The 57,671-nt window shown below is 44.1% G+C and carries 48 protein-coding genes, 1 pseudogene and 1 riboswitch (1 of these 50 running past the window's edge); of the genes and pseudogenes, 17 read left to right on the top strand and 32 right to left on the bottom strand.

Annotated features, from left to right (window positions below; all coding sequences use genetic code 11):
• From AB4263_RS11840 to AB4263_RS11830, 3 genes are all read left to right on the top strand, one after another.
• Positions 1-1,043: the 3' portion of an L-serine ammonia-lyase gene (locus tag AB4263_RS11840; protein WP_372098271.1), read on the top strand. It extends 328 nt beyond the left edge of the window; the window shows 1,043 of its 1,371 coding nt (coding positions 329-1,371); its start codon lies beyond the left edge, outside the window; its stop codon occupies positions 1,041-1,043.
• Between the two features lie 415 nt (positions 1,044-1,458).
• Positions 1,459-2,937, top strand: a complete 1,479-nt coding sequence (locus AB4263_RS11835) for a peptide MFS transporter (protein ID WP_080582209.1) — start codon at positions 1,459-1,461, stop codon at positions 2,935-2,937.
• Between the two features lie 200 nt (positions 2,938-3,137).
• A complete protein-coding gene (locus AB4263_RS11830; RefSeq protein WP_372098270.1) occupies positions 3,138-3,920 on the top strand; it encodes a siderophore-interacting protein in 783 nt (260 codons plus the stop codon).
• Positions 3,921-4,054: 134 nt separating this feature from the next.
• On the opposite strand, the gene AB4263_RS11825 is transcribed toward AB4263_RS11830, so the two are convergent.
• From AB4263_RS11825 to AB4263_RS11800, 6 genes are all read right to left on the bottom strand, one after another.
• A complete protein-coding gene (locus AB4263_RS11825; RefSeq protein ID WP_372098269.1) occupies positions 4,055-4,957 on the bottom strand; it encodes a multidrug transporter in 903 nt (300 codons plus the stop codon).
• 137 nt (positions 4,958-5,094) lie between these two features.
• The gene (phnR, locus tag AB4263_RS11820; RefSeq protein ID WP_029235340.1) at positions 5,095-5,799 is read right to left on the bottom strand and encodes a phosphonate utilization transcriptional regulator PhnR; all 705 of its coding nucleotides are present in this window, start codon (positions 5,797-5,799) and stop codon (positions 5,095-5,097) included.
• Positions 5,800-5,866: 67 nt separating this feature from the next.
• On the bottom strand, positions 5,867-7,576 hold the full coding sequence (locus tag AB4263_RS11815) for a putative 2-aminoethylphosphonate ABC transporter permease subunit (RefSeq protein ID WP_372098274.1): 1,710 nt from the start codon (positions 7,574-7,576) through the stop codon (positions 5,867-5,869).
• A gap of 21 nt (positions 7,577-7,597) precedes the next feature.
• A complete protein-coding gene (locus AB4263_RS11810) occupies positions 7,598-8,707 on the bottom strand; it encodes a putative 2-aminoethylphosphonate ABC transporter ATP-binding protein (protein WP_102491931.1) in 1,110 nt (369 codons plus the stop codon).
• Positions 8,708-8,934: 227 nt separating this feature from the next.
• Complete coding sequence (locus AB4263_RS11805) at positions 8,935-10,356, bottom strand: FAD-dependent oxidoreductase (protein ID WP_372098268.1); 1,422 nt, start codon at positions 10,354-10,356, stop codon at positions 8,935-8,937.
• Positions 10,357-10,492: 136 nt separating this feature from the next.
• On the bottom strand, positions 10,493-11,503 hold the full coding sequence (locus AB4263_RS11800) for a putative 2-aminoethylphosphonate ABC transporter substrate-binding protein (RefSeq protein WP_128644407.1): 1,011 nt from the start codon (positions 11,501-11,503) through the stop codon (positions 10,493-10,495).
• A 350-nt stretch (positions 11,504-11,853) separates the two neighbouring features.
• On the opposite strand from AB4263_RS11800, the gene phnW reads away from it, so the two are divergent.
• The 4 genes from phnW (at position 11,854) to AB4263_RS11780 (ending at position 16,819) form a co-directional block, all read left to right on the top strand.
• Positions 11,854-12,957, top strand: coding sequence for a 2-aminoethylphosphonate--pyruvate transaminase (gene phnW / locus AB4263_RS11795; RefSeq protein ID WP_372098267.1), 1,104 nt, complete (start codon positions 11,854-11,856; stop codon positions 12,955-12,957).
• On the top strand, positions 12,957-14,396 hold the full coding sequence (locus AB4263_RS11790; protein WP_372098266.1) for an aspartate aminotransferase family protein: 1,440 nt from the start codon (positions 12,957-12,959) through the stop codon (positions 14,394-14,396). Before phnW ends, AB4263_RS11790 begins: the two co-directional genes overlap by 1 nt.
• A 92-nt stretch (positions 14,397-14,488) precedes the next feature.
• Positions 14,489-15,307 (top strand): phosphonoacetaldehyde hydrolase, encoded by an 819-nt coding sequence (gene phnX / locus AB4263_RS11785; RefSeq protein ID WP_372098265.1) that lies wholly within the window; start codon positions 14,489-14,491, stop codon positions 15,305-15,307.
• 441 nt (positions 15,308-15,748) lie between these two features.
• A complete protein-coding gene (locus AB4263_RS11780) occupies positions 15,749-16,819 on the top strand; it encodes an OmpA family protein (protein WP_372098264.1) in 1,071 nt (356 codons plus the stop codon).
• Between the two features lie 151 nt (positions 16,820-16,970).
• Here AB4263_RS11780 and AB4263_RS11775 read toward each other — a convergent pair whose 3' ends face one another.
• Complete coding sequence (locus AB4263_RS11775; RefSeq protein ID WP_372098263.1) at positions 16,971-17,369, bottom strand: OsmC family protein; 399 nt, start codon at positions 17,367-17,369, stop codon at positions 16,971-16,973.
• Between the two features lie 200 nt (positions 17,370-17,569).
• Between AB4263_RS11775 and msrB the strand changes: the two genes are divergently transcribed.
• Positions 17,570-18,712 (top strand): peptide-methionine (R)-S-oxide reductase MsrB, encoded by a 1,143-nt coding sequence (msrB, locus tag AB4263_RS11770; RefSeq protein ID WP_372098262.1) that lies wholly within the window; start codon positions 17,570-17,572, stop codon positions 18,710-18,712.
• Between the two features lie 98 nt (positions 18,713-18,810).
• Here the strand turns inward: msrB and AB4263_RS11765 are convergent, their stop codons facing one another.
• On the bottom strand, positions 18,811-20,178 hold the full coding sequence (locus AB4263_RS11765) for a TrkH family potassium uptake protein (RefSeq protein WP_017065604.1): 1,368 nt from the start codon (positions 20,176-20,178) through the stop codon (positions 18,811-18,813).
• Positions 20,179-20,197: 19 nt separating this feature from the next.
• Entirely contained in the window at positions 20,198-20,854 is a 657-nt protein-coding gene (locus AB4263_RS11760; protein WP_017064826.1) for a TrkA family potassium uptake protein, read from the bottom strand.
• A gap of 186 nt (positions 20,855-21,040) precedes the next feature.
• Here AB4263_RS11760 and AB4263_RS11755 point away from each other — a divergent pair, with 186 nt between their 5' ends.
• The 3 genes from AB4263_RS11755 to AB4263_RS11745 all read left to right on the top strand — a co-directional run bounded on the left by AB4263_RS11755 (position 21,041) and on the right by AB4263_RS11745 (position 25,272).
• Positions 21,041-22,210 (top strand): mechanosensitive ion channel family protein, encoded by a 1,170-nt coding sequence (locus AB4263_RS11755; RefSeq protein ID WP_017061743.1) that lies wholly within the window; start codon positions 21,041-21,043, stop codon positions 22,208-22,210.
• Positions 22,211-22,296: 86 nt separating this feature from the next.
• Positions 22,297-23,832 (top strand): mannose-1-phosphate guanylyltransferase/mannose-6-phosphate isomerase, encoded by a 1,536-nt coding sequence (locus AB4263_RS11750; protein WP_065675871.1) that lies wholly within the window; start codon positions 22,297-22,299, stop codon positions 23,830-23,832.
• Positions 23,833-23,847: 15 nt separating this feature from the next.
• A complete protein-coding gene (locus tag AB4263_RS11745; RefSeq protein ID WP_372098261.1) occupies positions 23,848-25,272 on the top strand; it encodes a phosphomannomutase CpsG in 1,425 nt (474 codons plus the stop codon).
• A gap of 110 nt (positions 25,273-25,382) precedes the next feature.
• Here AB4263_RS11745 and aroG read toward each other — a convergent pair whose 3' ends face one another.
• On the bottom strand, positions 25,383-26,435 hold the full coding sequence (gene aroG / locus AB4263_RS11740) for a 3-deoxy-7-phosphoheptulonate synthase AroG (RefSeq protein ID WP_017061746.1): 1,053 nt from the start codon (positions 26,433-26,435) through the stop codon (positions 25,383-25,385).
• A gap of 313 nt (positions 26,436-26,748) precedes the next feature.
• Positions 26,749-26,868: pseudogene (locus AB4263_RS11735) on the bottom strand (putative quorum-sensing-regulated virulence factor); the annotation flags it as partial.
• A gap of 432 nt (positions 26,869-27,300) precedes the next feature.
• Between AB4263_RS11735 and AB4263_RS11730 the strand changes: the two are divergent.
• Together AB4263_RS11730 and AB4263_RS11725 are read left to right on the top strand one after the other, a co-directional pair.
• The gene (locus AB4263_RS11730) at positions 27,301-27,522 is read left to right on the top strand and encodes a hypothetical protein (protein WP_372098260.1); all 222 of its coding nucleotides are present in this window, start codon (positions 27,301-27,303) and stop codon (positions 27,520-27,522) included.
• 59 nt (positions 27,523-27,581) lie between these two features.
• A complete protein-coding gene (locus tag AB4263_RS11725; RefSeq protein WP_372098259.1) occupies positions 27,582-28,640 on the top strand; it encodes a helicase RepA family protein in 1,059 nt (352 codons plus the stop codon).
• Positions 28,641-29,078: 438 nt separating this feature from the next.
• Here the strand turns inward: AB4263_RS11725 and AB4263_RS11720 are convergent, their stop codons facing one another.
• The 6 genes from AB4263_RS11720 to AB4263_RS11695 form a co-directional block, all read right to left on the bottom strand.
• Entirely contained in the window at positions 29,079-29,411 is a 333-nt protein-coding gene (locus tag AB4263_RS11720; protein ID WP_372098258.1) for a hypothetical protein, read from the bottom strand.
• The gene (locus AB4263_RS11715) at positions 29,404-29,733 is read right to left on the bottom strand and encodes a hypothetical protein (RefSeq protein WP_372098257.1); all 330 of its coding nucleotides are present in this window, start codon (positions 29,731-29,733) and stop codon (positions 29,404-29,406) included. Before AB4263_RS11715 ends, AB4263_RS11720 begins: the two co-directional genes overlap by 8 nt.
• Entirely contained in the window at positions 29,720-33,007 is a 3,288-nt protein-coding gene (locus AB4263_RS11710; protein WP_372098256.1) for a type I restriction endonuclease subunit R, read from the bottom strand. The genes AB4263_RS11715 and AB4263_RS11710 overlap by 14 nt, the downstream gene beginning before the upstream one ends.
• A complete protein-coding gene (locus tag AB4263_RS11705; RefSeq protein WP_372098255.1) occupies positions 33,007-34,350 on the bottom strand; it encodes a restriction endonuclease subunit S in 1,344 nt (447 codons plus the stop codon). The genes AB4263_RS11710 and AB4263_RS11705 overlap by 1 nt, the downstream gene beginning before the upstream one ends.
• Complete coding sequence (locus tag AB4263_RS11700; RefSeq protein ID WP_372098254.1) at positions 34,350-36,719, bottom strand: N-6 DNA methylase; 2,370 nt, start codon at positions 36,717-36,719, stop codon at positions 34,350-34,352. Before AB4263_RS11700 ends, AB4263_RS11705 begins: the two co-directional genes overlap by 1 nt.
• A gap of 126 nt (positions 36,720-36,845) precedes the next feature.
• Positions 36,846-37,190, bottom strand: a complete 345-nt coding sequence (locus tag AB4263_RS11695) for a hypothetical protein (RefSeq protein ID WP_372098253.1) — start codon at positions 37,188-37,190, stop codon at positions 36,846-36,848.
• A gap of 224 nt (positions 37,191-37,414) precedes the next feature.
• Between AB4263_RS11695 and AB4263_RS11690 the strand changes: the two genes are divergently transcribed.
• On the top strand, positions 37,415-38,248 hold the full coding sequence (locus tag AB4263_RS11690; RefSeq protein WP_372098252.1) for a hypothetical protein: 834 nt from the start codon (positions 37,415-37,417) through the stop codon (positions 38,246-38,248).
• A 99-nt stretch (positions 38,249-38,347) separates the two neighbouring features.
• On the opposite strand, the gene AB4263_RS11685 is transcribed toward AB4263_RS11690, so the two are convergent.
• From AB4263_RS11685 to AB4263_RS11670, 4 genes are all read right to left on the bottom strand, one after another.
• Positions 38,348-40,384: a recombinase family protein gene (locus tag AB4263_RS11685; RefSeq protein WP_372098251.1), complete on the bottom strand. Its 2,037-nt coding sequence runs from the start codon at positions 40,382-40,384 to the stop codon at positions 38,348-38,350.
• On the bottom strand, positions 40,359-40,595 hold the full coding sequence (locus tag AB4263_RS11680; protein ID WP_372098250.1) for a DUF3820 family protein: 237 nt from the start codon (positions 40,593-40,595) through the stop codon (positions 40,359-40,361). Before AB4263_RS11680 ends, AB4263_RS11685 begins: the two co-directional genes overlap by 26 nt.
• Positions 40,596-40,608: 13 nt before the next feature.
• Entirely contained in the window at positions 40,609-41,280 is a 672-nt protein-coding gene (locus AB4263_RS11675; protein WP_372098249.1) for a DUF3313 domain-containing protein, read from the bottom strand.
• Positions 41,281-41,380: 100 nt separating this feature from the next.
• Entirely contained in the window at positions 41,381-41,734 is a 354-nt protein-coding gene (locus AB4263_RS11670) for a hypothetical protein (protein ID WP_017068634.1), read from the bottom strand.
• Positions 41,735-42,057: 323 nt separating this feature from the next.
• A riboswitch (cyclic di-GMP riboswitch) is annotated at positions 42,058-42,147 on the top strand.
• 72 nt (positions 42,148-42,219) lie between these two features.
• Here AB4263_RS11670 and gbpA point away from each other — a divergent pair.
• The gene (gbpA, locus tag AB4263_RS11665; protein WP_371713548.1) at positions 42,220-43,686 is read left to right on the top strand and encodes an N-acetylglucosamine-binding protein GbpA; all 1,467 of its coding nucleotides are present in this window, start codon (positions 42,220-42,222) and stop codon (positions 43,684-43,686) included.
• A gap of 110 nt (positions 43,687-43,796) precedes the next feature.
• Here gbpA and cyoE read toward each other — a convergent pair whose 3' ends face one another.
• The 4 genes from cyoE to AB4263_RS11645 all read right to left on the bottom strand — a co-directional run bounded on the left by cyoE (position 43,797) and on the right by AB4263_RS11645 (position 47,446).
• Positions 43,797-44,771 carry a heme o synthase gene (gene cyoE, locus AB4263_RS11660; protein ID WP_372098248.1) on the bottom strand — a complete coding sequence of 325 codons (975 nt, stop codon included), beginning with the start codon at positions 44,769-44,771 and terminating at the stop codon, positions 43,797-43,799.
• Entirely contained in the window at positions 44,761-45,816 is a 1,056-nt protein-coding gene (locus AB4263_RS11655) for a heme A synthase (RefSeq protein ID WP_372098247.1), read from the bottom strand. Before AB4263_RS11655 ends, cyoE begins: the two co-directional genes overlap by 11 nt.
• Positions 45,817-45,918: 102 nt before the next feature.
• Positions 45,919-46,527, bottom strand: a complete 609-nt coding sequence (locus AB4263_RS11650) for a hypothetical protein (RefSeq protein ID WP_017061753.1) — start codon at positions 46,525-46,527, stop codon at positions 45,919-45,921.
• Positions 46,520-47,446: an SURF1 family protein gene (locus AB4263_RS11645; RefSeq protein ID WP_372098246.1), complete on the bottom strand. Its 927-nt coding sequence runs from the start codon at positions 47,444-47,446 to the stop codon at positions 46,520-46,522. Before AB4263_RS11645 ends, AB4263_RS11650 begins: the two co-directional genes overlap by 8 nt.
• On the opposite strand from AB4263_RS11645, the gene AB4263_RS11640 reads away from it, so the two are divergent.
• On the top strand, positions 47,334-47,564 hold the full coding sequence (locus AB4263_RS11640; protein WP_017066085.1) for a DUF2909 family protein: 231 nt from the start codon (positions 47,334-47,336) through the stop codon (positions 47,562-47,564). The two genes, AB4263_RS11645 and AB4263_RS11640, sit on opposite strands and share 113 nt — an antisense overlap.
• Before the next feature lie 19 nt (positions 47,565-47,583).
• Here the strand turns inward: AB4263_RS11640 and AB4263_RS11635 are convergent, their stop codons facing one another.
• Genes AB4263_RS11635 through coxB form a run of 4 tightly spaced genes read right to left on the bottom strand, consistent with a single transcriptional unit; the run spans position 47,584 to position 52,110 of the window.
• Positions 47,584-48,468, bottom strand: coding sequence for a cytochrome c oxidase subunit 3 (locus AB4263_RS11635; RefSeq protein ID WP_372098245.1), 885 nt, complete (start codon positions 48,466-48,468; stop codon positions 47,584-47,586).
• A 38-nt stretch (positions 48,469-48,506) separates the two neighbouring features.
• Positions 48,507-49,181, bottom strand: coding sequence for a cytochrome c oxidase assembly protein (locus AB4263_RS11630; RefSeq protein ID WP_102549116.1), 675 nt, complete (start codon positions 49,179-49,181; stop codon positions 48,507-48,509).
• Between the two features lie 11 nt (positions 49,182-49,192).
• Positions 49,193-50,854, bottom strand: coding sequence for a cytochrome c oxidase subunit I (gene ctaD / locus AB4263_RS11625; protein WP_017088645.1), 1,662 nt, complete (start codon positions 50,852-50,854; stop codon positions 49,193-49,195).
• A complete protein-coding gene (coxB, locus tag AB4263_RS11620; RefSeq protein ID WP_372098244.1) occupies positions 50,851-52,110 on the bottom strand; it encodes a cytochrome c oxidase subunit II in 1,260 nt (419 codons plus the stop codon). The genes ctaD and coxB overlap by 4 nt, the downstream gene beginning before the upstream one ends.
• A gap of 454 nt (positions 52,111-52,564) precedes the next feature.
• Between coxB and AB4263_RS11615 the strand changes: the two genes are divergently transcribed.
• Positions 52,565-54,271 carry a phospho-sugar mutase gene (locus AB4263_RS11615; protein ID WP_372098243.1) on the top strand — a complete coding sequence of 569 codons (1,707 nt, stop codon included), beginning with the start codon at positions 52,565-52,567 and terminating at the stop codon, positions 54,269-54,271.
• 107 nt (positions 54,272-54,378) lie between these two features.
• Here AB4263_RS11615 and AB4263_RS11610 read toward each other — a convergent pair whose 3' ends face one another.
• The 3 genes from AB4263_RS11610 to AB4263_RS11600 form a co-directional block, all read right to left on the bottom strand.
• A complete protein-coding gene (locus AB4263_RS11610) occupies positions 54,379-55,011 on the bottom strand; it encodes a LysE family translocator (RefSeq protein ID WP_017064843.1) in 633 nt (210 codons plus the stop codon).
• 150 nt (positions 55,012-55,161) lie between these two features.
• Complete coding sequence (locus AB4263_RS11605; protein ID WP_017068641.1) at positions 55,162-55,794, bottom strand: fumarylacetoacetate hydrolase family protein; 633 nt, start codon at positions 55,792-55,794, stop codon at positions 55,162-55,164.
• Between the two features lie 348 nt (positions 55,795-56,142).
• Positions 56,143-57,219 (bottom strand): porin, encoded by a 1,077-nt coding sequence (locus tag AB4263_RS11600; RefSeq protein WP_102393160.1) that lies wholly within the window; start codon positions 57,217-57,219, stop codon positions 56,143-56,145.
• Positions 57,220-57,671 lie beyond the last annotated feature (452 nt).

Genomic DNA, 57,671 nt, shown 5'->3' with positions numbered 1-57,671 from the left:
TGCTCTTCCACAAGACCAACCTTCCGCTGCATGAAAATGGTATGACTATCTCTGCCTTTAACGAAAGCGGCAGCCTTCTGGATATGGAAACCTACTACTCGATTGGTGGTGGCTTTATCGCAACCGCTGATGAGCTACAAAACGGCAAACAGGAAGCAGAAACTCAAGTTGAGTTCCCTTTCTCTTCTGCTGATCAGTTGCTTGAACTATCCGAACAACAAGGACTGAGCCTTGGTTGCTTAATTCTACGTAACGAAGTTTCATTCCAAGGTATGGATGTGATTGACCAGAAAGCCGACCAAATTTGGAAGGTGATGTCTCTGTGTATGCAGCGTGGCTTTGACACGGAAGGCATCCTTGATGGCGGCCTAGAAGTCACTCGTCGAGCACCTGCTCTGCTTAAAAAGCTTGAAGCGAATGCCTCGATTGAAAACGATCCAATGGAGATCATGGATTGGATTAACCTATTTGCCTTTGCCGTGAGTGAAGAGAATGCAGCGGGCGGTCAGGTCGTGACATCACCTACCAACGGTGCAGCTGGGGTTATTCCTTCGGTATTGATGTACTACCATCGTTTCATCAAGGAGCTAGACACCAAGCAGCTTAAAGACTTCTTGGCAGTCTCTGGCGCAATCGGCATCTTATACAAAACCAACGCTTCGATTTCTGGCGCAGAGGTAGGTTGTCAGGGTGAAGTCGGCGTTTCTTCATCAATGGCCGCAGCAGGCCTAACTGCCCTACGTGGTGGTAGCAACGAACAGATTTGTATTGCCGCTGAGATCGCGATGGAACACTCACTGGGCATGACATGCGATCCGATCGGTGGCCTTGTTCAGGTGCCATGTATCGAACGTAACGCAATGGGTGCAATGAAAGCGATCAATGCATCGCGCATGGCATTGAAACGTACCAGCAAGTGTCTTATCTCGTTAGACAAGGTTATCGAGACCATGTACCAAACAGGTAAAGACATGAACAAGAAGTACCGTGAAACTTCTCTAGGCGGCCTAGCCGTGATCCACATGGCACCACCTTGTGAATAAAAGACAGGAACACGAGTGGAGAAAGCCTCTATAGAGACAGCATTCTTGTAAACTTAGTTTTCAATATCTCAACAAAGCCAGCCACCAAGCTGGCTTTTTTATTGGCTAAAGCCCAACAGCTAATTGAAAGTGATACTCACTCAAAATAACTTACAGAATGACTACCTCTAACTTTCCCTTTATTAGTTCATTACTTAGCCACAAATGATGATGGCTAAATTTCATACCGCCATGCATCCACTTGCAAAATCTAACGTTGCAAATCTCATTCATGAGAAATATGAATGCACTCATAAGAAAAGATATATCGAGTAAAGTTCTGCTTGGGACAGATGTTTAAGTTTATGTATTACTACTAATGATATTATAATCGGGCAATTACACTACATATTAATACAAACGTGAGAATAAAATAATGTGGAATAGATTAAACAAATCAATGATGTTCTGCCAAATGATGTTCGGACTTTCGTTCTATGGCGTCATGGTGATCTTGACTCGTTTCTTCCTTGAAGATCTGAACTACAATGAAGCCGACACCATGATGGTTGTTGGTGCTTTCTCTGCAATCGGACCGCTATTTGCTATCGCAGGTGGCTTTATCGCCGACAAGTTTTTAGGCGCCTACCGATCTTTAACCATTGCCTTCCTAGGGTTCGCAAGTGGTTACGTTCTACTGGTACTTGGTGCAGCAGCAACCAATGTTCCGATGGCATTATGTGGTATTGCGTTAGCAAGTTATGCACGTGGTTTGATGTCCCCTTCTTACCCAAGTCTTTACAAACGCACGTTCAAAACTCAAGAAGATTTTGAGAACTGCTACCCAATCAACTACTCAGTAAACAATATTGGTGCTCTGTTAGGCCAATACCTGTTCCCAATGCTAGTACTTGTTGTTGGTTTCCACGGTGGTTTCCTTCTTTCAGCGGTGCTAGCCGGTGCTGCGCTTCTGATGATGATCTTTGTTCGCAAAGGCCTTGTTGAAGCAAGTGCTGAAATCGACCAAAAACCAGTAAGCACTAAAAACTGGGCAGCGTTCCTTGGTCTTTCTGCAGCAATGATCGGCTTGGTATTCTTCATGTTCTCTAACATGGATATTGGCCAAAACATCGTGTACGCAATCGGTGGTGCCGCGATCATCTACTTTGTCTCTTTGATGATGAAATCGAAGAAATCAGACATGCTAAAAATGGGGACTATCTTAATCATCACATTCCTGACGACATGTTTCTTCGTGTACTACGGTCAGATGATGACTTCGATGACAATGGTAGCGATCAACACAATGCGTGGCGATCTATTTGGTTTCATCCCTGTCGCACCTGAAGCTTCAATGGCAATGAACCCACTATGGTGTATGGTTGCTGGCCCTATCATCGCGGGTATCTTCTCTAACCTAGAAAAGAAAAACATTAACTTCTCAACTGCAACCAAAGTCGGTTTCTCTTTCATCCTTACGGCTATCGCTTTCGGTATCCTTACGATGGCAGTAACGACAGTTGGTGACGATATTCTGATCCGCCCAGAAGTCTTCCTAGCGATTCACTTCTTCCTAGCATTCGGTGAAGTGATTGTAGGTTCAATGGTTGTAGCCTTCATCCTGTCTGTTGCACCTAAGCACATTGAAAACTTCTCAGTAAGCTTGTTCTCTGTTGCTATCGCACTATCAGGCATTGTTGGCGCGGTATTCTCAACGTCTATTGCACTAGAGAAAGGTCAAGAGATCACACAAGAGATCGTGCAAACGGTTTACGGTGATTACTTCCAAATGCTGACTGTTCTTGCCGTCGTGATGGTAGGTATCGCAATGGCAGCATCGTTCATTATTCGTAAGATGCTAGAAGCTGCGAAAGCCGCTGAAGAAACGATTGAACTAGAGCAAGCAAACAGCTAATTCTGTTCGCTGAGTCAAACCAATCCTAAGAGCCCTTTAGTTTTCTAAAGGGCTCTTTTTTGTAGGATCCGTTTCTCAATAGGATCTGTCGTATAAGTTAGGTAGTACATGTGTAAATAAAAGTAAATGATAACTATTAGTATTGAGTGTTTTTTAGTTCAGGATTATGATGTGGAAATCCAAATCTAAGAGAGCCTTATATGAGCAAGCCTAGCCCTATCACATTAACCGTTACTCAAACCTCAACAATTACTCCAAACATGCAGCGCATAACGCTTAGCGGTGAGGGATTAAGTAAATACCCAACAGAATGTGCCGGCGGCTACATCAAGCTTTTATTCTCGCCACTTGGCACGACTGATTTAAGCCAGCTAAACGAAGGTGATCGCCCAACCATGCGTACCTACACCATTCGTCAGTACAATCCTGTAGAGCAGTGGATTGAAGTCGATTTCGTTCGTCACATCACTAAAGATTTGCAGTGTGGCTTTGCTGCAAGGTGGGCAATGAACGCGAAAGTGGGTGACACTATTTCAGTGGCTGGTCCTGGTTTAATTCAGGGGCTTAACCTAGAGTCAGACTGGTTCTTCTTAGTTGCAGACATGACGTCCCTACCTGCGCTTTCTGCAAAAGTAAAAACGCTCCCAGAAACAGCAACTGGTCACACTATCATTCAGATCAACTCAGCAGCAGATAAGCAGGTACTTGAGACTCCTCAAGGTATCAAAGTAACCTGGTTGATTGAAGATGAAACCTCAGAGTCACTTTCACAAACCGTGCGCAACACAGAATGGTTAGAAGGTCAGGTTTCAATATGGACAGCGTGTGAATTTGAAAGCATGCGTGAGCTAAGACAATACTTCCGCAACGAAAAAGAAGTCGCGAAAGAGAACATCTACATCAGCAGCTACTGGAAACGTGGTGTCACTGAAGATGGCCACAAAGTGTTGAAACAGCAAGATGCTCAAGATTTAGCGGGGTAAGTCTTTTACTACCTACAGCTTCTTACTAGATAAAGAGAAAACGCCCTTAACGAAGTTTGTTTCGCTAAGGGCGTTTTTTCATTTAACTTAATAGAGATACCTATTCACAAATCCCCAATCACTCAGGCGATCTTTTAAGTCAATGAGATAACTAAGCCAGCAATAATTAGAGATACGCCTACACCGCGAGTCGCGTGCCACTTTTCCTTTAAAAAGTAGATCCCCATCACTACGCCGAAAATGATACTCACTTGCCTAAGAGCAACAACCAAGCTGACATTTTCAGTCATGGTCATCGCAAACAGCACTAAGCCATAGGTCGAAGCCATCATGATACCGGCCACTGTGGCTTTCTTACGTAGTATCCACGCATTAGTAAACTCGATTCTTTGGTTGGTTACGAATAACCAAACACTCAACGGAATCACAATTGCCCAGAACTGGATACCTAGGTAGAAAATCGCGGTGTGCTTGTTAGTTATAACTGGTGTGCTCAAAGGATCGAGTAACAGAAGCGCTTCTTTATCAATGATGGAATAGCCCGTGGTACCAATGGCCGCGATTAACGCCCACAGTACGCCAAGGTTGAGATACGCTTTTAACCTAAGATCTGAAAACTTCTTAAGTGGTACAAACAAACAACCCAAGGTAATCAAGGTGAAGCCAAACCATTGATTAGGTGACAGCTCATAGCCTATCAACACCGTGCCTAAACCCACCATCAACACGGGCAGCGCTCGTGCCATCGGGTAAATCACACCGATATCAGCTTGTTTATAGGCCGCGCCTAACCCAATCAAATAGATGATTTGACAGATCCCACTCAAGAAAACCAGTTGCCAAAATGGAAGTAAGATATTTGACAGTCCAACGCTGTGAACATACCAGATCAAGTAAGGCGTCAATATCGCTGCGGCGGCAAAGCCAGAGGCTAAGAAGAATGACGAGCCCGAGCCTTGATTAGATTTACCTAGAACGTTCCAACCCGCGTGAAGCAAAGCCGAAATGATCACGATTACAATCGCAGAGAATTCCATTTCATTCCTAAATTATTGATGAATTAGCACAACGGCTGACAACAGGTGATAAAAAAGGCCTCCGAATAAGAGACCTTTGAGCGTTTCAATTGGGCAATCCTGCATAATTGCAGATATGCCAACGTTATAACGTATGACTAGCGCTCTAGCTGTGCGATCGACTCAATACTGATCGCGTCATGACGCCAATACTCAATATCACAGTCAATCAGATCGCCGTTTTGATTGTAGTTAACACGCTCAACAACCATTGCAGGTGAGCCAGAAGTCGCACGCAGGGCTTGCGCTGTCTCGCCAAGTAAAGACGTTGTGCTCACTCGGTAACGGATCTTCTGATACACCACACCAAAGTGTTCGCGGTAGATGTCCGTCAACGATTTAGACAAGTCATAATCAAGCAAGTTAGGGAACAACTCTGGTCGAATGTAGTTGGTCACATACACAACCGGCCTATCTTCAAGATAACGAACTCTGTCTACTCGATAAACGTCCGAGAAAGGTTGTAACTCAAGAAGCCGAGTCGCCTCCTTGGTTGCTAACATTCCTTTCGCCGCCACCAACTCAGTTTTCGGCTGTCGATTCTGCGATAGAGCCATATTGGTGAAGTTCAGCGTTTGTGTTGGATCGTAACGAAGCGGCTCGGGAGAGATAAACCAACCACGTCGGTCTTCTCGATAAATGCGCCCTTCCGCTTCAAGTGAAGACAAGGCTTCGCGTAAGGTAACTCGAGTCGTATCAAACGATTCAGCCAGCTTACGTTCCGCAGGCAGCTTCTGTCGTGGTGTTAACATCCCCGACTCTATCTGCTCTACGATGACATCTTTGATTTTTACGTACTGCACTTCATTTCCTTTCATTCTTGTTCTTGTCGTCAGCCACTCCTTGGCCAACTGCAATATAAGTGGTTCGCTAGCGTTTACGCCAAGCTTGGGTGCGCTTATCGAATAACTTGTTGATTAGCATATGAATCAACTTCGCACTCGCTGCAGATATCATGATCATCACCGCCATCGCTGCTGCTGCACCGGTTTGACCTGCATCGTCCATATTCAGTACTGATACTGACGCTGGAATCGTATTGGTAGAATACAAGAATACTACCGCAGATGTCGTGGTAAGTGCATTAATAAACAGGTATGTCGCAATATCTAAAATCGCCGGCAGACAAACAGGTAACGTCACCTTAAAGAACAGCTTGTATTGCGGTAAGTTTACCGAAGCCGCTGTTGCTTCAATTTCGGAAGGCAGTTGTTTCAATGCCGTTAACGCCGTCATGTGCCCTACCGTGTAGTAGTGAACCACGGTATTAATCACCAAGAACGCCATCGTGCCATACAAGAAGTTAAGTGGGTTACTCAAATCATTGAAGTAGAAGATATAACCCAAACCCAGCACCATACCCGGAACGGCCATCGGAACAACGCTGAGCATTTGCATCGCTTGACGAACAGGACCGAAGGCGCGACCTTTCTCAATGCAATAGGCGCCTAAGAAAATCAATACGGTACCGATAATCGCAGTCCAAGCGCCGAGGGTTAAAGAGTTGAAAAATGGCGTCCAACCATAAGTACTCATCTCTGCGAAGTTATAATTATTTAGCGTTAACGTTTTATTCCAAGGCCAGAAAGTGACCATAGATCCGTATATCGCCATGCCTAGCACAATAACAACAGCCACTGAAATTACGGTGCAATAGAGTAAACACACGCCATCACGTAGAGTGTTTGGCTCTGGTTGGTAAGCGACGGAGCGAGTATCAAACAAGCTCTTTTGTTTCTTTTGAACCCAGCGGTCAACGGTAAACGCAAGCAACGCAGGCAATAGCAATAGGATGCTAGTCACCGCGCCCATAGAGAAATTCTGTTGCCCTACTACCTGCTTAAAGATATCGGTAGACAGAACGTTGTAGCTACCACCAATCACCTTTGGCACACCAAAATCACAAACCACCAGCGTAAACACAACGATCAAGGTACTTATCAAACCGTATTTTGCCGCAGGTAACGTCACCATGAAGAAGGTTTTTAGCGATGAAGTATTGAGTGCACGTGCCGCCTCATAAAGACGAGCGTCAGAGGTTCTCAATGAAGTAGTTAAAATCATTAAGGCATGTGGAAACGTCCAAAATATCAAGCCCAGTGAGATACCAATCAAACCATAAACCGAGTTGCCCCCCAAGACTTCTTTAGCGATACCTTGGTTACCAAATAAGAAGATAAGACTGATTGCAGGAAGCAGTGACGGAGCAAGAATAGGCGCAGAACCCAGTACTTGAAAAAGCCCCTTAAAAGGCATGCATGAACGAGTTAGCGCATAGGCATAACCAAACGCCAAGACACCCACGACTACGGTCACTAGCAATCCAAGCGTGAAGGTATTGCCTACCGACTGCCACAGGCTTTGAGACGCAAAATACGTAGCGAAATTCTGTAAACCTACAAATTCACCGTCTGCGTTCTGAACACTCTTTTTCAACATTGCCCACAGTGGCATCAGGATAAACAACGTCATGAACACAGACAAAAAAGCCAACAGCCCAAATAGGATTACGTTGTCTTTACTTAATCGAGCCAGAAAAGGTTGTACTCGTCGTTGAATTAGCAGCTTAGATTGCATCATTTGAGTCGATTCCATGATTATTTACGCCGCCTCGTCTTTCATCACTTGCAGGCTTTTCGATGGGTAAGCTCTAAGGCCATCTTGATCAAACGCCACGTAACGAATATCACTGCGACGCAGCTTCAATCGGTTGAACTCTTTGACTGATACATCAACGATGATCTCTTTCGCCGTTGAGTCATGTTGCAATTGACACTCAACACGATAAAACGCCCCTAAGAATTCGCTTGATACGATTCTCACGGGTAATGACTCACTAAAACGATCCACAAACTGGATTTGCTCTGGACGAACGGCAATATCGAAAACATCACCAAGTTTTGGCGTGAGGTTATCTAAACCCGGCAACGGTAACATCGACTCAGCAATACGTATCTTGCCTTGCGCTGCGACAGAAGCTTGAATGAAGTTCATGCTGCCAACAAACTCAGCCACAAAACGACTGACGGGTTTTTGGTAGATCTCTTGTGGGGCACCGACCTGCTCGATAACACCATGATTCATCACGACAATACGGTCTGCCATCGTTAACGCTTCATCTTGGTCGTGCGTCACCATAATAGTGGTGATACCCAGCTTGCGTTGCAGTTGGCAGATCTCATCACGTAGGTGTGTTCTTACCTTCGCGTCCAACGCAGAAAGTGGTTCGTCGAGTAGCAACAAGCCTGGAGATAACGCCAATGCGCGAGCCAGAGCAACACGCTGCTGCTGTCCACCAGATAGCTGATTTGGATATTTCTGACCAGACGTTGGTAAGCCGATGGTTTCTAACCAAGACTCAACCGTCTCAAGGGCTTCTTTGGTCGACATGCCTTGGTTTTTCAGACCAATCGCAATATTTTCTTCCACAGTGAGATTTGGAAACAAAGCGTAAGACTGGAACACGATGCCAAAGTCGCGCTTTTCTGGTGGCAAGAAGGTCGTATCATTACCGTTCTGCTCAATAGAACCTGACGTTGGTAAGTCTAGGCCTGCAATCGCACGTAATAAGGTGGTTTTTCCACAGCCAGATGGGCCAAGGAAGCAGACGAACTCGCCTTTATCTATCGATAGGGAGATGTCTTTTAACGCTGTAAATTGGCCAAATTGCTTTACAACGTTTTCAATATTCAAATAAGTTTGGTTGCTCATACTACAGCACTCTCTATATGGTATATACCAAATTTAAACTGAGAATATTGCAGTTGAGTGACAAATTTATAGTAGCTAAATGACAGTTATATTGCAGATATAATAAGCATTAAGGATTGCTATTTGTTCAGCATTAACAGTTCGTTCAACGTTGAAAGCCCTCAGTGACTTGCCCATAAATCACTGAGAGCCTTAATGTAAACTTCTAATTTAAACGCAAGATTAATCTATGATTCAACCTTGTCGGCTTTGCCCGCCGCACCTGCGAGTTTGGATAACTGTTTATCTAGCCACAATGGCGTGTTACCCGAATCTTCCGCGTTCTCTTTTCTTCGTACCGCATCACGCACCATCATCGCACCTACCCAACGAAATGGCTCTGGCGGGAAGTGTCCTAACGGGCCTTTAGTTAAACCGCTTCGTGTCCAAGCATTGTCGATATCGAGCACCATTGCTGACAAAATCTTCCCGCCCATACGGGTTTGAGCAACGCCATTGCCTGAATAACCAAGCCCATAATAGATGTTGCTTTGGCCTTTTAGGTTACCGAAAAATGGCAATCCGGTAACCGAACGATCTGAGCCGCCAGACCAGTTGTAATCGAATTCACTTTGTTCCAATTTAGGGAACAGTTTTTGGAACGATTGATTGAGAATCGGTAGGTAGTTAGTCGTTTGGTTGAACATGCTTTCAACCTGATTCGCAAACGAGAATTTATTGCCGCCTTTGCCCAACATGAGTCGTCCGTCCTGGGTATCTCGGTAGTAGTGGACAAAGATACGCGAATCTACCACCGCCGCCCCTTTCTCTGGGCCAAATTGCTTGAGCTTTTCCGGAATGGGCTTGGTCACCACCATATCTGAAGAGACAACCACAATGCTGCGTTTGAACTCTTTGAAGTGATCGAGCATCCACGCATTGAGTGCCAAAATCACTTTATCCGCAAATACTGACCCGCCTTTGGTTTGAATTCGAGCGGGAGAGCCATAGTCGAGTGATGTCATTTCTGTGTTTTCGTGAATTTCGACACCCAATTCGATCGCAACGCGGCGTAAGCCTCTCGCCAATAACGCTGGCTGCACACTACCCGCAGCTTCTGAGTAGTAACCCTCAATGTGGCGTTCAGATCCCGCTTTATCAGCCAAAGAATTGTCGCACTTCTTCCAGCTATTGATACCCTGCTTAACCAGCTCATTAACAACAGGCTCCATTCCACCCTTTTGGGCTTCATTAGTCGCCGTGTAATAAGTACCGCTTCGATATAGATGCGCGTCAATCTTGTGTTCGTTACAGAAGGCTTCGATCTCGTATATAACCTTTTCCGACTCCTTAACCAACCATTTCGCTTGTTCTTTTCCATAGAGCTTTTTCAGCGTCGGATACTTAGTTGACCACGTCAGCATGCAACCGCCGTTCGCACTAGAAGCACCGCTACCACATAGGCCTTTTTCAATCACGACAACATGCTTTTCTGGTTGCTGTTGTTTGATTAAAATCGCCGTCCATAAACCTGTATAGCCACCGCCAACAATGGCGATATCACAGTTGACGTCTTTTTGGAGCGGCTTAGCCGAATCTAGCCCCGCATGGATGTTGCCAAACTCTTGTTCCAACGCTTGCTTGAACCAATATGAGTAGTGCTTTGTCATTTGTTGTACCTTACTTAAAACCTAAAGGCGTAAAACTAAAAAAGGAAGACCGAAGCCTTCCTTTACTGATTTCTAACTTCTAATGAACTAAACAGTTAAATAGCTAAATAGTTAATTAACTGAGTAGCTCGATAGATTAAGATTTTGGCTCTGATTTAGCGTCAAACTTCTCAGACCATGTTTTCAATACGTCTGCACGCTCGCTGCCCATACGTGCAAAGTCCATTTTTGCCATGTTCTTTTCGACGTTAGGGAAGTTTTCAATTGTTGCCGTCACATCTTGGTGACCAACAACTGGGTACATTTCGATGTAAAGCTCGTTTGCTGCTTTAGAGATAGACCAATCAACCACGCGTTGCGCAGCATCAGACGGCTTCACAAGACCTACCGCTTCAGATTCCCAGCCGATACCTTCAGGCGTAATCACAGAAAGTGGTGCACCTTGAGTTTTCAGCTTAGCGCCGCGGCTCGCCATAGAAATACCGATAGCGACTTCACCCATACCCGCTTGAACACATGGCTTAGAACCAGAGTGCGTGTAGTGAGCGATGTTTTGGTCTAGCTTCTGCATGTAGTTCCAACCTTGGTCTTCACCCATGTTTTGTAGCCAAGCAGACACTTGCATATAACCCGTACCAGAAGACGCTGGGTTTGGCATCGCAATGTGGCCTTTGTAGATAGGCTTGGTTAGGTCATCCCAAGATTTAGGTGCTGGTAGGTTAAGTTGTTTCGCTACCGCTTCGTTGAAACAAACCGCATTGAAGAATGCATCGTTGCCATACCAAGCTTGAGTAGATTGCGGATCGTTGAGGTTTGAGCGCAGCGCTTCTACACCTTGAGGAGTGTAAGGCTTAAGAATGCCCTCCTCCTTAAGCAGTGCCATTGAAGAACCAGCAAGTCCCCAAACTACCTCTGCACGCGGGTTGTTTTTTTCGGCCAATAATTTTGCCGTCATGATCCCAGTTGAATCACGTACCCACTTGATGTTGATGTCTGGGTTTTCACTTTCAAATGCGTTTTTGTACTTCGCTAAAATGTCAGTTTCAAAAGCGGTGTAAACCGTCACTTCCTGTGCTGCATAAGCATTACCAGCCAATAGAGTAACTAAAGCTGCAAGTGATCCTTTCATAAAACGGTTTTTCATCATTTTCTCCAGTCAGGCCCGATGCCAAGGTTAGGAATTGCCAAGGTTAAAGTTGTTAAGGCTAGAAGCTCCATCTAGAGGCTTCTATATCCATAAATTCATTTAGGTTGTTAACACACACCTTTGCATTGGTATGTACCAGATTTCGAGTATTAAGCTAACTGGCTTTTATGACGATTAAATGAACAAAAAATGGCAATTTAAAGATCGGAAAATTTCTCAACAAAAGTGACAAATTTGAATATGAAGCTTTTGTGAAAATAACGTTTGGGCTATTTACGACCGTTTAAATTGGTTGTTAAAGTAACCGCAAGTATTGGTATAGTCCAAAATACAAATCGCGAGAATTGAACATGAGAAACGAATACTTACTGCTGACACCGGGTCCTCTATCTACTTCTGAAACCGTTCGCCAAGCGATGCTAAAAGACTGGTGTACTTGGGATGATGAATACAACAAAGACGTTGTTGAAGTGATTCGTAGCAAGCTTGTTACTTTGGCGACTAAGCAGGCGGGATATACAAGTGTATTAATGCAAGGCAGCGGCACTGCTTCAGTTGAAGCAACAATCGGTAGCGTTATCTCTAACAGCGATAAGCTTCTTGTGGTCGATAACGGTGCGTATGGTGCTCGTATTGCTCAAATCGCAGAATATTTAAACATTCCATGCCATGTCGTTTCCCCAGGTGAAACATCACAGCCTGACTTGAACGAAATGGAAACGGCATTGGCCATGGATTCAGACATTACTCACGTTGCGATTGTGCACTGTGAAACCACGACAGGCATGCTGAATCCAATTGAAGACATTGCCAAATTGGCAAAACAGCACAACAAAACCGTCATTCTCGATGCAATGTCGAGCTTTGGTGGCATCCCTATGGATATCGCTGACTTAGGTATCGATTACATGATCAGCTCTGCAAACAAGTGCGTCCAAGGTGTACCGGGCTTCGGCTTTGTTATTGCTAAGCAATCGGAACTGGCAAAGTGCAAAGGCCAAGCTCGTTCATTAAGCCTTGATCTGTTTGACCAATGGCACTGCATGGAAAGCAACCTCGGTAAATGGCGCTTCACGTCTCCGACTCATACAGTGCGCGCTTTCTACCAAGCTCTACTTGAATTGGAACAAGAAGGCGGCATCGAAGCTCGTCATAGTCGCTACCAAACCAACCAAACCACATTGGTTGCAGGTATGCGTTCTCTTGGTTTTGAACCACTGCTTAATGATGACCTTCATTCACCTATCATCACCTCTTTCTATTCTCCAACTCATAGCGATTACCAATTCAAGGAATTCTATGACCGTTTGAAAGAGCAAGGGTTTGTGATTTACCCGGGCAAGGTTTCAAACGCAGACTGCTTCCGCATCGGTAACATTGGTGAAGTGTATCCGTCAGACATTGAAGCTCTCATTAGCGCAGTGAAAAACGCTATGTACTGGGACATCAAATAATGACGACGACCAATCCAGAGCCAGTTCTAAAGGCCACACACTTTCGAAGCGAAGGCGATGTGAACACCACGCCAGCACGCGAAAAATGGAACGAGTCGCTAAACGATGATGCGACTCAAGTAATGTTAAAGCGTGATGCTGACGTGTTTCTTCATCAAGCGATGTCAACGCCTTGCCTAGACACACTTGAAGCAGCCGAAGGCATCTACATTCAAGATGCGACGGGCAAGAAGTACATGGACTTTCACGGCAATAATGTTCACCAGCTAGGTTATGGTCACCCACACATCATCAATAAAGTGACTCAGCAAATGGCGTCATTGCCGTTTTCACCGCGTCGCTTTACCAATGAGACGGCCGTTCAGTGTGCTGAGAAACTCACACAGATCTGCGGTGGTGATTTGAATCGCGTGTTGTTTGCACCGGGTGGTACTTCGGTTATCGGCATGGCACTCAAACTGGCTCGACATGTCACCAACAACTTCAAGGTCGTTTCACTGTGGGACTCATTCCATGGCGCGTCACTGGACGCAATTTCAGTGGGTGGTGAAGCTTGTTTCCGCGAAGGCATGGGGCCATTAATGGCTAGCGTAGAGCGCATTCCACCAGCGGTCTCTTATCGTGGTGCTTTCCCGCTTAATGACTCTTTATCGCTTCGCGGGCAAAACTCCGGCGATGCGAACGAGACCACATGTGATGTGCATTATGCCGATTACCTAGAGTACGTGATTGAAAAAGAAGGTGGCATTGGTGCCTTCATTGCAGAAGCAGTGCGTAACACAGACGTGCAAGTACCAAGCAAAGCTTACTGGAAGCGCATCCGTGAGATTTGTGACAAACACAACGTCCTGTTGATCATTGATGACATCCCTAATGGCATGGGTCGCAGTGGCGAATGGTTTACACACCAAGCTTTTGATATCGAGCCTGACATTCTTTGTATCGGTAAAGGTTTTGGCGGCGGCTTAGTACCAATCGCAGCCATGATCACAAAAGACAAATACAACACGGCAGCGCAAGTATCTCTTGGTCACTACACCCATGAGAAAAGCCCTATTGGTTGCGCGGCAGCACTCGCGACCATGGAAGTGATTGAACAAGAAAACCTACTTGAAAAAGTACAAGCGGACAGCGTATTCGTGCGTGAACAGCTGCTTCAAATGAAAGAGAAGTACCCAGTCATTGGTGACGTTCGCGGCATCGGCCTGCTCTGGGGGGTGGAATTGGTCACAGATCATATCACCAAAACCCGAGCTTTTGATGAAGCAGAAGCAGTACTTTACCAGTGTCTAAACGATGGCCTGAGTTTCAAGGTGTCACAAGGTAATGTGATTCAGTTGAGCCCACCATTGATCATCATCCGCAGCGAACTACAAGTCGCTCTGTCTGTATTCGAAAAAGCGATAGCCAAAGTCTGCAAAGATTTTGAATACCTTTAATTCTCGAAATCAACATTTAAACCAATAACCTTAAACAACCATTTGTTTCCCAGAACTTTGAACTGGGAGTGACACAAAAATAGGACACTATTATGAACACGACATCACCTATCCAAGCGGTTATCTTTGACTGGGCCGGCACTATCGTTGATTTTGGGTCGTTTGCTCCAACTAGCATCTTCGTTGAAGCATTCAAACAAGGTTTCGACTTTGACATCGACTTAGCTGAAGCTCGTGAACCTATGGGTATCGGTAAATGGGATCACATCCAAGCGGTGGGTCGAATCCCTGCTGTTGATGCTCGTTGGAATGCCCAGTTCGGACGTTCGATGACCAGTGAAGACGTTGATGCGATCTACGCGGCATTCATGCCTCTTCAAAAAGCGAAAGTAGCCGACCACGCAGCGCCAATTTTAAACGCGATTGAAGTAGTAAATAACCTTAAAGAGAAGAACGTAAAAATTGGTTCTTGTTCAGGTTACCCACGAGAAGTGATGGACGTACTGATTCCAGCAGCCGCAGATTATGGTTATCTTCCTGACAACGTAGTAGCGACTGATGACTTACCGCAAGGCGGTCGCCCAGCTCCATTCATGGCACTTAAAAACGTCATTGACCTAGGCGTGACGAGCGTTGCAGCGTGTGTGAAAGTGGATGACGCAGCACCCGGCATTGATGAAGGTCACAACGCAGGCATGTGGACGGTAGGCCTTGTTCTATCAGGTAACGAAGCAGGCTTAACGTATCAAGAATACTTAGACGCAGACGAAGCAACTCTGGCAACGGCGCGTGAAAAAGCAAGCGTGAATCTGAACAAATCAAACCCTCATTACCTGATCGATACCATTGCAGACTTACCTAGCGTAATTGCAGATATCGAGAAGCGTTTATTGGCGGGTGAGCGTCCGTAAACAAAGTCGAGCTATTACGTGATGTAAAACGTGAAAATACCGCTATAGCTTTAATTCAAATCCCTATCCAATCATGTACTCAACCGAGTTAGACATATTGGGTGGGGATTTTTGTTTTATAAGCATGATAAAGCGCAAGTTTTTTACTTATTACCCGTAGCGCCACTGGTAAATAGACGAGGCTAGGCTATAGCTTAAACATAAACATAAACATTCCAACAAATGATAAAATCAACAATAAAGGCATCTTAAATATATAATATTTAACAATTTCATTGACTCCAATACGCAATCAGATTAACAATATAAGTACTGAGAAAGAAACAGGTTCACCTGAACCAACACCTTGATTTACTTATTATAAGCAGTGTCGTAACCCAATAAGTGATCGTTTTACTGGTAAGTTCAGATAACAATAATAGCTAATCCAAGGATAAGATTATGAAAAGACTGTCAAAAATCATGTGTGCTGTTGTTGCCGCTTCAGGCCTAGCAGCAGCGCCTTCTATTGCTGCAACCACTTATGTAGGTGCAAAAGTGGGTATGGGCTGGCTAGACAGCGCATGTGTAGCCGGTGCTAAATGTGATGATGATGCAATTGGTGCAGGCATCTACTCTGGCTACAATTTTAATGACAAGTTTGGTATTGAGCTAAGCTCAGACTTCCTTGGCGACTACAAGACAAGCTTTTCAAAGAACGGCACAACAGCTGCGTTCAGCGATCCACTAATCGCAATCTCACTAACGCCAATGTACCGCCTTCCAGTACAGCAAGAGTTTGACGTATTCTTCAAAGCAGGTCCTGCTTACATCTCGCACGGTGGTGAAGATGACGTTGTACTTTCTGCTGGTATCGGTGTAGAGAAGCAACTTTCTTCTGATTGGGCACTACGCGTTGAGTACCAATACTTTGATGACTTCGACGACAACTACGTTCAAGACCTAAACTCAAACCTACTGTCTGTTGGTGTTAGCTACAACTTCGGTACTGGTAACACAACTGCATCAGCGGCGGCAGCAGCAGCTTCTGCGGCAGCAGTGACTCAAGCGCCATCTGAGCCAATCACAGAACCAGCAGTTGTTGTTGAAGAGAAGACAACCGTGGTTGTTACTAAAGCGCAAACTGAGAGCTTCTCTCAAGGTATGTTTGAGACAAACAGTACTGAACTGTCTACAGATGGTAAAATTGCATTAATGCCATTAGTTGAAGTACTTAAAGCTCACCCTCAATCATCAGTTGATGTTGTTGGTCACACCGACTCAACAGGTGCAGCTGAGTATAATCTAATGATCTCTAAGAAACGTGCTGCTGCTGTAGCCGCATACATCGAAGAGCAAGGCATTGAAGCAGACCGTATTACAGCGTCAGGTGAAGGCGAAGAGAATCCAATTGCATCAAACGCTACAGCTGAAGGTCGTGCTCAAAACCGTCGTGTTGACGCAACGATCCCTGGTTTCGAATACCAAGAAGAAGTACAAGTTGAAGAAGTTATCGTAGAAACTGCTGAATAACAGCACTCTACCTTAGCCGAAATAATAAGGGCGGAGCACTCAAAGTGCTCCGCCCTTTTCTTTGTCTGGCTATGCCTAAAAACCGTAAGCGATAAGCCGTAAGCCGTAAGCCGTAAAGATTAGCCTACCGCCAAGCTGTACAATCAGAAGACTAGACGATTTCCCAGCTGTGAGTCATTTCTACGCCAGCACCTAACATTAGACATACAGAACAGTACTTTTCTAATGAATCCACACACACCTTAGCGACCTGCTCAGGATCAAGGTTGTCACCAGACACTTCAAAGTGAATGTTAATCACAGTAAAGATTTTTGGTGCTGTTTCACGACGTGTCGTTTCAAGTTTTGCATTACAGCCTGTGATGTTCTGGCCTGCAGATTTCAAACCATCGACGACATCAACAGAGCTACAACCACCAGCGGCCATAAGGACCATTTCCATTGGGCTTGGCGCGGTTGCACCACCACTGCCATCCATTACTACAGAGTGGCCAGATTGAGATTGACCTAGGAATTTAAAGCCTTCGACCCATTTAACTTCTGCTTGCATGTTGTTCCTTAGATGTACGATAACCGCCATCGCTGTCTATTATTGGATATCAATACTGACACCCTACTACTGGCGGCATTTATGAGCAAGATTTTCTCGGCGACATATTTTTTTGTGAATGATGCAATTTTTTCCATCTAAAACCTGTCTCTATTCGTACATTCAAAATCGAATGAGAAGAACGTCAAGATGAGGTATCTATGAATAAATTATCTAAAATATTGGTATCACTCGTGGTTGCGCTACCACTGATTTCGCTGTTTGTAAGCCAGACTGGCACTGCCAATACAATGGATAAAACAGCCAATTCAGGTAAAAGTGAAATCGCGACACTGGCTGGTGGCTGTTTTTGGTGTACGGAGTCCGACCTAGAAAAGCTGACAGGCGTCACCGACGTTATCTCTGGGTATTCTGGCGGTGAACTAGAAAACCCAACCTACAAACAAGTATCCTCAGGCAAGTCGGGTCACATCGAAGTGATAAACGTGACTTACAACCCTGATGTTGTTAGCTATGAACAGGTTCTTGACCAATTCTTCAGACACATCGATCCAACCGATGACAAAGGCTCTTTTGTAGACCGAGGCCGTCATTATCGACCGGCTATTTTCTATCATAACCAAGCACAAAAAGATGTTGCTCAGAACTTCATGATGGAGATCGACAAAGCTAATATCTTTGGTGCACCACTAAAAACAGAACTGATAAAATTTGAGAAGTTCTGGCCAGCAGAAGATTACCACCAAGATTATTACAAGAAGAGTAAGGTTCGTTATAACTACTATCGTTACGCTTCAGGTCGTGATCAGTATTTAGATAAAATCTTCGGTGATGATAGAAAGGACAACCCTAAAACACTACGTCAGATCATCGACAGTAAGAATGCGACAGCGAATGCTAAAACATACGTAAAACCGTCTGATGCAGAGATCAAAGCGAAGCTTACAGCACTTCAATACGATGTAACGCAAGAAGACGCTACTGAGCGCCCATTTGACAACAAATACTGGGATAACAAGCAAGAAGGTATTTACGTTGATATCGTTACCGGTGAGCCTTTGTTCTCATCAAAAGACAAATACAAATCAGGTACGGGTTGGCCGAGCTTCACCCAACCAATCAGCGAAGCTTATGTCGTTACAACTACTGACTACAAGCTGCTTTACCCAAGAACAGAGGTTCGAAGTAAGTTTGGCGATTCCCACCTAGGGCATGTATTCAAAGATGGTCCAAAACCAACAGGGTTACGTTACTGCATGAACTCAGCCGCAATGCGCTTTATCCCTGCGGATAAATTAGCAGAAGAAGGCTATGAGGAATACGTTGAGATGTTTGAGGGATAGGCATTCAGCAATTAACGATCAGCCTATGACAACAAAGCCAGCATATCGCTAGCTTTGTTTTTATTTACAGAGCTTTATTTATCAGCCCGTGGACCTAATTAACCCGTTAACACCGTGTCTTCAGGGTATTTCAACAAGGAAGGTTCTGGACGAGCTAGCATATAAGCCAAGGTCAGGGGGCCGATACGTCCAATCACCATAACCACAATCATGATGTATTTACCTGGCTCAGTCAGGTTTGCGGTTAAGCCAGCTGTTAAACCAACCGTTGCAAAGGCAGAAATCACCTCAAACATGACTCGATCAAACGCTGCCTTTTCAGTAAGCATTAACAAAAACATCGCGGTGGTTAATAACGCCCCACTTACCACAATAATGGCCAATGACTTTGTTACCGCTTGCCAAGTCACAGTGCGCTTAAACATCACCACGTGCTTTTTCTGACGGAGGAAGGTCCACGTTGCGACAAAGGCTACTGCAAAGGTCGAAACCTTAATACCACCACCTGTTGAGGTAGAACCTGCACCAATCAACATCAGTACAATCATTACCAGCAACGCAGGCTGTGTGTACTGAGACAAATCCACACTATTAAAGCCAGCAGTACGAGCACTTGCCGACTGAAAAAATGCGGCTAGCCACTGTCCTTGAGTCGATAACCCTTCCATGGTTGCTGAGTTATTTCTTTCTAGCAGCCAGAACAATACCGTACCTACCAACAATAGAGTCGGAGTGGCGGTTAGCATAATCTTGGTGTGTAAATGAAGATGTCGAAAACCTTTACGCCAGTTACTCGATAGGTCGCCGACGACTGTGAAGCCTAGCCCACCGAAAATAAACAAGCCAGCTAAGGTGAAGATCACCAGCGGATCATCAACAAAACTCATCATACTGTCTGAAAACAGTGCAAAACCTGCGTTATTGAATGCAGATATCGCATGAAATAGAGCATAAAAACTGCCCGTTGACCATCCCATCTCAGGTACCCAGCGGAAGCAGAGCAATACAAAACCGATAAATTCAGCCACTAATGCAAAGATGATGATCTTCTTAACCAATTTACGAAGGTTAATCTTACGATCTTGACCAAGCGCTTCTTTCGCGAGTGCTTGTTGTTTAAGGCTTAACCTAACACCGAACATGTAAAGCAGTACCGCAGATAGAGTCATCTGCCCTAACCCGCCGACTTGCATCAAGAACATCAGTAAGATTTTGCCCGCCAAGGTGAAATGCTCACCGGTATCGACAACACCTAATCCTGTCACACTGATCGCCGAGGTTGCTGTAAACAGTGCATCCGTAAAACTTAGGCCTGTCACAGAGAATACAGGCATCGTCAACAATATTGCAGAGGGGATAAGTACGCCTAAGAAGCTCGTAAGGATAATCTTAGGTTCAGAGCCTTTACGTGGCTTTTTATCACTCTTAAGCGTGTAGAAAGTACCTTTTCGTTTTAACGAATTCATACTGTTACCTTATTGCCAATTACCAATTGCGTAGCTTTCTAGATAAGGTCTCTTTCGGCCCAGCGATGATCACCACATCCCCAATTTCTAAACTCACATCCAATTCTGGTGCTTTAGTGAGGTTCGGCCCTCGCTTGAAGCCAAGTACCTCAACTCCATTTTCTTTACACAGCTTAAGATCGCCAAGTTTCTTACCCAACAGTTTAGAACCAATAACAATCTCCGTCATCGCTAAGCCACTGCCAAGGTCGATAAATTCGAGAACGCGTCTGTCCAGTATCTTACGAGCAACACGAATACCCATATCGCGCTCGGGCATGATGATATGGTCAGCACCAATCTTAGAGAGGATCTTGCCGTGGAACTTATCATTCGCCTTAACCCAGACTGCTTTTGCTCCAGATTCTTTCACCACCAAAGTCGTTAGAATGCTTGAGTTAACGTCAGAGCCTATCGACACCATCACCATATCGTAATCATCAAGTCTTAACTCTTTCACCGTCTCTTCGCTCGTGCAGTTCGCAACAATCGCTTGTGAAACAAAAGCCGCTGCTTCTTTCACTCGCTCTTCATCAATATCGACGGCCAGTACCTGTGCCCCTGAACTTTGTAGCTCTTTGCAAACAGACAGACCAAATCGCCCTAAACCGATAACTGCATATTGTTTGTCGCTCATTTGAAATCCTGTTTAGAAATTTTAATTACACGGGATAGCCAAACCTACATTAGTTTCTATCTCAAAAAAAGTTAGTTCTGCAAGAATAAGGTTATACTATTGTCATAATCGCTTGATTTATAAAGGTAGAGAACAACTCGAGTTTCTGCTAATTTCCAATTCATAATTTCTGCGGCAGCACACACAATGAATGAATTCATAACCCAAGTACAAACCTACATCAACCAGAGCCATAGTGATTGGGCAAACAGCGTCCTATTCATCACTATTGCGAGTTTTCTCGCTTGGGTAGCTTGGCGAATTATCCATAATCGCTTAGAAATTCTGGTTCAGAAAACCCCATTCCACTGGGACGATCTACTGCTAGAAGCACTAAAAACCCCTGTCAGCACATTACTTTGGTGTTGGCCTGCTACAGTCTCTATCGGGCTAATACTTCAAGACCAGTTTGGCAATGAAATCAATTGGTTAAAAACGCTTAAACACATATTGATTATCTGTACATTCGTTTGGTTTACCTTACGAATGATCACTAACACTGAAGCCTATGTCTTAGAGCAAAAAACCAGAGACGAAACCACTGTACAAGCGATAGCGAAAGTCGCTCGCTTGTTCTTTATGGTGATGGGCGGCCTAACCATTATGCAGGCATTTGGGCTCAGTCTTTCCGGCTTACTCACCTTTGGTGGTGTTGGTGGCTTGATCGTCGGTTTAGCGGCTAAGGACTTACTGTCGAATTTCTTCGGTGGCATGATGATTTACTTCGACCGCCCTTTTAAAGTCGGTGATTGGATACGTTCTCCCGATCGTCAAATCGAAGGCACTGTCGAACGCATTGGTTGGCGCATGACGATCATCCGCACTTTTGATAAGCGTCCTTTGTACGTGCCAAATTCGGTGTTCAGTAGTATTGTGGTAGAGAATCCATCGAGAATGTTGAATCGTAGAATCAATGAAACCTTTGGTCTTCGTTATCAAGATGCAGACAAATTGGCGCTCATTGTTGATGATGTAAGAACCATGCTCGAGACCCACCCAGATATTGATGCCAAACAGACGTTGATCGTTAACTTTGACAAATTTGGGCCATCAACGCTCAACTTCTTTATCTATACCTTCACAAAAACAGTCAACTGGATCAGGTACCACAAAGTGAAGCAAGACGTTCTGTTACAGGTTCTGGCGATTATTCATAAACACAATGCAGACATCGCGTTCCCAACACAGACACTCAAGATTGACCCTCAAGACTTTTCTAATGTTCAAGATCATAACAGCGTTCAAAGCCTAGGTGATAATCAGAATATTAGCGATCCCAAAGACATGTTGAACTCCCCTACGGAAGGTCATCGATAGTCATATCCTTCTTGGTTATCGATAAGTAATAAGCGTGAAGCGTGGTAATATGCTGGCAGTATTCTAATGCACCTAATTACCACGCTATGATTTTACCTGTCATTCTAGCCGGCGGCTCCGGAAGTCGTCTCTGGCCACTGTCTCGCGAGCTTTACCCTAAGCAATTTCTCAATATTGCCGGCGACCAGTCAATGCTTCAGCACACACTTCAACGCCTGCAAGGCCTTGAAGAGCACTTGATGGATAGTAAATGCGATGCACCATTCATTATCTGTAATGAAGAGCATCGCTTTATTGCCGCTGAACAAGCTCGATCAGCTAACATTCAACATAGTGGTATTCTGCTAGAGCCAGTCGGTAGAAATACAGCCCCAGCCATTGCGCTTGCCGCCCTAAAGGCTTTAAGTAAACCACCGCTTAATGAACAAAGCGCATCCGACCCTATCTTGTTAGTGCTGGCTGCTGATCATCACATCGCGAAAACCTCTGAATTCCAACAAGCGATTAGTCGTGGTGTTGATTATGCAAAACAAGGCAAGCTGGTGACATTCGGTATAACACCTAGCTCCCCAGAGACTGGCTATGGCTATATCAAGCAGGGAGAGCCTCTTTCCTCCAGTGCTCAAACTGATACTAATGGAACAGAGCAGCCAATCAATCACGCCTTCGCCATAGAATGCTTTGTAGAAAAGCCAGACACAGCAACAGCAGAAGAGTACATCCGCTCAGAACAATACTTATGGAACAGTGGCATGTTCATGTTTAAGGCATCACGCTATGTTGAAGAACTCGCCGAACACCACCCTGAGATAGTAGCGGCTTGTAAACTCGCTCTTGCAACGCAAAATACCGACCTCGACTTTATCCGTATAGACGCTGAAGCATTCAAAAGCAGTCCAAGTGATTCAATCGATTACGCCGTGATGGAAAAGACCTCGCACGCCGCGGTGATCCCGATGGATGTCGGCTGGAACGATATTGGCTCATGGTCCGCGATCTGGGATGTAAGCGAAAAAGATCAGCACAATAACGTCATTGAAGGTGATGTGTTAACCGTCGACTCTCAACACAACTACATCCATGCTGAAAATAAGCTGGTTGCGACGGTAGGTGTCGACAACCTGATTATTGTCGAAACCAAAGACGCTATATTGGTTGCAAATAAAGACAAGGTTCAGGGTGTTAAATCGATTGTCAGTCAACTAAATCAAGCGGGTCGCACAGAACATGTGCATCATCGTGAGGTGTTTAGACCTTGGGGTAAATACGATGTTATCGACCTAGGCAAGCGCGACAAAGTTAAACGTATCACCGTTAAACCCGGTCACAAGTTGTCGTTACAAATGCACCACCATAGAGCGGAACATTGGGTAGTCGTGGCGGGTACTGCGAAAGTGACCAACAATGAGAAAACCTATCTGGTTGAAGAAGATCAATCCACTTACATCCCTTTAGGTCATATTCACAGCCTAGAGAACCCAGGGGATCTCCCACTCGAGATGATTGAAGTACAAACAGGCAGTCATTTAAGTGAAGGCGACATCATTCGATATCAAGACAGTTATGGGCGAGACGTGCGCAAGCAACAAGTCCACTCATCAAAGCACAACCAAACGAAATAAAGCAGCGACAAATCGATGAAACCAACATTAGACCTAAACTGCTTTAAGAACAACGATATCCGCGGCGTCATTGGTAAACAAATCAATGAGCCACTCGCCTACCTGCTCGGTAAGGCATTTGGCGAATACGTCCTATCCGCTAAGCCTGAAACCTCACTCGATGGTTTGGCGCAGGTAGTGATTGGTCGTGATAACCGCAAAACCTCCCTGTCATTACAAGAAGCCATGACCAAAGGCTTAATCGAGTCAGGGATTGCCGTCATTGATCTAGGTATGACTGGCACTGAAGAGGTCTACTTTGCGACTCGTTACCTAAAAGCGATTGGCGGAATACAAATCACAGCCAGCCACAACCCAGTCAATTACAACGGCATGAAAATGGTCGGTGTAGACGCTAGCCCTATCAGTAAAAACAGTGGTTTAGATGAAATCAAACGACGCATTGAAGAACTTCATCAAGAGCTGAACTGCAATTTACCGTTCGTTCATGCACAACCAAGTAACTCTAGTAGATCGAACAGTATTCTTGCTCCGTACGTCGAGCACCTACTCTCGTACATAACCCCATCAAAGCTGTCACCGATGAAGATTGTGGTTAATGCTGGGAACGGTGTTGCAGGACATATCATTGATGCTTTAGATAATAAATTTAACGAACTCGGTGTCCCTATCACCTTCATCAAAGTTCATCATAACCCTGATGGAAACTTCCCAAATGGTATTCCAAACCCTTTGATTAGAGAGAACCAAGCAGCCACTCGAGATGCCGTTTTAGAGCATTCTGCTAACCTTGGAATTGCTTGGGATGGAGACTTCGACCGATGCTTTTTCTTTGATGAGCAAGGCGATTACATCGAGGGTTATTACATTGTAGGGTTGCTTGCTGAAGCATTCTTGGTCAAACAGCCTAACACGACTGTATTGCACGATATGCGCATGACCTGGAACACAATTGAAATCGCAAAAACGCATGGTGGAAAAGCGATTGGAATTAAAGCAGGACACGCACTGATCAAAGAGAAGATGCGTGAAACGAATGCCGTCTATGGGGGCGAAATGAGCGCACACCATTATTTTCGTGATTTTGGATATTGCGATTCAGGCATGATTCCTTGGCTATTGGTTATCGAGCTGATGTCGAAAACTCAACAATCTCTTCACCAATTAACGAGTACTAGTATAGATAGATTCCCCTCTTCCGGGGAGATCAATCGAAGAGTCTCAGACCCAGAGCAGGTCATGGCTTGCGTGTTATCGCACTACCAAAATAATGCCGTTGAGATCGATCACACAGACGGAATCAGCATGAATATGGGCTCATGGCGCTTCAACTTAAGAAAGTCCAATACCGAGCCATTAATACGCCTTAACGTTGAAACCAAACAAGATAAAGCTTTACTGTCACTTAAAGTCGACGAGTTACTGTCTTTTCTCATTTAAGAATACAGACACTTCCAGTTTTCAACTAAGATCCACAAAAAAGCCCTTATTAGCTGTTGCTAACTAAGGGCTTTGAATTTTCAGTAGCTTAATCGCTGACTGTAATTAGTCTATTTGTTACGACGAGCTTCAACAGCGTCTGCCAGCTGGCGAAGTACTGTTTCAGTGTCTTCCCAACCAATACACGCATCAGTAACAGATTGGCCGTACGTTGCAGCTTTGCCCTCAACCAGGTCTTGGCGACCTTCAACAAGATGAGATTCAATCATCACACCAAAGATAGCTTTGTCGCCACCAGAAATTTGTGCGCTTACGTCATCAGATACGTTCATTTGACGCTTAAACTGCTTAGAGCTGTTTGCGTGGCTGAAATCGATCATCACTTTTTGTGGAAGACCAGAAGCTGCTAGCTCTTCTTTAATCTTACCAACGTGTTCTGCGCTGTAATTTGGCTCTTTGCCACCACGTAGGATGATATGACAATCAGGGTTACCTGCTGTTTCAACGATAGCTGAGTGACCGTACTTAGTTACTGATAAGAAGTGGTGAGAAGCGCTAGCAGAGCGAATAGCATCTGTTGCAATCTTGATGTTGCCATCAGTACCATTCTTAAATCCAACTGGGCAAGATAGGCCAGAAGCCAGTTCGCGGTGAACTTGAGATTCTGTAGTACGTGCGCCGATTGCACCCCAGCTGATTAGGTCAGCAACGTATTGAGGCGTGATCATGTCTAGGAATTCGCTTGCCGTTGGCATGCCCATGTCAGTTAGGTCCAGCAGTAGCTTACGTCCTAGACGAAGGCCATCATTTAGCTTGAACGTATCGTTCATGTACGGGTCATTTATTAGACCTTTCCAACCAACAGTTGTACGTGGTTTTTCAAAGTAAACACGCATTACGATTTCAAGGTTATCACCAAGTTCGTCGCGCAACACTTTCAAACGTTTACCGTACTCAAGAGCAGCTTCTGTGTCATGAATAGAACATGGGCCGACAATAACAAGCAAGCGATCATCGCTCTCTTCTAAAATATTGTGGATCGCTTTGCGGCTTTCAAAGGTTGTAGAAGAAGCAACTTCTGTCGCTGGAAACTTTTCTAAAACAGCAACAGGGGGTAATAACTCTTTTACTTTGTTAATTCTTACATCATCAGTCTGGAACATTGCTTACTTCTTCCTTTTTTCTATCCTTGAGCTGAATGTACGTTGTCTCACGTCACTTTCTATCAGCACTAATCTTCTTGTTCCCTGTAACTTAACTAGTAAAAACTCTAGTTTCAATCACTAATTAAAAATAAACGCAATTTTTTTTGTGTTTTATATTTAAAACACCCTGTATACCATTATTTACACACTATCGATTGCGTATTTTATAGCAAGGTAAGAAGAGCCATTCTTCAAGCTACATCATGCATGTAAAATTGTGTCGAACTCAAAAACAAAAAAGCTCACGAGATCAGCGTGAGCTTTTATTTAATTACATTCTTTTCAATGGCTTGACGACACTATCAAGCCCTTCAATTTTCAGAGCAAGGCACAGTTTCAATAAATCGCCGAGTTCACCAGACGGGAATCCCTTTTTATCAAGATATAACACTAACAAAATACTTCGGGAGAGGTCGCATTTACCTTCGACTTATTATGAATTACTTCAGATGTAGTTAAGTGACTTCAGCAGCTATCTCCCTTGTTAGTACAGTTCATCACGAAGTGACTTACCTAAGTTATACCTACCAACTATCTCAGATTTCAATTGATATAAAGACTTGACTTGTCTTTTTAGGGCGTGAGTTCACGCCCATATTAAATTATTTTCAAGATTAAAAAACAAACAAATCAAACGAAAGTAAAATAAAAAACCATAAAATCAAAACCTTAAAAACACATTGACTTTAAGTGAGCTTATCGAGTAAGTGATTTTCGTACACTCAATTTTTTACTATACGTGTATATGCCTTATCCCTAGATTAAATGGAAAGCAACGAACGACGTAGGAAACACCTACGAAACTACTGAAATAGGAACTTACATGTACTTTTATAACACCGACCGAACTATTCGCACTAAATACCCCCTAGAGAGGGCTTATGCTGATGTACTTGGTAACTACCTGTCTTTCATACTCTCAGTCGAGTACCTACAGCATGACGGAAGCTGGACTGAGGCAGGGCTACGTTGGGTGATTAATTGCAACAACAAGGAGTACGTTATGGAGAGCGGCTTCAAAGACTTCCCACACCGCGTTCGTTAGTAGTTTTATATTTCATTAAAAATGGCGGGGGTTGCCTCCGCCCATACTAAATTAGAGCAATGCAAAAAATGCAAAAAAAATCAAAAACAAAATATGGTTCTTTGGAATTTTCTATCGGATCTGAAGGATTCGACAACATCCAGTCTTGGCTTGTAAAAAGCTTCTTCTCTAAGTCATCATTTGGCGTTATTTTCGGTAAATCAGGTTCGCGAAAATCTTTTATAGCAGTTGACCTAAGTTGCTCCATTGCTACAGGTATACCTTGGCAAAATAAAACTGTTGCGACGGGTGCGGTAGTGTACGTAGCAGCCGAAGGGCAAACAGGTATGGCTCAACGTATCAAAGCATGGGAAATAACAAATGGACAGAAGGTAGAACACCTTTATCTATTAGGCCAAAGCTTGCTTCTATCTGATGCATCAGTCAGAGATAGCTTAATTCAATCTATTCATGACATTGAAAATAAGAATGGAGTTAAAGTTCAGTTAGTCGTCCTTGATACACTTGCTCGCAACTTTGAAGGAGATGAGAACAGCTCGGATGCTATGGGTAAATTTATTCGTGGCTGCGATATAGTAAAAGACATTGCCGACACTACTATCTTATGTATTCACCACTGTGGTAAAGACACTTCAAAGGGTGTTCGTGGAAGCTCTGCTCTTATTGGCGCTTGTGATTTTGAGTTTAAAGTTACACACAACGCCACGACTAATCTTACAACACTCAGTAACACCAAACAGAAAGACGCCGAAGCTGCACCAGATTTTGTCTTTGATTTTCAAGCCGTATCGCTCGGCACCTTTTGTGACGAAAATAAGCCTATTACATCTTTAGCCTTAACAGCACCAGCAACAATTGAGCGCGAAAAAACTAACGAGAATAATCCTACCTTAAAAGCCCTATGCGAAGAATTTAAGGGGCGGTGTACAAGAGATGAGTTGCGAATGGCTTGCTTCCCTCCTCAAGATAATGTGAAAGCGAATACGACCAACCAACAATTCAAACGTGCTTTGACTAGTTTGCAAGATGAAGGGTTGATTGTTATTCATCAAAAAGGTGCAAAGGCACACGCGAGTGACGAGATTACAGTTGCACACCAATACAAACTTGCCGCTTAAATAGCAACAGTCCCCTTCCTCAATGACAAGTGACGCACTTATATAAGTGCGTCACTTGTCATTGAGGAGGGATCATAAATTGCTAGCTTATTCAGCTTCTATTGAAAATGTAATCGTAGGAAATCTTGATTCAATTTCATCAATAAAGCGTTGTATGTTTCCTATTCCCCAGTTCCTGACCACATAGGGGTAGCTCTGGCTCTTTGTGTACACGATACTTACGGTATTTACGTTCATTATCTTTGACCTCACTTTCCATCTTTATCAACGGAAAAGAGCATGATGTGTTTTGGCGGAGAAACTCAAAAGAGTGGCTATCTAACGCCCCTGATTCCAAAACAGCTTGAACAGTAAACAAACCAAGATCAGATTTTTTGAAGCGGGTTTTGAAGGGCTGACCGTCGATAGATAGTGATATAACTGAAGAGTCACGCTGGCCTACTCGTGCAGCCCTCTCCTCTCTTTTCTTATGACGAACTTCATCTGGTAATCGAATGCTTCAGGGAGTGGGATGATCTGCTCTACATTGAGTAATAGACGCTCATCAAGCCGTAATGGATTCAAACGAACACAGGTAATGTCTAGTCCCATATCATTAACCCAAAGCACTGACGTCGTGATCTCTTTGGAAAAGTTTCGAGCAGCAATAACAATGCGAACATCCTTGCCAAACTCATCTTCTTGAGGTGAATCCCAATCAAGAAAACCAAGCAGTGAACTTTCGGCATCCTGTGCTTGTTCTGTCTGAGCTAAGAACTCTTTATTAAGCACTCACCGCTTGTTCCCAAGTAAGGTTGGCAACCATAGCGGCATAACGAATGGCTTGAAGTTCCATATGACCGCCATCGTCATCCCTTTTTAGTTCAATGACGACAAGGTTCGCTGATTTGTCTGTCCCTAACAAATCAATACGGCGATTAGACTCTACAAAATGGCCGTACTCTTCTGCAATCACCAAAGTATCAGGGCTAATAGCCTCAATATTGGCTCTCAGTAGGCGTTGAATATCTTGCCTTTCTTTTAGCCTCTCCGCTTCAAAAGAAGTGGGTTCTACCTTAATTAAAGTATCTTTCGCTAACTCATAGATTGCCATTCATCCCCTCCTTTCCGCTGACCATATCAAACATGACATTAAGCACAGCTTGACGAGTATTAGGATCACTTAGGTACTTGACCATCATTTCCTGCTCGGCACTAGAGCTAGCCATAACTGCATCGTCACTAGCCTGAGGGAAGTCACCTAACATCGCCGCAGCTTTCGGGTTATTTTTAATTTGAGCCATCACCGTTTCATTTTCGCGGACTTTCTCACTCCACTTACGAACAGTATTTAACATGTCACCATCAGAAAGATTTTCATTGGCAAACGCTTCATTAAGCTTATCCAAGACCAAAGATAAAAACTCTTCCTGTTTATCCTTGGCCTTAGCAGTACCTATATCGGTACTTGGCTCAAGTTGGTAATCCGGAGCATCTTCTTTGAGCTGAATATCTTGCTGACGGATCTTTGATAAACGGTAGTGACTCATCACCACGTTATCTAAATCTAACTCATCTTCCTCAATCACCTTCTCTCGTAGCAACGGGCGCAAGTGGCGCGCATACAAGCTCAATTTTTCTAGCTCTTTATCATCGTAATCGACAAGCTGAGACATAAACTCATAAAAACGGGTAAAGCTGCCGAGATCCTTCTTGAATATCTCAAGACGGTCTTTCTCTTGCTTGCAGTCTTTGAAGCTGTTCTCTGCGTTAGCGATTAGTACGGCGTCGCCTGTTTTCTTTGTGCGTTCAAACATTTCTTTAGCTTTAATATAAGCCTCTACCGCTGAGGTATAGCGCTTTTGCCAGCGCTCTTTGGCTGGGTGACAGATGTTACTGATCGCGGCATTAGATTTATTTTTGGTGAAGAAGGCTTCGCAAAACTGCTCTACTTCAGACCATAAGAAAATGCCACTGGTACGTAGCTTCTCATATAGGTCAAACACCATATTAGGATCGGTGACGTCCGCCAATTCTGCGGTTTGGTAATAAGGTTGGAAGGAACCTAAAATCTCGTCTGGTTCATTGTAAAAGTCTAATACGAATGTGCCTGTTTCTGCCTTGCCCGGATAAGTACGGTTAAGGCGAGAAAGAGTTTGAACACACTCTACGCCGCCTAGCTTCTTATCAACGTACATAGCGCATAACTTCGGTTGGTCAAAGCCTGTTTGGAACTTATTCGCCACAAGCATTACCTGATAGTCATCGCTATCGAAGGCTTTACGCATATCCCGACCTTTTAAGTCTGGGTTCATGTTCTTTTCAGTGAACTTTTGATCGATGAAAGCAAAGCTATCAGGATCATTTGCGTTGAATTCGACTTCGCCCGAGAAAGCTACCATAGCGCGAATCGCATCATAGCCACTCTTGTTCTCGGCGAGCGCATCCGCCACGTACTTATCAAAAGCTAGCTTATAACGCACCGCCTCTTTGCGAGAACTTGTGACCACCATTGCTTTAGCCTGACCACCTAATAAGCCCATTACGTTATCTTTGAAATGCTCAACAATCACTTTGACCTTTTGTGAGATGTTGTGATCGTGTAGGCGTACCCACTGGTTTAACTTAACCTTGGCTTTCTTGCTGTCGACTTCTTTATCAGCAGCCTCCACCTTCTGCGCTAATTGATACATCACCTTGTAATTGGTGTAGTTCTTTAGCACATCCAGAATAAAGCCTTCTTCAATGGCTTGGCGCATTGAATACACATGATATGCTTCTTGTTTATTCTGTTTCGATGGAGGTAACTCAGGTTTAGGTAAGCGTCCAAACAGTTCTAATGTTTTTGGTTTAGGGGTTGCCGTAAACGCGTAGTAGTTTAAGTTGGCGCTGCCTTTACGTGCAGCAATGGTCGCATCCAAAATATCTTCCGAGGACAACTCGACATCATCATCGGCTTCTTCGGTCATCAATACTTCTTTTAACTGACGAGCAGTCGAACCACTTTGCGAAGAGTGCGCTTCATCAGCGATTACTGCATAGCTGCGTTCTTTCAGGCTAGTGCTGTTTTCTATCGCACGTAACACAAACGGGAAGGTTTGAATGGTTACGATGATAATAGGTTGCGAGTTCTCTAACGCTGAAGCCAGCTTCTCTGATTTAGAACCATCACCCTCTTTGTTATTGATGCGCCCAACTACACCATCAGCGTGTTCAAATTGGTAGATGGTATCTTGCAACTGATCATCAAGAACGGTTCGGTCAGTGACGACAATGACTGAATGGAATTGCTTGTTACCTTCAGCATCATAAAGGGTCGAAAGCTGATGCGCAGTCCATGCAATAGAGTTCGACTTACCCGAACCCGCACTATGCTGCACAAGATACTTGTTACCAGTCCCTTCTTCGATGGCGGCGTCAATCAGCTTAGTCACGACATCCCACTGGTGATAACGCGGGAAAATAAGCGTTTCTTTCTTGTATTTACGCCCTTCCCAATCTTCTTTCTCTTCAATTTGAAGGTGAACAAAGCGACCGATGATATTCAATAGGTTGTCAGGGACTAATACCTCATTCCACAGATAATCCGTGGCATAACGGCTCTCATCTTCAGGTACATCGTTACCCGCACCACCCTCTTTAGTCCCTTTATTGAAAGGAAGGAAAAAGGTGTCGTCCCCTGCCAGTTTAGTTGCCATGTAAACTTCATACTGGCTGACTGCGAAATGCACCAAAGCACCACGTTTAAAGGTTAATAGTGGCTCAGGCTTCTTAGTCGCAGGGTCTTTGGGTAGACGAGTACGTTTATACTGCTTAATCGCGTTCTCTACCGCTTGCTTGAACTCTGATTTCAGTTCCAGCGTTGAAACAGGTAAACCGTTGACGAAGAGAGCCAGATCAATACGCCATGCCTTGGCTTTTTTACCAGTAGCCTCCAGATGCTCTTTAGTGGCATAGGGGCTATAAACAAGCTCAGGTACGATACGACAAATGTTCTGCTGATAACGCGCCAAGGTTTCAGGGTTTAGGTTATGCTCTGGCTTAAACTGACACAGCGAGAAACGCGCATTACGGATCTTTAAACCGTGACGAAGCACACCCAAAGTACCAAAACTACGGGAGGCTTGGTCTGTGGCATTCACATCAGCTTTTTTTAATTGAGCAACCAGCGCTTCAATAAAGTGACGGTCAGATTCATTCGGATAAACCTTACAAAACTTCTCCCACTCTTTCGGTTGAGTTTCTTTTACAAAGCTCAGCACATCTTGCTCATACAGTGCCGATTCACGGTTATAACCTTCAGACTTCCCTTCTATCCAGCCGTTCGCCACCATCTGGCGAATGATGTCATCTTGGAAGATACGTTCTTGAGTTGAATCAGTGCTCATTAGCCAGCCTCCTGCTGTTGAGCGTCTTGGTTTACTGGAGCTTGCCAATTGCGCACGTCAATCTTTCCAGTGACTGCGGCAGAAATTAGCGCGGTGCGGCGCTCTTTTAGTAACGATGTTTGAATGACAGATTTTTCGATTAATAAGTCAAAGGAAGTGCTTTTTCCTAGTACATATTCACAAATTTCGTTCTGCTCTTTTTCAGGAGGCATGAGTATTGGCAGGTTCTCAAATCCTTCTTGGTTGACATATACAAGTGTTGCTGCGGTTCCTATTAATTCAAAATATTGCTTTGATAGCGCTACTATGGATTGTAAATATTCAGCCTTTATATTAATTGGCTGAAATGCCTGCAATTGCTGATTAATAATGACGTCAATTTTATTAATCGATGTGACACCAAAATTACCGACGCAACTAGCTATAACAGAACCTGCCTTAAGTTTCTTAGAACCTGCCGCCAATGCCGACTCAGATGAAACATACTTAGATGTATCAGAGATATATTGTTGCTTCATATCCTCCATCGTAGCCCATGCTATACCGTGAGTATCATTAAGCTCAGGTTTGTTGCGTTGAGGAACAAATATGTTAGATACATATTTAGCACGTGTGACAACCCAATGCTCCGGCACCTCCCCCAACCATTCCACACCGGAATCTTTCATCGGTGTGTCTGGCTTTAGCCCTTTGGTGACGGCATGGCTGATCACCGCTTGGCGCTTTTCTTTTAGCAGCTTGATAAGTTGCTGCTGTTTAGCGATCAAAGTGTCGATTTTGGCGGTTTCGTGATCGAGGAACTTAGCAATACACTTCGCTTCGAACTCACTTGGATAAGGAAAATCGAGATTATCAATTGTGCTCATACCCAAATTTTTCTGGGTATTTGAATTAGAAAAAACTTCACATTGAGCTTGTAGCATCTTTGATTGCAAACAATAGTATATGTACCTACCAAGATGGTTACTTTTTGCAGTTATAACAGCCAAAGGCGACCAAACATTAAAGCTCATATCAGTATCAACGTATGCAACCTTACCAACTGAAGCAGCTTTACCTAATAAGACATCACCTTTCTTAGGCAAACATTTCATTGAATAGCGTTTATGGTCTTCTCTTGAGATGTATCGACAACCTTCAAAGACTAACTTGTTATCTTGGATACCATCCACTGATAAAAACGGTATGCCCGAATCTAAAAACTTAGGAGTCTCATGGGGGCCATCTTTTACAAAATTAGTACAAAGATATTTTAGAGGGACAATCTGCCAAGATTCCGGCAATTCACGTATCCAATTGTTTTCCCAACTACGATATTCGAGGTAAGTATTATACTTGCGCATTATGAATGCACCTCTTGCAGTAGCTCCATAATGTCCTTGCTCACAGCATCCAAGTCTTCATCTATCACTCTCAGCTCACGTGGTGGCTGGTAGACATAGAAATGGCGATTAAACGGAATTTCGTAACCAACAACACCGATCTCACTATCTTTCTCATCTCGCTTATCTGCATTAATCCATGCATCAACAACGTGAGGCGCGACTTCTTTATTGAAGTAAGTTTCAATCAACTCTGAAGTGCTTATACTTGGGTCTAATGGTACATTCTCGTTATCACGCAGGTCACCATCTTGTTGGTACTCTACGACCTTACCCACTAAACCTTTAACATCACCGACATACTCAAAAGCGCCATACAATGGTTGTGATTGTTCTTTTATTATCTTCTTAACTACTCGTTCAGCATCTTGGTTTTTCCACGTTACCGCATCAATAAACTGCTTTTTCTCTTTGGCATCGAGCTTAATTTCAGTGGCTTTAAGTGCACCTTTCAGAGTGAGTTCAAACTGGTTAAAGTCATCAGACTGTTGCACTTTGCCACCAAGAGATTGACCTATTTCAGCTTGTAGCTGCTGAGCTTTTTCCATCAGAGATTTTTGGAATAGCCATACTTTGCTATCCAAGACATCTTTGATTTGCTTCTCTTTAAGCTCCGGGAAATCCGCTTTGATTAATGTACGAACCTCAGTTTCAACTTCACCCAACATGCCATAGGTGTCATTCGTCCATTTTGAGCTACACTGCTCATAAATAGCTGGCATAACTAAGTTAAATGGCTTTGGCGCAAAGCGTAGTGACGCCACTGCATCATCAGTAATTTGTGCGGATAGACGCAATGGGCGTTCAATCGTTAGGCGGCGGTATCCAAACTCGTAAGTATGAAAGATCTTACTTGAGAAAGTTTTCGGTACTTCCGTTCTTGGTACGGCAGACTGGCGACCACGATTAGACTTTTGCTCTGCTGGCTTATCAAGCTCACGAGCATCAACTACTTCAAAATCACCAAAGCTACGCGTAATAGTTTTAATATCATCTTCACTCATTACGTTACGCTTAGAGCCTAGCGATTTACGCATCTTGCCACACAGGTTAGAGCCATCAATTAATTGAACTTTGCCTTTGCGTTCTGAGGCTTTCTTATTGCTTAGCACCCATACGTAAGTTGAAATGCCTGTGTTATAGAACATGTCAGTAGGCAGCGCGACGATGGCTTCAAGTAAGTCAGCTTCAAGGATGTAGCGACGAATTTCACTTTCACCACTACCAGCACCACCAGTAAATAGTGGTGAGCCATTAAGAATAATGCCGATACGCCCACCATCCGTAACACTGCCGTCAACAGCATGAGTGTCACGCATTTTGCTGATCAAGTGCATCAAGAACAGTAAGGAACCATCAGACACACGAGGTAAGCCCGCGCCAAAACGCCCATCGAAACCTTTTAGGATATGTTCGTCTTTGATCTCACCTTCAATCTTCTTCCAATCAACACCAAACGGAGGGTTAGATAGCATGTAGTCAAATTGGTCGGCTGGCAGTTGGTCATTGGAGAGAGTGTTACCTAATTTGATACGGCTAACATCTTGCCCCTTAATCAACATATCCGCTTTACAGATCGCGTATGACTCTGGGTTTAACTCCTGACCAAAGGCACGCATTACGGCTTTAGGGTTCAGCTCATGGACATATTCCATACCTGAAGATAAGAAACCGCCCGTACCCGCTGTAGGGTCATAAATGGTGCGAATGATACCTTCTTTGGTCAGTGCATCATCATCTTCCATGAACACGAGCGATGTGGTTAAGCGAACGATATCACGAGGGGTAAAGTGCTCACCTGCCGTTTCATTTGAGCTTTCAGCAAAGCGGCGAATCAACTCTTCAAACACCAAACCCATATCATGGTTAGAAATCGCTGTAGGGCTTAGGTCAGTAGTGGCAAATTTCTTTACTACTTTGAATAGCAAGTTGGCGTCATCTAACAGACCAACAAACTCGTCAAACTTGAAATGCTCGAAAATCTCTCGAGCATCCGCAGAGAAGCATTGAATGTAGTTCTCTAGGTTATCTTTGATATCCTTCTGTCCCATCTTCCCAAGGTTCATTGGTGATGTATTGAAGAACGACAAACCGTTAGTAGCACGAAGCAGCATCTTTTCTTGTGCTTCTTCAGGCAGGTTCATAGCTTTCACTTTCTCAGCCTGAATAACGACAGCATCTTTACTTTCTTCCAGTACACACTCAAGGCGACGAAGAAGAGTAAAAGGCAAGATCACACGCCCGTATTGAGATTGTTTTAAGTCACCGCGAAGCAGGTCGGCAACCGACCAAATGAATGCAGCGGTTTGAGAAAAGTTTGTGTTAGTCATATTAGGTTCTTAGTAAGCCTGACGAAATTATTTCGATTATACCCCAACAACATTGAAGAGACAGCGAACTAAAACAAAAAAGCACCTACATCAGGTGCTTAAACAAGTTATCTAGCGGATAAAACATCAAGCCTTATAGCTTGGGGCAGCGTCAATGATGTGCTTAGCAAGTAGCTCTATAATCTCCTTTACTTGCTTGTCACGACGATCCAAAAGCTGCTTGAGATTAGCGATTGTCACCTCAAGATCTTCGCCATCAGCGATATCTTCTAAGTTGTAAGCATCCTCAGCGTAACGAGTGACCTTTTCTATCCATGCCAACTTTGATCGATTATCGCGTGTATCACTTAAGGTAAGAAAGCCAGCTTCAATTGCTTTTTCTATTACTTTTTCAGCAAGGCTGGTTGCTTCAAATTCTTCCAAATCATATGCAAATTTGAATAATATTTCAGGGGGAACAAGTTTGCTCATAGTGTTTATTTAAAGGATACATTTTCTTTTTCCAACAGCAAAATTTGGTAAAAATGCGAGCGCTCTTTTTAGGGGCAGTTAAGAAGGGTCTCCCTTCTTGCCAGTGACAACATAAGAACGCAGTGGGTTGTCCTATCTGGAACCACCTACTGATAAGAGGAGTTAGCGTTAACTTATTTGTAATAAAAGAAGAATGTTTTTAATATTTAATCAAACAAACATTTATGCTTAAAAACTGGACTGTAATAACCCAACCCGTTCGCCTTGCAAGCGATGGCATTATGATGCGCGAACGCTACCTGCAAAGCCTGAAGCACGCCAACCACAAACATACCGAACATATCGTATCCATATTTGGTTGCGCGGAAACATCTAATCGCATAGCGCTAGCTGGCGAAGAATTTCGACTTAATCAACAGATCTATAACCGTCGTGGCGGTCGCCCACTTTCGAGCTACGCGGTCGAGTATTGCCTAACTCTTCCGAAAGGCTACCGCCCAACTAAGCAACAATGGCAATCTGTAGTTAAGGATTGCAGCTTAGCCCTTGCAAAATTATGCAAACTGAATAAATCTGAGTTCGCTCAATACAGACAACAAATCCGAGCAGTATTACACCAACAAGAGCAAGGCGGAAAACGTGGCAGCGGTGATCATGTCCATTTAATCATTGGAAAAGTTGTAGCAAATCGAGTTCTCAAAGAGCTGCAACAAAAAAAGGCGACCAACCTTATTAAAAAAGCTTTCAACCACTCAGTTTTAAAACACGTTGGAATCGATCATCGAAACTATCAACCAATAGAGACAGAGAAAGGAAGAAGGCTATCGACTTGGCAATATCAACACCAGAAGTCCACTGAAGCGCTTGAAATTCAAAAGCTCATCGAGAAAATGCAAACACAGTTTGATAAATGGCTTAAAGCAAAGGAAGAACATAATGATAGGCAACAACGCCGACAAGAAAACCGACTTATGAAAACCTATGATTCCCTCGCTTCTTACTCATTAACAAAGCAGCAACAAGAGCAAGCTGAGATTATTAAAGGCAAGATACACTAAATTTAAAGAAGCCTGTTTCATCAACAGGCTTCACATTTACCTAAAACTCAATACGAAGCCATTCACATGGCTATAGTAGTAAAAAATGATTTAGTGACACTACGAGGCAAGAAAATCAAGTGATGCATAAAGTTCTTGATTGAAATCATTATCTTGTAAAAACAATGAGAATTTGCGCTCTTCAACAAAACCGAACTTATGAGCTAACTCAATTAGTGTTGAATCAGGGTAATCATAAGCGGTTTCAACAAACGACTGGGAGTTAAACATAACTGATATGTAGTCTGTAATTTGCGCATGCTCCTTAATGAATTCGTCCTTAGTGCTAAGGCTATATTCATTAGTCGCAGTGCCTTGTATGACAAACTCTGCTCTATCAAGAGGTGCCCAGTAAGTTTTACAGCTCACTAAGCTTAACTTACTCCACTGATAACGCCCTCTACTCGGATACAAAAACCTTGTTAAATCCAACGAATGAAGTTTATTGAAAATATGCGATAAAAACTGGTCACCATCTTTGACCTTGATGTTACTTCTACTGCCATACATATAAGCATATGGCAGATAGAGGGCTTTCCCCCCCTCCTCAGTTTTTGAGAACTGATATGGCAACATAGCAAGTCTTCGTTTTTGACCATTTTTAAAGTGCCACGTAATATCGATACAATTAGCAACCTTGGTTTTAGCGTCAGGACAAGGCTCTTCTGAACGATTCAGTGTAATTGAAGAGATAAAGCGACGTAAATTATTCCGTATTTCTTGTCTCGTTGGGTTTAGGTAATCGGTTCGAATACTATCAGTATATATCTCGGGTAAATTGGACAGTTCGTCCGCATTAAACTCAATAGTATCGGTGTTTATGGTGTCTAACTTTGCTTCAAGCTCTATGATTTTGCTATCACTGTCTACAATGAGATCCAGAAGTGTTTTACTCGGCGTAGATTTGTAGTAATCACGTAGATTGTCTCGGCTTTCTTGTTGTTCGAATAACTCAGCTTCAAGCTTTAATTTCTGCTGTTCTGCAAGGGTATTATGGCTTTTACTAGACTCTGAAAGATAAGCGTCCTTACAAATTTCAAGAGTCAGTAGATCGAGCATGTTAACATTATAAACTTCTCTTGCATGCTCCCCCTTCATTGCTAAGTTACACACGTAGTTGGCCCTGTCTCCCCCTTTATCGACAAAAACCATTGCACCACCGCAAGTGCCACAACGAGCAATACTTTTTAATAAGGGAATCTTACCGCTTGCCGTATCTCTACCTTGCTTTTTTGTTTTTTGAATCTGGAGTTTACGAAATGTATCATCATCGATTAACGATGGATAATAGCTTTTCAGGACATGCTCAATGCCTTCAATCGTATATTTTTTCTCACCTATCAAAGAACGTTTGCCCCACAATTGACTGATAGCAATGTAATCCCACGTCTTTGCCTGTTTTACCCCACCTTTCCGTCTTGTTGGTTTGTACTCAAAATTGGCATCTAGATACTGCTTTATTTTTAAATCCCCGAAGCCAGCAATACGCATCTCAACAGCCTTTTTTACGCCTTCAGCGTTGATGTTGAACGAGTGGGTGCTCTGGTCTATCCAAAACGGTGCACGCCCTAAAGCACCTTGCGGCTTTCCTGTCTCGTGCCAGCGACTTAAAGCAAGTTTTGAAGCAGCGACAATACGCTTCGATTTAGTTTCAGACTCTTCATTCGCTCGCTGCATTGTAATCAACGAAACGATAAGATCTGCCGTCAAGTTTTGGCTCTTAGCATCAAACATCTTGTCATCAATATGGGTATACACACGTACACCACGATTGATAATGCTAAGTAACTGCTCCATTGCAACATTTACAGTTTCTCTGGAAAGGCGGTCAAGTGAGAAAACGACCAAAATACTGCCCGGAGGAATTTCCCCGCTTTCTATCCTAGATAAAACAAGCCCAAGAGCGCCTTCTTTATGTTTGCCATGGTATGCGCTCAATCCGTGATCTACGAAATTCTCATCATCGATAGGAAGGTTGTGCTTCTCGGATAATTCTTCAAGGACACTTCTCTGCTGTTGTGTTTCTAAGCCAACACCTTGTAACTGTTTAGTGGTACTAATACGAGCGTAATTATAAATTTTTGGGATAGTTTTCATACTTAAGGGGCTTCACTACAGAATCTAAGCCCTCAACCTTGAGAGCTAAACAGAGCTGCATTAAATCACCTAACTCACCCGAAGGAAACTGTTTTTTATTAGCAAACCACAGCAAATATTCTTCAGGTAAGTCAATCAGTGTACGACCCGCGTACTTTCCAAATGGCATCTGCATTCGAGCCAACTTAATCAGGTTCTCTTTCTCTAGCATTATTCGGTCTTTACTATGCGTCATCTATGTTGTGTAGAGTATCACCTAAACGTTCAACCCAATAGTTGATCGCGTCTTTGGCATCATCCAGCGAATCAATCATGGTTGAAAAATCTTTGTTACCCGCTTCACGGTCGATAGCTGCAAACAGTGGTGTGCCCTCTTGAGCATCACTGACCAATAACTCTACACTCGCACTCCCAACATTGGTGTGCTCACCAGTCGTGACCTTAGATATGGTTGACATCGCAAGGCCAAACGGCAGAACGCTGCTCGTTACAGCTAAGATCGGATTGGGCGTTTCAACGTTACTCAGAGCGATACTCAAGCGGAGCGTTTTTCCTGTCGGTTCATCGACAATCGTTTTATGAGGCGATATTTTATCTTCCAAGCGCGCAACCATGTGCTCAGTGAGTTCCTGAATCTCTTCCTGATCCAACGAACCTTCTTCTGTTAAAACAAAAATTTGGTCGATCACTACAGAATCGTAGTCATCTAACTTGGATTTCAAACGCTGCGCGTCACGTAGCCCAACCCTTGCCCAAACCAAGTCGACGCCTCCGTCAGGCCCAGCCTGAAAATCTTCGTAGCTGGTAAATTTAGTAGCGGTTCTAATTGGGCCGCCTGCACAACCAAGCAAGAAAATGCTGGTTGCAACAAGCAAAAGGACTTTTAAAGGGTTCATAACGCACTTAGTCAAAATTAAGGAATCTAATTAAGTATGACATACCCTATGTGAAAAGGTTGTAGAAAAAGGGGGTTAAAAATCAGAGCTAACTCTAAAATTAATCATGTTGAACAGTGTGTGCGTACTCTACAATTACCTGATTTCCTTCAATATAAGCATTTTGGATCTCACCATCAACACTCATTCTACTTTTCAGGTAGACCACTTTAGGCCCCGATTCATTGACCTCTTTTAGCGAGGGGAATACATTCCTTGGTTCCAAATGAAGTAAACGACAAAAGTGACTAATGAAAGACATGGTTAATGGAGTCTCCCCTCTTAGCACTCTTGAGAAATCAAGCTGGTTCATGCCTAGCTTTTTTGAAAACTCCATCTGCGTAATTCGCATTCTCGATTTTTGTGACATCCACGTTTGATACAACGCGTCTCTGTCTAGTTCTGTGAATTCCATACCGACTCCTTTATATAATTCATACCAATCAATTTTCCAGTTTTTCATACATGGCTTGTCAGGGTTCGGTTAGTGGAAACCAAAGGTTTGGTTTTGATATGCGTACAATTGTTGTACAGAGCAAAACGGAACAAGCCAAATTCATTCACAAAAACGATTAGAGCAAATGCTTTCTTTATTTATATCAATAATTTATACGTTAACGAACTAAACATATGGCAAGTTAATTTGTATTAAGAATTAAAAGTTCGAGATTGGCATTCCACATTTAAATCGATTGATTCGCATTTATAAAACTGGTTGGCTACATTTCGGTTGCTCAAACGCACTTCTGGCAAACTATTTGAAAGAATAGGACGCAAAGCCACCGGCCTGTCGACAAATATTCTGTCTATGATAGCGGGGCCGCCACTTAATAGGATTTAAGTGTAAATGCATGCCGGAGTGTTCTCTTTTTTGTCGGCCAAATACAGTAAGGACAAATAATGAAACAACTCCCAAAAAAATCACTCATCGCGCTATCGCTTCTTAGCGTAAGCGGTGCAAGCTTCGGTCACGGTTATGTCTCTGCATACAACAATGGCGTTGCTGAGAGCCGTGTTGCCCTATGTAAGTTCCCTGCGAGTGATACGCAAGAGAAAAACACCAACTGTGGTGGTATCCAATACGAACCACAAAGTGTAGAAGGCCCTGAAGGCTTCCCGGAAGTCGGCCCTGCTGATGGAAAAATTGCCAGTGCGCAATCTTCTTTAGCAGCAGCGCTAGACGAGCAAAAGGCAGACCGCTGGGTTAAACGCCCGATCAAGTCTGGTTCTCAGTACTTTGAGTGGACGTTCACAGCTAACCACAAGACTCGCGATTGGAAATATTACATTACTCAACCAGACTGGAATCCAAACCAGCCTTTGGCTCGCAGCTCTTTTGACTTAACGCCATTCTGTGTTGTTGAAGGCAATATGGAACAACCACCGATGCAAGTCAGTCACTTGTGTAATGTACCAGAACGCGAAGGTTATCAAGTGATCCTTGCGGTATGGGATGTAGGTGACACTGCTGCGGCTTTCTACAACGTTATCGACGTGAAATTTGATGGCGACGGCCCTATCATTCCTGATTGGGATCAAGGTGGTCAAATCAACCCGACACAAGACCTGAATGTTGGTGACGCTGTTTATACGCGTGTATTTGACCAATCTGGTGAGAACGCTTCATACAGCACAGAGCTTGTGATTGAAAGTTCTGATCAAGGCAAAGCCAATAACTGGTCTTACGCACTTGCCTCTAAGATCAACCAAGAGCAGACGCAAATCAAAGCAGGCCAATTGAACGACCAAGGCGATTTCGCACCCGTTTACGGCACTAACCCTGTTTATCTAAAAGCAGGCTCTGGCTTTAACAGTGTAGAAATCGGCTACAAGATTGATACTCCAGAACCCGAGCATGAGCTAGAAGTCACGGGCTTAGAATCAGAGTACATTATCGATGAGAGCCAACCTACTCAGCTTGATCTTACGTTAGCGGCAACAGGCGATATCCAAGCTGAGCTTACCGTGTACAACCACCACCGTGAAGCACTTGCATCTCAGAAATCAGATCTAACAGATGGACAAGTTGAAGATGTTCAACTGACTCTTTCTAAGTCTGAAGCTGGCCACCACATGCTTGTGGTTGTGACGAAAGATGACCAAGGCAACTTAGTGGATCAGAACACACTTGATTTCCATCTAATGGACGAGCAAACACCGCCACCAGCGGGCGATTACGACTTCGTGTTCCCAGAAAGCATTGAATCTTATACTGCAGGAACAAAGGTTCTGAGCAGCGATGGTGGTGTTTATCAGTGTAAAGAGTTCCCATACTCTGGTTACTGTGTTCAATGGGCTCCAACAGCAACTCAGTACGAACCAGGTGTCGGTTCACACTGGCAAGATGCTTGGAACAAAGTGGACTAATTGTTAGCGAGTTACTTACCTTCAAGTATGTGAGCTTGTGTAATTAGCCAAACAAAAACGGATGCCCAGAGCATCCGTTTTCTTATTCAGCAACAGCAGAAATGCGGTTATCAAAGTAGATAGTGGTCTGCCAACAGAGCCACAAACAAGATCATGAGATGATAGATGGAGAACTTAAAGGTCTTCATTGCCATATTGGGCTCATCACGATACTTAAGTACCCAAGCGTGATAAACAAACCCGCCGTTAAGCACCAATGAAGCGCTCAGATATATCCAGCTGCTCATGCCAACCAATACAGGCAATATACACACGATGCTAAGCAACAAGGTATAGAGCAAAATGGAAGTCTTAGTATATTCGATTCCGTGGGTTACAGGCAGCATGGGGATGTTCACTTTGGCATACTCGTCACGACGATGAATTGCCAGCGCCCAGAAATGAGGAGGTGTCCAAATAAAGATGATCATCACCAACAACCAAGCATTTGAATGCAGTTCATTGGTAACCGCCGTCCAGCCCAGTAACGGAGGCATTGCACCAGCGATCCCTGCTATCACAATGTTTTGCGGCGTTGCTCGCTTCAAGTACATGGTATAGATGACCGCATAGCCCAATAAACTTGCAAAGGTTAGCCAAGCCGTGAGTTGATTGACCCACACCACTAACGTAGCGAACCCAAATAAGCCGATACCTGCTGCAAAGCTAAACACACGCACACTACTCAGCTCACCGGATGGTAAAGGGCGTCGATTTGTTCGAGTCATCTGGGCGTCGATCTTTTTATCGATCAAATGGTTAAACGCAGCCGCTGAACCTGCCATTAACCCTATCCCAATCATTCCGAACAAAGTTTGTTGCAAAGGTAATCCATTCGGCACGGCCAAACACATCCCAACCAATGCTGTCAGCAACATCAAAGCCACCACTTTAGGCTTAGTCAGCGTTAAATAAACTTTCCAAGTGGCTTTGTTTTTTTCAGCCTTTTCGTTACTTAAAGTTATGTCATTATTGGCTGTTATCTTATGAGTTAAGGCTGCGTCTTGAGCCACCACTTCATACTGTGTTGACGTTCTACTGACCATGATTACCTCCTTGTAATACACTGTTCTTCACCAAGCTCTCACTCGGTTTGCGTTGCCACACCACAAAATTGGTTACAACCATGCTGATGAGCAACATTGCTGCGACTAGGTTATGCAAAACCGCAACTGAGATTGGCAGGTGAAACCATACATTACTGATCCCAAGGCTGATTTGAGTAAACAACACTATTGCGACAATCATGCTCAGCTTTTGGTGAGGCACTTGGCCAAACTTCCATAACTGGTACACGACCATCAGCACCGTTAATGTCGCCACAATAGCCCCGAACCTGTGCATGACATGTATGGTAAGCCTCGCGGGATACTCCAACACACCAAATTCATAGTTATCGTGTCCGTGTTGAGCAAAATCGAACGCATTTTTGAAATCGAGGTAGCTCATCCAGTTACCTTCACAAATAGGCAATTGGGTACACACCAAAGCGGCATAGTTTGACGATGTCCAACCACCAAGCAGTATCTGCCCAACCACAATGAGTAACCCAAACAACGCCCAAAATTTAAGTGTTGGAGAATAAGAAGCCTCGCCAAAACGGCTTTGGAATTGAGACAAACGGCAGTAGAGCAGACACAACAGTGACAGCAACGTGAAGCCCCCCATCAAATGCGCCATAACCACAACGGGCATCAACTTAAGAGTCACCGTCCACATTCCAAGCAAAGCCTGAAAAATCACAGTGGCAGAGATAAGTAATGGAAGACCAACTGGTGTGATGTTCTTTTTAATACACCAAGCTACAACGACAAAGATAAGCAACCCTAATGTTCCTGCAAAGTAGCGATGGAGCATCTCTATCCACGCTTTGTCTGCTTCAAGAGCTCGCTCTGGAAATTGCAGATTGGCTTGACTCACCGCTTGGGCATCAGACGGAACGGTGATCTTACCGTAACAACCCGGCCAGTCAGGACAGCCAAGGCCAGCATCAGACAAACGGGTATAAGCGCCGAGCACAATCACGGTAAGGGTTAACAAGATAGTTAATCTCATCATGTGCATGAGTAAATCAGGGGCTTTATTCTGCATCGTTTATCTCCCTATACTTATTCCCTTTTCGCTAACAACACTCAGCATTAACGCAATCTGCTAAAGCTCATCAACTCAAGCTTATCAACTTAAGCTGATTAACTACCCAACTCGTGACAGCTTAAGTAGCTTTCTTAAATCATGAATCATACCTTTGGATTGCCCGACTAACTGCGACGGTTCCGACACGCTTTTGTACTCCATAACCAACTGTCCTAGCGGGTCAATAATGACAATGGAAGCCGGCGAAAACTCGGTGCTTAACTGATCACCACCAGCTAACAAAGATAAATCAGGCTTGTTGAGCGAACCCGACAACGAGTTACCTTCTGAGACGAAAACAACGGCGGTCACTCGCTCTTTGTTTTTCCCTAACGCTAAGTAGCTTTGATTCAAATAATGAAGCTGTTGTTCACACAAGCTTTCGCACTCCATCGGTGCGATATACCCCACAACCCAACCCTCTCCTGCCATGGGTACCGTTACGCCAAAATCCGCTAGTGTAATTCTTGGTTCTACCAATTCGCCTGAGTTAGTGACACCTGACGTATACCAATTCTGATCCAACACAGTTTTGGCGATAATGGCTGGCAAAGCGAAAATTAAAACGAGTCCGATTAATACCAAGCGTCCTTTAGTACGACGGCTTCTGAGCTCAGCCATGTTTGCCTCGGTAATTTCCCTGTTCACTTGTGCTTGAGATTTATCCATCCTTATTCCTCGTGATAGGTGTTGCTTTTAGGTACCGATAGCCAATCAACAACATCAAAAACAAAAGTACCGCAGCCATAACAAACCATTGAAATGAGTAACCAAAATGCTTCTCAGACCTCATCGCCGTTGGACGCCATAACATTTCATAGGGCCATGAATCTAAACTCTGAGGTTGGAAGACAAAGGGCAGCACTTCTTGTCCTGTATACTGTGATAACGCTGCTATGTTTAGGTTTTGGATTCTATTCGGTGTCGTATTTTCTAAACCCAACTCATGACTTAAAGGATTAACCGAGCGTGTATACAAGCGCCCTGACATCTTGGTTGGTACAGTGATAGTTCCTAGCTGCGGTAGCTCTCTTCTGTCATTACTTGCCGGAACAAACCCAAGATCGATCAACAACTGGTTTTCATCTTCAAGACGAACCTTACCCAACATGTAAATCACATACCCTACCGTTCCTTGGTTTATCTGGTTGTCTAACAAGAGCATCAAGCCACTCGTATTGACTAATTCAACATCCGCCTTTAACCCGTTTAGGGGTTGAGGATTTAATGACTCTTGATTAGATAAACTTAGCTCTCGCATCTCAGAAATAACGACATCTAAAGGTTGTGACGATAGCTGCGCTCTCTCTGTTAATTGCTGTTCATAACGTAATTTCTCGTTACCACGATCGAGTTGCCATAAACCTAACTTGATTAAAACGCCGACTGAAACCACAGTTAAAACAACCGCTATCCAAAAACCTTTACTGCGGAACTTGTGTTCATCATCAATCAATCGGTTTGGAGTTATCACTATGGCGTCATCTACCTTTGTTCTGTTATTTAAAGTCGTATTGGTCGCTTTGCTGTTTTTTATCGCTTTCAATTTGATGAAAGGTCTAATCCAAATCGCCTCAGGTAAACACAATGGAAAAAGACTCAGTTACTTCTTGGGTCGTCGTGTCATGTGGTCAGCCGTTGTCGTGCTACTTTTATTACTTGCTTTGGGATCAGGAGTGATAACTCCTAACCCTCGCCCCTATTAATCCCCGATAGGCTCAGCAGTTAAAGCACATAGACAAATACAAACAGGCCTAACCAAACCACATCAACAAAGTGCCAATACCAACTGCCCGCTTGGAACGCAAAGTGGTCTTTCGGAGTGAAGTGGTCTTTCGCAACCCTTGCCAGCAACACAATCAAAAAGATCGTCCCTAAACAGACATGTAAGCCATGAAACCCAGTCAGCAAAAAGAAGGTATTACCGTAGATGCCAGACTGAAGTGTCAGCCCCATCTCTTGATAAGCGTGAAGATACTCTTCAACTTGGAAGAACAGGAAGAAGCCAGCCAGAACAATGGTTATCTCCAACCACACGATCAAAGCCATACGCTTATTTTGTTCAAGACTGATATGTGCCATGTGCAGCGTCACAGAGGAAAGCAGCAGAATAATGGTGTTCTTAAGCGGGATACCTTGCCAAGGCATGGCTTGTGTCGTTACGCCATCAGGGGTCGTCGTTAGTGGCCAAATTGATTGGAACATCGGCCACAATACTTCATGGGTCATTTCATTATTGCCCGCACCACCAATCCAAGGCACAGAAATCATTCGAGCATAGAAAAGCGCGCCAAAGAAAGCGCCAAAGAACATGATTTCGGAAAAGATGAACCAACTCATTCCTTGTCTAAAAGAACGAGAAATCTGCTCAGAATAGAGACCACTCAATGATTCTGTGATCACATTGCTAAACCAACCTGCGAGCATGTAAAGCAGCACAGCAAACCCGACTAACAACACCGCTTTGCCAAACACACCACCTGCGGCGTCGGTACCCATGTTTTGCACCGTCAAGCCAGCGCCAACCGCGACCAAAAACAGTGCTATAGCACCCACCAATGGCCAGTGACTTTGATGTGGAACGAAATAAACTTCCTTTTTAGAACTCATCGCTCAACTCCTTATGTTGATACTGGTTCTGTAAATCCCTAGTTACTTGCGAGTGTGCTCGCTTTTGGTGAGCCAGATTGTAGTGTGCTCAATGTTGATGTGCTCACTTCAGGCTTACTTGCCTCTACACTCACCTGACTCGTGATGTTAAATAGCGTATAAGAGAGCGTAAGCGTATGTATCGATTCTGGAATATCTGGCTCAATGTAAAATATCAAACCCATTTCTGCGCTCTTATGCCCGCCCAATGGCTGCTGATTAAAGCAAAAGCATTCCATCTTATTGAAATAAGTTGCCCCCATACCCGGAGAAACCGATGGCACAGCTTGGCCAACCAATGAGGTCCCAGAAAGGTTTTTGGCAATGTAGTTAGTTTGAACCACCTCACCAGGATGAACCTCTAACACTCGAACTTCAGGCGAAAACTGCCACGGCATATCTGGCTTAATGTGCGACATGAATTCCACTCGAACAGTACGAGAATAGTCGGGCTGCATTCCCTGAGGTTGCACCGCTGAAACGGTATTAGTTTTGCCATTGATCCCTAAAGCGTCACACATCACATCGTAGAGCGGCACCAAAGCGAAACCGAAGCCAAACATCGCAACTACACTCAACACCAAGTAGCCCGTCAGCTTTTTGGTCGATCGCTTATTGGACAGGCGCTTTAGTTGTTTTTTATCTTGATTGGGGTCGCTTTGCTTATCACTCATGGGTCTGCCCTCTAATCCACTTTAGGTGGATGAGTAAAGGTGTGGTGAGGCGCAGGGCTTGGTACTGTCCATTCAAGACCTTCAGCTCTATCCCAAGGCTTGCTTGGAGCAGGCTCTCCCCCTCTTACGCACTTAATCGCTAGCCATAAGAAAATCAGCTGAGACAACCCAAAGGCAAAACCACCAATCGATACCACTTGGTTAACATCAGCAAACTGAATGGCGTAATCTGGAATACGACGCGGCATACCCGCTAGTCCTAAAAAGTGCATCGGGAAGAACAGTACATTGACTGAAATTACCGACGTCCAGAAATGCCACAGACTGAGCTTGTGGTCGTACATATGCCCAGTCCATTTCGGCAGCCAGTAATAGGCGGCGGCCATAATTGAGAACACAGCACCTGTCACCAGAACATAGTGGAAATGAGCCACAACAAAGTAGGTATCGTGGTATTGGAAATCAGCTGGCACGATAGCGAGCATCAATCCGGATAACCCACCAATCGTAAACAGAACAATGAAGGCAATCGCAAACAGCATTGGAGTTTCAAAAGTCAAAGCCCCTCGCCACATGGTCGCGACCCAGTTGAAGACTTTCACACCGGTCGGCACAGCGATCAACATGGTGCAATACATGAAGAACAATTCTGCAAATACTGGCATACCCGTGGTGAACATGTGGTGCGCCCAAACCAAGAATGACAACAGTGCGATACTACAGGTCGCGTACACCATCGAGTGGTAACCAAACAGACGCTTACCACTGAATGCAGGAATGATCGCCGAGACAATACCAAAAGACGGCAAGATCATGATGTACACTTCGGGGTGCCCAAAGAACCAGAATATGTGCTGGAACATCACCGGGTCCCCACCACCTGCGGCATCAAAGAAGCTCGTCCCAAAGTATTTGTCGGTCAGCACCATGGTCACCGCACCCGCGAGCACGGGCATAACGGCTATCAGTAAGAAAGCGGTAATTAACCATGTCCATACGAACATCGGTAGCTTGAACCAAGTCATACCCGGCGCGCGCATGTTCACTATGGTTACGATGACGTTAATCGCCCCCATGATCGAGCTGATCCCCATAATATGAACTGAGAACACGAATAGCGCGGTGCTGTCTGGGCCATAAGTTGTTGAGAGCGGAGCATAAAATGTCCAACCAAAACTCGGCCCGCCTCCCTCAGTAAACAAAGATCCGATCAAGATTAAAAATGCAAAAGGCAGAATCCAGAAACTGAGGTTGTTCATTCTCGGCAGAGCCATATCTGGAGCACCGATCATCATCGGGATCATCCAGTTAGCCAAGCCCGTAAATGCTGGCATCACGGCACCGAATACCATGATTAAACCATGGACTGTAGTCATCTGATTGAAGAAATCTGGCTCAACAAGTTGTAACCCGGGTTGGAATAGCTCAGCACGGATCACCATTGCCATGGCACCACCCGTTAAGAACATCGCAAAGCTGAACCACAGATAAAGTGTACCGATGTCTTTATGATTGGTTGAGTAAAGCCAACGAGCCCAGCCTTTAGGTGCCGCATGTGAGTCGTGATCGTCAACAGGCAAATCATCATTGCCCAGCGTACCTTCCGCAGAATGGCTCAGTACTTGATCTTCTGCTGGAGCCGATTTCACCGGCTTATTGATTGGTGAACTCATAACTGCTCCTTAGCATCGTTTTGTGCTTGATCCGTTGAACCTTGCGTTCCATCCGTTGAGCCTTGCGTTTCGTCCATTGAACCTTGTTCGTCAGCTGCTTGGCCTCCGCCTTCTTGCTTGGCTTTATAAGCGTTCACATCTGAAGCCTGAACAATGTCACCCGTATCATTACCCCAAGCGTTTCGCTGGTAAGTCACTACCGCTGCGATCTCTTTCTCGGTTAACTGATTATCAAACGCCTGCATCGCCGTTCCACCACGACCATAAACAATGGTGTCGATATGAACACCCACATCGCCAAGCGCAATAGGGCTTCCTTTGATGGCAGGAAATGCTCCGGGAATACCTTCGCCATTCACTTGGTGACAAACTGCACAACGAGTTTTATATACCTCTTCACCAATGGTATTGAGCTCTGCCAAGGAAAGTGACGCACCTAATGCATCTTTTGCGGCTTGTTGTTCGGCTATCGCTAACTCTTTCTGCTCCGCTAGCCATGCGTCAAACTCATCTTCTTCCATGGCATGCACCACGATCGGCATGAAACCATGGGCACGACCACACAACTCTGCACACTGCCCTCGGTAAACACCAGGCTCATCTATCTTAGTCCAAGCCTCATTAATAAAGCCCGGAATGGTATCTTTCTTAACGGCGAATGCTGGCACCCACCATGAGTGAATCACATCATCGGAAGTCATCAAGAAACGGACTTTACGGTCAACAGGCAGTACCAGCGGCTTATCAACTTCTAGCAGGTAATGCGCGCCTTTCACTTCGAGGCCTTCAATCTCTTTGTCACTGGTCGCTAGAAGGCTGAAAAATTCGACGTCTTCACCAAAATAGCTGTAATGCCATTTCCATTGTGACCCGGTGATTTTAACGGTCAGATCTGATTGGGAGGTATCTTCCATCGCTATTAAGGTTTTGGTGGCGGGTATCGCCATAGCGATGAGAATGATGATAGGGATGATGGTCCAAAGAATTTCGACTTTCGTGCTTTCGTGAAAATGGGCAGCAACTGCGCCCTTCGATTTCCTGTGCCTCAAAATCGAATAAAACATCACACCAAAAACAACAAAGGCAATCGCACAACAGATGTAGAAGATCAGCATATGAAGTTCATACACCTTACCACTGATCTCAGTGACGCCTTGAGTCATGTTGTAATCACTGCTAGCGTGCACTAAAGGCGATACTAAAAGCACAACAAAACTCTTCAAAAGCCACGCTAGCCTAACCAGTAATCTTTTCAAAAGATCTCTCCTTGTCCTTCCTAATTGGATACTTGCGATCTAAATGTCGTTGCGAACTGGACAACATTCATTGTTATTCCGGCTACACATGAAAAGGCTGAATCTCAATCTACAACTCACATGGAACTAGCCTGTGAGCAGGCTACTGACCTCATATAAACCCAAGAACTAATACGGTTCAAAAGCGTTGGAGGTTTCCATGAAAGATTCAAAAACGGCGAATTTGTTAAATTTTGTTATATTTATGTAAAAGGCTAGTTAGTGATATCCAATTATTCAAGGTAAGTTTACTTACTAAACAGTCAATTATTTGAAGCGGCTTGATCTACGTGCCCTCTTGCCGTTGGAATTTATTTTATATCGAGTTTTACGATTGCTTTCATGGAAATGAGAATTAATATCACTTAAATTAAATCAACGGTAAGTCATACAGACATTAATAGGTTTAGTGATTATGCAAGATGCAATGAATTGGTTAGCGAGAGACCCAGATCCAAGAACTCGTGAAGAACTTCAACACCTCATCGATGAGGGAATGCACGACGAACTTGAAGACCGCTTTACCAAACGATTAGAGTTCGGAACGGCAGGACTTAGAGGCAAAGTTGGATGCGGCCCAAATCGAATGAACCGTTTAGTTATACAGGAAACAGCAACCGGGCTCGGCCACTACTTAATCGAACATGTCGCGAATGCGACCATCCGCGGTGTGGTCGTCGGTTATGACGGCCGGTTAGATTCAAAGCAATTCGCGATTGATACCGCTTCCGTACTCACGGCTTTAGGCATTAAGGTTTATCTAACCTCGAACGTCGCGGCGACCCCTATCGTTGCCTTTGGTATTGAGCACTTCAACGCTGCAGCTGCCGTTGTGGTGACGGCCAGCCACAACCCACCGGAATACAATGGTTTCAAAGTGTACTGGGAGAATGGCGCTCAAATCATTCCTCCTCACGACGCGGGTATTGCCGCTGAAATCGATATCGCATCAACTAAGCCGCTCCCTTTAATGAGCTTAAGTGATGCTGAAACGCAAGGAAAGTTGGTGTGGTTAACTGAAGGCTATTATCAAACGTACCGCGCTGCGATCAATCAGAGCCCATACGTGAGTGACGAGATCGAATCGGCGAACACCACTATCACCTATACCGCAATGCATGGTGTCGGCGCACAAATGGCCGAGGATCTACTTCACGATTCTGGTTTCCATAAGGTATTCAGCGTCGCAGAACAAAGAGAGCCCGATGGTAACTTCCCGACAGTCAACTTCCCGAATCCGGAAGAAAAAGGCGCGATGGATCTGGTGGTTAACTTAGCAAAAAGTGTCGATGCCGACATTGCTTGTGCCAACGATCCAGATGCAGACCGATTTGCGGTTGCAGTGAGAACATATGATGGCTCTTACAAAATGCTAACAGGTGACCAAGTTGGTGTGCTATTCGCGCATTACTTGTTATCAAAACCTCATACCAAAAACCAGTTAGTTGGTAACAGTATCGTATCTTCAACATTGCTTGAAAAAGTAGCTCAATCCCACGGGGCGACTTATTTCCAAACACTGACAGGCTTTAAATGGTTAGCGAATATTGGCATGCAATTGGAAAATGATCAGAACGACTTCTTGTTCGCCTATGAAGAAGCATTAGGCTACACAATTGGTACTCAAGTACGAGACAAAGATGGGCTGTCTGCTATTGTCGTGTTTGCTCAATTGGTTGAGGAGTTAAAATCTCAAGGTCGAACTGTCTGGGATCTTCTTGCTCAAATTTCATTTGAACATGGGGTTCACACCAACGCTCAGCGAAGTATTGCACTAGACCCAGATTCACCATCGATTGGTTCTAAACTCAGAGCGGCACAACCTAAAGCAATAAACGGTGTTGCTATCTCTGTGATTGAAGATCTGCAGTCTTCTTTGCGCTTCGTCATTGGTGGCAATACTGAAGCCATTAACCTGCCTGCAAGTGACGTACTCATCTATCATCTCGAAGATGGTTCACGCATTATCGTAAGACCTTCCGGTACTGAGCCAAAAGTTAAGGTCTACTATGAGACGGTGACAAAATTTGAAGGTACAGAAACCTACGAAGACACTCACCTGCGCGGTGAGAAGTACATGGAGAAACTGATTGAACAACACCAACAAGAGTTGAATTCATAGCGATTTAGCGCGTTCAACATGTAACGGTTAAATATAAAAAATGGACGCTCGTAGCGTCCATTTTTGTCTCAGCGGCTAACCACGAGAAGATGTCTGATTTGATTCGTCTACGAAGTAAAGAAAGAAGACAACATCCAGATAGCTAACACGATGAAAACTCCGCCCATGACTTTCTGTTGATAGGTACGAAACTTCGCGTTTTCTACGAGAGATTTACCAATCGTACCCACTAACGCCACCAGCAAAAAGTTAAACGTTAAGCCGAGAACATTCAGTAATAAACCCAGAACAAGCATCTGCTGACCGGAAGTCGCTTCAATATTCGTCGACACAAACTGAGGCAGAAACATCACAAAGAAAACCAAGGCTTTAGGGTTAAGCAGGTTGCTGATCAGCGCTCGTTGATAATAGGCTTTTGCAGCAAAATTATCGTTTAACTCCGGCGCATTACCCTGCTCTGTTCGCAGGCAATCCCAACCCATCTTCAACAAGTACGCGCCGCCTAACAAATGGAGAGCTTTAAGCGCTATTGGGCTCATTGCGATCAACGCTGATACACCCATGGCCGCTAATACTGTCAGAATGATTCCAGAAGTCGCATTACCTAGGCTTGCAAACACGCCGACCTTACGGCCATAGCTCATGCTTGAACTCGCAATCAGTAACATATCAGGGCCAGGTAAAAGAAGAAGTGCAACAACGGCAGTCAGGTAGACAGGTAAAATGGTTAAGTCGATCATGAGGGTCAGCATTGATAAAAACGGAGGCGGATTTTATATCAATTACTAACACCCTTCCAGATACAATCAGTTGTTCGACGTTTATTTAATCGAATTAAAAACCAACATTAAGCGACAAAGCCAATTTATTAACTAAATAGAAAAGACTAATTAACTTGCTACCCATTCGATCTCAATCAATGTCGTATCGCCACACTTTAGGCGACCAAGGAAGATATCGCCTCGATGTACAGCCCCAACACCTTTTGGCGTACCTGTCATCACAACATCGCCGTCTAGTAAGGTGGTATAAGAAGACAGCTCTTCTAGGATAGTTTTTGGAGAGTAAAGCATCTGCTCAACATGTCCTTTCTGAACACGAACACAGTTAATAAACAACTCTAGGTTTAAGTCTGCAAGGTCTAAGTTATCAATTGGAACAAAGCGACTAAATACGGCTGAGCCATCAAAAGCTTTGGCGCGTTCCCAAGGTAAGCCTTTCGCTTTTAAGCTACTTTGCAACTCACGCTTGGTGAGGTCTAACCCTAAGCCCACGGCTGAGTATTGGCCATTTTCAACGATAAAGCAGATTTCAGCTTCATAGTGCAGTGCTTCTTGATGAAACGAAGAAAGAGAGGAAGTCACGCTGGTGCTTGGTTTATTAAACACCACCATAGAGTCAGGAATCGCATTGTTAAGTTCTTCAATGTGATCGACATAGTTACGCCCAACACACAGTACTTTTGTTGGGGTTGCTGTTCGTTTCGACTTCATCAGCTGTTCCTGATCGACAACGCTGCTCATAGTTTATCCCTGAACTATTTTTAGAGAGCAGAGTTTAGCGCATCATAAAATGAGAGTCTTCGACAAGATGATTACCGATCTCTAAATTCTGATCTTGAGCTCAATTCATTGATTTGAATACTTTTAGGTAAATATCGGTGTATACCTCGACCGACCCAGCAGGAATAGAGTCATCGGCTTACATAAATTAGAGAAAATGAAACTAAAGTAGGCAGTTAAATTTGAAGAGCATTAAAACGAAAGAAGCCCTCTCAAACCAAAGGCTTGAGAGGGCTTAGCATGGTGTCTAGGACAGTATCCTAAAAGGTAAACTTAAGGAGTAAACACTATGCTAAATAAGTCTGCGACTTATAGGTAGTAACGAGCACCAAGTAGCCACTGGTCATCAGCTTTTTCTTTGTACACGCCAGAACCTTGTAGGTCGAACTGGTAACCAGCAAAGCCTACGAACTGAGATGTGAAGTTGTATTCAGCTTGTAGAGCTGAAGTGCTGTATACAGTTTCGCTGTTCTTGTCGTCTTCTACCGCTTCGTAGTTAACGCTTAGGTTAAGGCTGTTAGCTAGTGCGTAAGATGCTAAAAATTCGTAACCTGTAGACTCTGAAATAACGCCAAACTTACCATTATTCATGTAGTTGTTCGCTGCGTATACAGCTGCAACGTAAAGACCTTCAGAACCGTATGAACCGTAAGTTGCACTTAGTACATTAGAATCAGCAGTCTTTGAATCAGTACCAACATTAGCACCAGTACCGAAAGTAACGTCACCAGTATTGTAAGCGTAGTTCACAGAGAAGTTAGCGATATCGTAGTTCAACGCGATTTGAGCACGGTTGCCGTACTTATTCTCTGAAGCAACTTCGTTGTATTTTTCGTCAGAAACCTTACGACCTTGCCATGCAACGCCAATTGCTAGAGAGCCAGCGTTACCGAAATCCACAGCGTTAGCGTAGCTCACCATCTCTTCAGCACGACCAGTACCTAGATTACCGTGATCTTCGTAGATGAAGTCATTCGCAAATGCGATTGGCATATCTGCTACACCAGCAACGTTGTAGTAAGGTGCCCATTGAGTACCTACTGCTGCACGACCGTAATCATCGTGAGAAAGGCCAACGTAACCAAGACGAGTTGTGAATGACTGATCACCACCGTCTAGCATGTTTAGCGCCCATTCACCTTTAGCATCAGCAGTAAAGCCGTTACCAAGTTCATGAGTTGCACCGAAGTTGATACGTGGAGAAACAGTTTCTACACCGATGTCGTCGCTGTTAAGGCGGTCAGCGCTGTTTACATCACCAACTGCAACTGAAACGTGGCCGCCAACAGAGAATGTTGTTCCGTCTTCGTTGTAAAGTTCTACTGCAACTGCCTGTGTACCAAATACTGCACCAGAAATTGCTAGCGCTAAAAGTTTCTTATTCATTTGTCATGTCCATTATGTAACTGGGTGAGTTATTCACTAACAACCTCGTGCTTACGGAGAAGTTGTTACCTGCATTTAACAAGTAGGCAAACCCTAATATACGAATGACAAGAAAGTTGCATTAAAATATATAAAATAAAAAAAAATCGCACTATAAAAAACAAAAATACCTTATAAAACAAATAAATAATACAGTAATCACTGGGAGCTCTTTTCATTCTTTGAGATAATTACTTTGATTATTTTTGATTTTATAATCACCAAGAAAGCATTAAAAATCTAAACCCAAGGTAACTCATCAGACCATCGAGAGGCTCGCCTTTGCCTTTGAAACATTTTGTAACACGTAGAGCTCAGCTGAAATATTTAGCTTTGTGAAGCAAATCCCAATATGAGCTAGGAAAAATCGTTCAATAGAAAGTTCATTAGAGAAAAAATCGAGTAGGAGGAGG

Origin of the sequence: Vibrio sp. 10N.261.55.C5, assembly GCF_041470505.1 — a bacterium.
In the GTDB taxonomy this organism is placed as follows: Bacteria; Pseudomonadota; Gammaproteobacteria; order Enterobacterales; family Vibrionaceae; genus Vibrio; species Vibrio crassostreae_C.
The sequence above is the reverse complement of the archived record's forward strand: the minus strand, read 5'-3'. Positions and strand labels throughout refer to the sequence as shown.

Excerpts from the sequence above, each read along its gene's own strand:
- AB4263_RS11830 (WP_372098270.1), top strand. The coding sequence starts at position 3,138 with ATGAGCAAGCCTAGCCCTATCACATTAACCGTTACTCAAACCTCAACA.
- AB4263_RS11815 (WP_372098274.1), bottom strand. The coding sequence starts at position 7,576 with ATGATGCAATCTAAGCTGCTAATTCAACGACGAGTACAACCTTTTCTG.
- AB4263_RS11635 (WP_372098245.1), bottom strand. The coding sequence starts at position 48,468 with ATGAGTTCTAAAAAGGAAGTTTATTTCGTTCCACATCAAAGTCACTGG.
- msrB (WP_372098262.1), top strand. The coding sequence starts at position 17,570 with ATGAATAAATTATCTAAAATATTGGTATCACTCGTGGTTGCGCTACCA.
- AB4263_RS11750 (WP_065675871.1), top strand. The coding sequence starts at position 22,297 with ATGATTTTACCTGTCATTCTAGCCGGCGGCTCCGGAAGTCGTCTCTGG.
- gbpA (WP_371713548.1), top strand. The coding sequence starts at position 42,220 with ATGAAACAACTCCCAAAAAAATCACTCATCGCGCTATCGCTTCTTAGC.
- AB4263_RS11605 (WP_017068641.1), bottom strand. The coding sequence starts at position 55,794 with ATGAGCAGCGTTGTCGATCAGGAACAGCTGATGAAGTCGAAACGAACA.
- AB4263_RS11715 (WP_372098257.1), bottom strand. The coding sequence starts at position 29,733 with ATGGCAATCTATGAGTTAGCGAAAGATACTTTAATTAAGGTAGAACCC.
- AB4263_RS11705 (WP_372098255.1), bottom strand. The coding sequence starts at position 34,350 with ATGCGCAAGTATAATACTTACCTCGAATATCGTAGTTGGGAAAACAAT.
- AB4263_RS11615 (WP_372098243.1), top strand. The coding sequence starts at position 52,565 with ATGCAAGATGCAATGAATTGGTTAGCGAGAGACCCAGATCCAAGAACT.
- AB4263_RS11755 (WP_017061743.1), top strand. The coding sequence starts at position 21,041 with ATGAATGAATTCATAACCCAAGTACAAACCTACATCAACCAGAGCCAT.
- AB4263_RS11805 (WP_372098268.1), bottom strand. The coding sequence starts at position 10,356 with ATGACAAAGCACTACTCATATTGGTTCAAGCAAGCGTTGGAACAAGAG.
- AB4263_RS11630 (WP_102549116.1), bottom strand. The coding sequence starts at position 49,181 with ATGAGTGATAAGCAAAGCGACCCCAATCAAGATAAAAAACAACTAAAG.
- AB4263_RS11775 (WP_372098263.1), bottom strand. The coding sequence starts at position 17,369 with ATGCAAGCAGAAGTTAAATGGGTCGAAGGCTTTAAATTCCTAGGTCAA.
- AB4263_RS11725 (WP_372098259.1), top strand. The coding sequence starts at position 27,582 with ATGCAAAAAATGCAAAAAAAATCAAAAACAAAATATGGTTCTTTGGAA.
- ctaD (WP_017088645.1), bottom strand. The coding sequence starts at position 50,854 with ATGAGTTCACCAATCAATAAGCCGGTGAAATCGGCTCCAGCAGAAGAT.
- AB4263_RS11675 (WP_372098249.1), bottom strand. The coding sequence starts at position 41,280 with ATGAACCCTTTAAAAGTCCTTTTGCTTGTTGCAACCAGCATTTTCTTG.
- phnW (WP_372098267.1), top strand. The coding sequence starts at position 11,854 with ATGAGAAACGAATACTTACTGCTGACACCGGGTCCTCTATCTACTTCT.
- AB4263_RS11810 (WP_102491931.1), bottom strand. The coding sequence starts at position 8,707 with ATGAGCAACCAAACTTATTTGAATATTGAAAACGTTGTAAAGCAATTT.
- AB4263_RS11790 (WP_372098266.1), top strand. The coding sequence starts at position 12,957 with ATGACGACGACCAATCCAGAGCCAGTTCTAAAGGCCACACACTTTCGA.
- aroG (WP_017061746.1), bottom strand. The coding sequence starts at position 26,435 with ATGTTCCAGACTGATGATGTAAGAATTAACAAAGTAAAAGAGTTATTA.
- AB4263_RS11760 (WP_017064826.1), bottom strand. The coding sequence starts at position 20,854 with ATGAGCGACAAACAATATGCAGTTATCGGTTTAGGGCGATTTGGTCTG.
- AB4263_RS11745 (WP_372098261.1), top strand. The coding sequence starts at position 23,848 with ATGAAACCAACATTAGACCTAAACTGCTTTAAGAACAACGATATCCGC.
- AB4263_RS11600 (WP_102393160.1), bottom strand. The coding sequence starts at position 57,219 with ATGAATAAGAAACTTTTAGCGCTAGCAATTTCTGGTGCAGTATTTGGT.
- AB4263_RS11780 (WP_372098264.1), top strand. The coding sequence starts at position 15,749 with ATGAAAAGACTGTCAAAAATCATGTGTGCTGTTGTTGCCGCTTCAGGC.
- AB4263_RS11700 (WP_372098254.1), bottom strand. The coding sequence starts at position 36,719 with ATGACTAACACAAACTTTTCTCAAACCGCTGCATTCATTTGGTCGGTT.
- AB4263_RS11655 (WP_372098247.1), bottom strand. The coding sequence starts at position 45,816 with ATGCAGAATAAAGCCCCTGATTTACTCATGCACATGATGAGATTAACT.
- AB4263_RS11610 (WP_017064843.1), bottom strand. The coding sequence starts at position 55,011 with ATGATCGACTTAACCATTTTACCTGTCTACCTGACTGCCGTTGTTGCA.
- AB4263_RS11800 (WP_128644407.1), bottom strand. The coding sequence starts at position 11,503 with ATGATGAAAAACCGTTTTATGAAAGGATCACTTGCAGCTTTAGTTACT.
- AB4263_RS11670 (WP_017068634.1), bottom strand. The coding sequence starts at position 41,734 with ATGGAATTCACAGAACTAGACAGAGACGCGTTGTATCAAACGTGGATG.
- AB4263_RS11685 (WP_372098251.1), bottom strand. The coding sequence starts at position 40,384 with ATGAAAACTATCCCAAAAATTTATAATTACGCTCGTATTAGTACCACT.
- AB4263_RS11680 (WP_372098250.1), bottom strand. The coding sequence starts at position 40,595 with ATGCTAGAGAAAGAGAACCTGATTAAGTTGGCTCGAATGCAGATGCCA.
- phnX (WP_372098265.1), top strand. The coding sequence starts at position 14,489 with ATGAACACGACATCACCTATCCAAGCGGTTATCTTTGACTGGGCCGGC.
- AB4263_RS11690 (WP_372098252.1), top strand. The coding sequence starts at position 37,415 with ATGCTTAAAAACTGGACTGTAATAACCCAACCCGTTCGCCTTGCAAGC.
- cyoE (WP_372098248.1), bottom strand. The coding sequence starts at position 44,771 with ATGGTCAGTAGAACGTCAACACAGTATGAAGTGGTGGCTCAAGACGCA.
- AB4263_RS11825 (WP_372098269.1), bottom strand. The coding sequence starts at position 4,957 with ATGGAATTCTCTGCGATTGTAATCGTGATCATTTCGGCTTTGCTTCAC.
- AB4263_RS11730 (WP_372098260.1), top strand. The coding sequence starts at position 27,301 with ATGTACTTTTATAACACCGACCGAACTATTCGCACTAAATACCCCCTA.
- AB4263_RS11640 (WP_017066085.1), top strand. The coding sequence starts at position 47,334 with ATGGCGTCATCTACCTTTGTTCTGTTATTTAAAGTCGTATTGGTCGCT.
- AB4263_RS11710 (WP_372098256.1), bottom strand. The coding sequence starts at position 33,007 with ATGAGCACTGATTCAACTCAAGAACGTATCTTCCAAGATGACATCATT.
- AB4263_RS11765 (WP_017065604.1), bottom strand. The coding sequence starts at position 20,178 with ATGAATTCGTTAAAACGAAAAGGTACTTTCTACACGCTTAAGAGTGAT.
- AB4263_RS11835 (WP_080582209.1), top strand. The coding sequence starts at position 1,459 with ATGTGGAATAGATTAAACAAATCAATGATGTTCTGCCAAATGATGTTC.
- AB4263_RS11650 (WP_017061753.1), bottom strand. The coding sequence starts at position 46,527 with ATGGATAAATCTCAAGCACAAGTGAACAGGGAAATTACCGAGGCAAAC.
- AB4263_RS11695 (WP_372098253.1), bottom strand. The coding sequence starts at position 37,190 with ATGAGCAAACTTGTTCCCCCTGAAATATTATTCAAATTTGCATATGAT.